Origin of the sequence: Bradyrhizobium sp. CCBAU 45394 (genome assembly GCF_028128655.1) — a bacterium.
GTDB lineage: Bacteria > Pseudomonadota > Alphaproteobacteria > Rhizobiales > Xanthobacteraceae > Bradyrhizobium > Bradyrhizobium diazoefficiens.
The window spans coordinates 1-56,214 of sequence record NZ_LBIX01000017.1 but is presented as its reverse complement, the minus strand read 5'-3'; the positions used below and the strand labels follow the sequence as shown (position 1 = coordinate 56,214).

The following is a 56,214-nucleotide window of genomic DNA, read 5'->3' as shown; positions in this document are numbered from 1 at the left end:
GAAGTCATACACCGTCATTCCGGGGCATTTGCACAGCGAATGAACCCGGAATCTCGAGATTCCCCGGTGCGCAAGTGCGCACCTGAGGTCTGGTCCTGCGGACCAACCCGGAATGACATGTTGATAACGCCGCGATCACCATCACGGATTGTGATTCCGACGCAGGTGCGATAAGCCTCGCCCGCATTCATGGCGGAGATGAGCTTTGTCCAAACAATCCCTGCGAGAGGAGGCCGAGCGCCTGATCCGCGAATCGATGGAAAAGAAGACCATCGTCGTCAAGCAGGGCGATACCCGGATCGAGGCGGTCTGCGGCAAGTGCGGCGCCCCGAACCGGGTGCAGGCGCCAAAGGGCCAGAGCCGCGTCAAGTTCGCCTGCAAGAATTGCGGGCATCAGCAAGAGACGCTGTAGGCTTCTTAACCTCTCCCCGCCCTTCCGCGGGGAGAGGTCGGATCGCCCTCGGCGATGCGAAGCATCGTCCGACGCGATCCGGGTGAGGGGCATGGCACTGAGTCGCAGCGACAAAAGTCTCTCCGACTCCACGGCCACCCCTTGCGAAATCCCTTCAATAGCTCAGACCGCAGTTTGCGTAAGCAGCCCCTCGCCCCACCCTCTCCCCGTAAGAACGGGGAGAGGGAGTGAGAGAGCGCGCCTAGCCCCCCTTCACGAACTTCGCGAACGCGTCCGCATAGTCCGGGTGCCAGCGCGACAGCGGGGGCCGGTTCTCGACGATATCGCCGGCGGCCCAGAGCATGCGCTTTTCGTCGAGGGCGCGGGGCACGTCGTTGTCCGGGCACAGGATGTAGAAATCGCCGGCCTCGAGCCGCGCGATCATGAAGTCGACGGTCTGCTCGGGCGTCCAGGCTCCCGCCGGCTTCTCGGTGCGGCCCTTCGCGGTCAGCCCCGTGAAGACGAAGCCGGGAACGAGCAGATGCGCCGTGATGTGGCAGCCTTCCGTGTTGCGCAGCTCATGCTGGAGCGCTTCCGTAAAAGCCTTCACGCCGGCCTTCGAGACATTGTAGGCGGGATCGCCGGGCGGCGTGGTGATGCCCTGCTTCGAGCCGGTGTTGATGATCAGGCCGGCCTTGCCGCGCGCGATCATGTTGGGCGCGAAGATGCGCGAGCCGTTGATGATGCCCCACATGTTGACGGCGATGATGCGCTGCCAGTTATCGGGCTCGCCGAACAGCGTGCTGCCGGGCTGGATGCCCGCATTGTTCATGAGGATATCGGTACCGCCGAAATGCGCGCCGACGGCGTGTTCCAGTTCCTTCACGCTCTCGGCGCGGCTGACATCGACGACGAATGTCATCACATGTGTGGCGGCGGTGACGGATGACAGTCTTGTTGCGGCCTCCTGCAGTCGCGCCTGGTCGACGTCGGCGATGCACACCTTCATTCCCGCGCGTGCGAAGGCGATGGCGGCGGCGAGGCCGATGCCGGATGCGCCCCCGGTGATCACGGCGACATTGCCCTTGGCGATGACAGGATGCGACATGGCTCATTCTCCGGGGAGCGGCGTCAAGTTCGGTCGAGCTATAACATGGCGTTCACGCGACCCTGCACAAGTCGGCATGGGAGGTCTTCGTTCCTCGCCGCCTTTACGCCTTTCCGGCACCGCTGTATCCTTTCTCGCCCAACGATCCCGCCGAGATCGAACCCAATCAATCACCTGACAGGGAGTGCAGCCATGGCTGTGTCGCAGGCTATTCCGATCACGCGCCACCCGTTCGCCAATGGGTCCTACAAGCAGATGCTGATCGACGGGAAATGGGTCGATGCCGCCTCCGGCAAGCGCTTCGAGACCCACAATCCCGCGACCGGCGAACTGCTCGCAACCGTCGCCGAGGGCGACAAGGAAGACATCGACCGCGCCGTTGCCGCCGCCCGCCGCGCCTTCGAAGGACCCTGGAGCAAGGTCAAGCCGTTCGAGCGGCAGAACCTGCTGCTGAAGCTTGCCGATCTCGTCGAGAAGAATTTCGACGAATTGTCGCAGCTCGACACGCTCGATATGGGCGCGCCGCTCAGCCGCACCCGTGCCTATCGCCTCCGCGCCGTCGGCATGCTGCGCTATTACGCCGGTCAGACCACCGCGATCCATGGCGAGACCATCGAGAACTCGCTGCCGGGCGAAATCTTCTCCTACACGCTGAAGGAGCCGATCGGCGTCGTCGGCGCCATCATCCCCTGGAACGGCCCGCTCACCGCGACGATCTGGAAGATCGGCCCCGCGATCGCCACCGGCTGCACCGTGGTGCTCAAGCCCGCCGAAGAGGCGCCGCTGACCTCGTTGCGCATCGCCGAGTTGGCGATGGAGGCAGGCATTCCGCCCGGCGTCGTCAACGTCGTCCCCGGCTATGGCGAGACCGCGGGCGCTGCGCTTGCCTCGCATCATGACGTCGACAAGGTCGCCTTCACCGGCTCGCACGTCACGGGACAGTCGATCATCCGCGCCTCGGCCGGCAACCTCAAGCGCGTCTCGCTCGAGCTTGGCGGCAAGTCGCCGGACATCGTGTTCGCGGACGCCGATCTCGATGCCGCCGTGCCCGGCGCCGCGATGGCGGTGTTTGCCAACTCCGGCCAGATCTGTAGTGCCGGCACGCGCCTGTTCGTCGAGCAGTCGATCTACGAGGAGTTCGTCGGCCGCGTCGCCGAGTTCGGCAAGAAGCTGCAAGTCGGCAATGGTCTCGATCCCAACGTGCAGATCGGCCCGCTGGTCTCCGAGCAGCAGCTCGAGCGCGTCACCGGCTATCTCGACATCGGCCAGAAGGAAGGCGCGCGCGCGCTCGCCGGCGGCGGCCGCGTCACCGAAGGCGCGCTGTCGAAGGGTTTCTTCGTCTCGCCGACCGTGTTCGCGGGCGTCCAGGACAATATGCGCATCGCGCAGGAGGAGATTTTTGGCCCCGTCATCTCCGCCATCGCGTTCAAGGACATGGACGAACTGGTCAAGCGCGCCAACAACACCACGTTCGGCCTCGGCTCGGGCCTGTGGACGCGCGACGTCAGCAAGGCACACGCGGTTGCGAAGAGCCTGCGTGCCGGCTCGGTGTGGGTGAACTGCTACCAGGCGATGGATCCGGCTGTGCCCTTCGGCGGCTACAAGATGAGCGGTTACGGCCGCGAGTCCGGCAAGCAGCACGTCGAGGAGTATCTCAACGTGAAGGCCGTCTGGATCAAGACGGCGTAGCGTGGTTCCCGCGTTCGCGGCGCCACTTTGCCTCTCCCCGCTTGCGGGGAGAGGCCGGAATGCGCGCGTAGCGCGGATTCCGGGTGAGGGGCAGTTTCCGCGAGTCCAGCTCTCACCATTTTCGTGGAGGCGGCCCCTCACCCCAACCCTCTCCCCGTAAGAACGGGGAGAGGGAGACCGGGCAGCATCTTTTCAGGCCGTCTCTTCCTCTTATATGATCCGCATCCTTCCATAGCCACTTTGGGGCCAGCATGAAATTTCCGGCGTTGTTCAATCCGTTGCAGGTCGGTCCGTACAAGCTGGCGCATCGCGTCGCGATGGCGCCGCTGACGCGCATGCGCGCCGAGCGCGACAGCTTTTCGCCGCGGCCGCTCAATGCCGAATATTACGGCCAGCGCGCGACGCCGGGCGGCTTGCTCATCGCCGAAGCCTCGCCGGTGCTCTCGCACGGCCGCGGCAATCCGGCGACGCCCGGCATCTATTCGGAGGCGCAGATCGCCGGCTGGCGCAAGGTGACGGATGCCGTGCATGCCAAGGGCGGCATCATCTTCCTCCAGCTCTGGCATGTCGGCCGCGTCTCGCATTCCTCCTTCCATGGCGGTGAGCTGCCGGTCTCGGCCTCGGCGATTGCGATCAAGGCCGAAGGCATGAAGGCGATGACGGCCGAAGGCAAGATCGCCGATTACGAGACGCCGCGCGCGCTGGAGACGGACGAGGTCAAGGGCATCGTCGAGGCGTTCCGGCAGGGCGCGAAGAACGCGCTCGCCGCCGGCTTTGACGGCGTCGAGATCCACGGCGCCAACGGCTATCTGCTCGAGCAGTTCCTGCAATCGCGCAGCAACCAGCGCACCGATCAATATGGCGGCGGAATCGAGAATCGCGCGCGGCTTCTGCTCGATGTCACGCAGGCCGCGATCGACGTCTGGGGTGCAAACCGCGTCGCCGTGCGGCTGTCGCCGCACGGTATCGCCAACGATTCCGGCGAGCCCGATCCGATGCCGCTCTACACCCATGTCGTGAAGGCGCTCGACAAGCTCGGTCTTGCCTATCTTCACTTCATCGAGCCGCGCTCCAGCGGCGCCGGGCGCGCCGACGTCCACTGGGAGAATGTACCGTCGGCGATGGTGCTGTTCCGTCCGCTCTACAGCGGCGTGCTGATGACGGCCGGCGGGTTTACCGGCGAGACCGCGAATGCGGCGATCGCCGACGGCCATGCCGACATCATCGCCTTCGGCCGTATCTTCATCTCCAACCCCGATTTGCCGCGGCGCCTTCGGCACGATTATCCGATCACGCCTTACAATCGGGCCACGTTCTACGGCGGCGAGGAGAAGGGGTATACGGATTATCCGGCGTATGACGAGCTGACACCGGCGTAGTCTCCCTCAGTCATTCCGGGGCAACGCTCGGGACCGCGCGAAGCGCGGCCCGGGAGCGTCGAGCCCGGAATCCATCCCGCCTCTGAGTACGCAGCCCGATGGATTCCGGGCTCGCGACTTCGTCGCGCCCCGGAATGACGATCGTGTATTGTCGCCTCTGCAACGACGACGGAGAGAGACGATGGCCAAAGCCGCAGCCGCCGCAGGAACCGCCACCGGTCAATGCCTCTGCGGCAAGGTCACCTTCGAGATCGACGTTCCCGCGCGCTGGGCCTGGCACGATCATTCCGCCAGTAGTCGCCGCGCCCATGGCGCGGCTTACGCGACCTATGTCGGGAGCTGGAAGAAGCGCTTTCGCATCACCTCCGGCAAGACCGCGCTCACGCGCTACGAGGACAAGGCCACCAAAACCGCGCGCAGCTTCTGCTCGCATTGCGGCACGCCGATCGCCTACGAGCGGCCGCGCGGGCCCCACATGGTCAACATCCCCCGCGCGCTGTTTAGGGAGCGCACCGGCCGCCAGCCGCTCTATCACATCGCGATCGAAGAGCTCCAGGAATGGGCCTATACCGGCGAGCCGCTGGTGCCGTTGAAGGGCTTTCCCGGTGTGGTCTGGCAGCGCTCGAAAAAGAAGAAGCGCGCTAGCGGCGAAGACCCTTTCGAGCTCGGCCGCGAGGAGGTGCTTTAGCCTTGGCGGCGACCTCGGTCTTCGCCGAAACAGCCTTCCGTGGCGTCGCTTTGCGTCCCGCGGTATTCGCCGCCACGAAGTCGAGCCCGCGCTTGACCCATTTTTTCAGCTCGGCATCGCCCTGATAGCCGTCCGGCGCGACGCGGACAAAGCCGCTCATGATGCGCCCGCGCATTTCCATCGGGCTCGTATGCGGCTCCTGCAGCATGCGTGCATGCGCTTCCGGGCCGACGCGGATCAGCATGCCGCCGCGCCCGCTTACGGTGCAGCACATGGTGTTGTTCACCATGAAGCAGAGGCCGCCCATCATCTTCTTTTCCGCGACGTATCGCTGACCCGCCAGTAATTTGCGCACCCGCGCCGCGGTGTTCTCGTCATAGGCCATCGCGTCTCCCCGTGCAGGTTTACGCCCGAGCATGGTCCCAGCTTGCGCGCGCCGACGCAAGTCTGCCATGACGGCGCTTCCTTGCGTGCCTCGGCCAAGTTCGGCCATCATGCCTCCGTCCTTGCGGCAACGCCCGCTTCTGGAGGAAACATGAAGAACAAGATCACCGGCCGTTCCGCTTTTCTCGCGCTGCTCAAGGACGAGGGCATCACCCATCTGTTCGGCAACCCCGGCACCACCGAGCTGCCGATCATGCATGCGCTGAAGGACCACCCTGATCTCACCTATGTGATGGCAATGCAGGAGAGCCTGGTGGTGGCGATCGCCGACGGCTACAGCCGTGCCTCCGGCAAGCTCGTCGCCTGCAACGTCCATGTCGCGCCCGGCCTCGGCAACGCCATGGGCTCGCTCTACAACGCCCAGTTCACGGGCACGCCGATGATTTTGACCGCGGGCCAGCAGGAGCAGGGCCACGGCCTGATGGAGCCGGTGCTCTACGGCCCGCTGGTGCGCATGGCCGAGCCGCTGGTGAAATGGGCGGTCGAGGTGACGCGGCTGGAGGATCTGCCGCGCATCGTGCGCCGCGCCGCCAAGGTCGCGATGACGCCGCCGACCGGGCCGGTGTTCATCTCGCTGCCCGGTGACATCCTCAACAGCGAAGCCGGCATCGATCTTGGCCGCTCCACCCGCATCGACACGCGCACCAAACCGTCGGACGAGGCGCTGAAGGCCTTTGCCGCGCGGCTGCTCAAGGCCGAACGTCCTGTCATCGTCACCATGGACGAGGTGGTCAAGAGCGACGCGCTGAAGGAGGCGGCCGAGCTCGCCGAGCTGCTCGGCGCTGCCGCCTATCAGTCCTCGACGCCCTATGGCTCGCACTTCCTCTCGGAGAGCCCGAGCTTCGTCGGCACGTTGGCGCGGGTGCAGAAGGTCGCGCGCGACACGCTCGCGCCCTACGACCTCCTGATCGCGCTCGGCGGCGATCCGCTGCGGATGTCGGTCTATAGCGAGGTCGATCCGCTGCCGGATGGATTGCCAATTCTCCAGGTCGGCCTCGTCGACTGGGAGATCGCCAAGAATTTTGGCGCGGAGATTGCGCTGAAGGCGGACGTCAAGGAAACGCTGCGCGCGCTGATCCCGGTGCTGAAGGAGATGGGCGGCGCGGCACTGGCGCAACGCGCCAGGCAGCGTCTCGCCGAGCTTGCGCCGAAGAACTGGAGCGCGCGCCGCGCCGCGCTGGTGGAGCAGATCGGCAAGAGTGCGGGCCGCAACCCCATCGATCCGGACTATCTGGTGCTGCAAATGACAGAGGCCATGCCCGGCAACGCCATCCTCGTCGACGAAGGCCTCACCTCCAGCCGCCAGATCACGAACCTGCATCCGCACCGCGATCGCTTCGGCTATCACGGCCTTGCATCCGGCGGCATCGGCTGGGGCCTGCCGGCCTCGGTCGGTGTCAGCATCGCCAATCCGGATCGTCCCGTGGTGTGCTTCTCCGGCGACGGCAGCGCGATGTATTCGATCCATTCGCTCTGGACGGCGGCACATCACAAGCTGCCGCTCAACGTCGTCATCGCCAACAATGGCGGCTATCGCATCATCAAGCAGCGCCTGCTCGCCTTCCATGGCGACGACAATTATGTCGGCATGGATTTCATCGATCCGCCGGTGGATTTCGCTGGGGTCGCGAAGGCATTGGGGTGCGAGGCGATCAAGATCAGTGACCCAAGCGAGCTGAAGGCGACGCTGTCGTCGGCGTTTGGCCGGCCGGGGACGAAGCTGATCGAGGTAATGGTGGACGGGAAGGTGTAGGGGAGATGTCACCTGAGGTGCTAGTGCTCGCCACATTCTCAGTCGTCATCACCCGCGAAGGCGGGTGATCCAGTATTCCAGAGGCGGCGGTGATGGAGTCGAGACGCCGCGGCGTACTGGATGCCCCGGTCAAGCCGGGGCATGACAGCGCATGTAGTGGCGCCTACACCGTCTTCCCCACCCGATACCCCGCCGCCGGATGCGGCGTGTCGAGCCTTGCGCGCCCCGCACCGAACAGCTTCTCCCGCAACGTGCCTTTCGCATACTCCGGCTTGTACCGTCCGCGCCGCGTCAGCTCCGGTACCAGCATGTCGGCGATGTCCTCGAAATCACCGGGCGAGATCGCGAACGCCACGTTGAGGCCGTCGACGTCGGTCTTCTCGAACCAATCCTCGATCTTGTCTGCGACGCTCTCCGGCGTGCCCACCACGACCGGACCGGCACCGCCGATGCCGACATGCTCGATGACGTCGCGCACGGTCCAGACGCGGTCGGGATCACCGCGGGTGACGTTGTCGAGCGCGCTGCGGCCGGCATCGTTCTGGACGTGCCGGACCTGCTGGTCGAGCTCGTAGCCGGAGAAGTCGATGCCGGTCCATCCCGACATCAGGGCCAGGGCGCCTTCCGGGCTGATATGCGAGCGGTAGTCGGCATATTTCGCCGCAGCTTCAGCCTCCGTGTTGCCGAGGATGATCGTCATCATGTTGAACATGAGGATCTCCGCCGGATTGCGGCCGAGTGCGGCAGCCTCCTGGCGGATCGCGGAGACGCGCGGCGCGATGATCTTGGCCGACGGTCCCGACATGAACACACATTCGGCGTGACGCGCCGCGAACTGGCGGCCGCGCGGCGAGGTGCCGGCCTGGTACAGCACGGGCGTGCGCTGCGGTGACGGCTCGCTGAGGTGAATGGTGTTGTTGATGCGATAGTTCGCGCCCTCGTGATTGACGCGATGAACCTTCGCGGGATCGGTGAAGATGCCGCGCGCCCGGTCGCGCAGCACGGCATCGTCCTCCCAGCTTCCTTCCCAGAGCTTGTAGACGACCTCCATATATTCGTCGGCGATGTCGTAGCGGTCGTCATGTCCGGTCTGCTTGTCCTTGCCGGCGCCGCGGGCGGCGCTGTCGAGATAGCCGGTGACGACGTTCCAGCCGATCCGGCCCTCGGTGAGATGGTCGAGTGTCGACATCCGCCGCGCGAACGGGTAGGGCGGTTCGAAGGACAAATTGCTGGTGACGCCGAAACCGAGATTTTGCGTCACCGCCGCCATCGCCGAGAGCAGGAGCAACGGCTCGTTCGACGGCGTCTGTGCTGCATTGCGCAAGGCTGCGTCAGGGCTGTTGCCATAGACGTCGTAGACGCCAAGCACGTCGGCCAGGAACAATCCGTCGAAACGGCCGCGCTCCAGCGTCCTGGCGAGATCGAGCCAGTAAGGCAGGCGATTATATTCGGCGGTGCGGTCGCGCGGATGGGTCCACAGGCCCGGCGACTGGTGGGCGACGCAATTCATCGCAAAGGCGTTGAGCCTGATCTGCTTGGCCATATTGGTCCCCCGGCGCTCTGTACCGAGCGCTCTTCGAATGATAGACGTGCGCCCCAACTTGGCGAAGTTCTTGCATATAACTTGCACTTGGCAAGGCCAAAATCAGCAGCACTGCTGCCCTTGGCAAGCCAATCTCAAGCGAGCAAGAACGAAATCCCAAGAGAACAAGAGAACTACAAGAGAACTACAAGAACAATCCAAGTCCCCGCCACTATCGAAGGCCGTCCTGTCTCGGGTAGGGTCCTTCCTCGAAGTCCGAAAAGCAAATCATGACCAGAGCCGCCGCCATCGCCCGTGCCCGTGAGGATTTCAATTCGGGCGCGTTCCTCGCCGAACTCGACCGCCGCGTCGCCTTCAAGACCGAGAGCCAGAATCCGTCGCGCGGCCCCGAGCTGCGCGCCTATCTGGAACAGGAGATGCAGCCGGCGTTCGCGGAGCTCGATTTTCAAAGCCGCATGGTAGAATCCCCCAGCGGCAAGGCTCCGTTCCTGTTCGCCGAGCATCACGAGAGCGCGTCCGCCCCGACCGTGCTGATTTACGGCCATGGCGACGTCGTCGACGGCATGGAAGGCGAATGGCGCGATGGCCGCGATCCCTGGCGCACGACGGTTGCGGGCACGCGCCTCTACGGCCGCGGCACCGCCGACAACAAGGGCCAGCACAGCATCAACATGGCGGCGCTCCGCGCGGTGCGCGAGGCCCGCGGCGGCAAGCTCGGCTTCAACGCCAAATTCATCGTCGAGATGGGCGAGGAGATCGGCTCGCCCGATCTCGGCAAGGTCTGCGACCTCAATCGCGATGCGCTCAAGGCCGATCTGTTCATGGCCTCCGACGGACCGCGGCTGTCGGCAGATCGCCCGACACTCTTCCTCGGCTGCCGTGGCGGCATCCGCATCCATCTCGACGTCAATTTGCGCGATGGCGGCCATCATTCCGGCAATTGGGGCGGCGTGCTCGCCAACCCCGCGACCATTCTGGTCAACGCGATCTCGACGCTGGTCGACGGCCATGGCCGTCTTCAGCTCGATGCCCTGAAGCCGCCGCGGCTCACCAACCAGATCCGCAGCTATCTTGCGGACGTGGAGGTGGTGCCGACCGCGGACGAGCCGGCGCTGGCGGAGAACTGGGGCGAGGAAGGCCTGTCGGCGGCCGAACGCCTCTATGCCTGGAACACGCTGGAAGTGCTGGCGATGTCGTCCGGCAATATCGAGAAGCCGGCCAACGCTATTCCCGGCCACGCCAATGCCGTGCTGCAACTGCGTTTTGTCGTCGGCACCAAGGTCGACGGCCTGATCGAGGCCGTCCGCGCGCATCTGGTGCAAAAGGGTTTCCCGATGGTCGAGGTGCGGGCCGCGCAGAGCTTTGCCGCCTCGCGTACCGATTTCGACAGCCCCTGGATCAAATGGGCGGCGGATTCGGTGCGGGAAACCACCGGCAAGGCGCCGGCGGTGCTGCCGAACTTCGGCGGCTCGCTGCCGAACGACGTGTTTTCCGAGATCCTGGGCCTGCCGACGATCTGGGTCCCGCACTCCTATCCCGGCTGCTCCCAGCATGCGCCCAATGAGCACATCCTGCTGCCGTTGACCGAAGAGGCCTTGACGGTGATGGCCGGCCTGTTCTGGGATCTCGGCGAATTGCCCAAGCCACTCACCTGAGCCGTTAACCTGAGCGGCGATCCAGTCGAAAGTCACATTCTAATCCGGCCTGATTTGTGCTTGCATCCGGCCGCATCATCCTGAAAGGGGACCAAAAAAGTGAAGCATTTCCGTCACATCGGGCTCGCGCTGGCCGCGACCTTCGTCGTCAGCCAGGCCGGGGCCCAGGAGCTGACCGGCACGCTGAAGAACATCAAGGACACCGGTGCCATCACGCTGGGCTTCCGCGACTCCTCCATCCCGTTCTCCTATCTGGACGACAACCAGAAGCCGATCGGGTTCGCGATGGACATCTGCTACAAGATCGTCGACGCCGTGAAGAAGGAACTCAAGCTCGACAAGCTCGAGGTCAAGCTCAATCCGGTGACCTCGGCGACCCGCATCCCGCTGATGGCCAACGGCACCATCGACCTCGAATGCGGCTCGACCACCAACAATGCCGACCGCCAGAAGCAGGTCGCCTTCACCAACACCCACTTCCTGACCGCCAGCCGCTACGTGTTCAAGAAGTCGAGCGGCCTGAAGTCGATCGATGATCTCAAGGGCAAGACGGTGGTCTCGACTGCCGGCACCACCAACATCAAGCAGCTCACCGAGGCCAATGTTGCGAAAGGCCTCGGCGCCAACATCATCCCGGCCAAGGACCACGCCGAATCCTTCCTGATGGTCGAGACCGATCGCGCGGTCGCCTTCGTGATGGACGATATCCTGCTCGCGAGCCTCGTTGCCGGCTCGAAGTCGCCCGACGACTACGTCATCTCCAAGGACGCCTTCTCCAAGCCCGAGCCCTACGGCATCATGCTGCGCAAGGACGACGCGCCGTTCAAGAAGGTGGTCGATGCGGCGACCGCTGCGCTCTACACCTCGGGCGAAGGCCAGAAGATCTACGAGAAGTGGTTCACGGCCAAGATCCCGCCGAAGGGGCTCAACCTCAACACTCCGATCTCGGCCGAGCTGAAGAACGAGTTCGCCAAGCCGACGGACTCGCCGAACCCGGACGACTACAAGTAAGCTGAGTTGTTCGCCTCTCCCCGCTTGCGGGGAGAGGAAGCAAATTCCGGCCATTCTGGAGGGAGTGGCCGGACATTTGCATAGACGTTTACGACATCTGTGATTGGCGCGTTCGCGCGAGGGACACGTGAACTACCACTGGAACTGGGGAATTTTCTTCGAGCCGAACCCGATGGGGACCGGCACCTATCTCGACATGCTGTTGTCGGGCCTGGTGCTGACCCTGAAGACGGCGGTGCTCGCCTGGATCATCGCGCTGGTGTTTGGCTCGCTCGTCGGCGTCATGCGCACGCTGCCGTCCAAGGCGGCCTACCGGTTCGGCTTCTGCTGGGTCGAGTTCTTCCGCAACATGCCGCTGCTGGTGCAGCTCTTCCTGTGGTTCTTCGTGCTGCCGGAACTGCTGCCGAAGTCCGCCGGCCTGTGGCTGAAGCAACTGCCGAATGCGCCGTTCTGGACGGCCGCGATCGGCATCGGCTTCTTCATGTCGGCGCGCGTCGCGGTGCAATTGCAGGCGGGCATCGGTTCGTTGCCGCGCGGGCAGAAGATGGCGGCGACCGCGCTCGGGCTCACCACCGTGCAGGGCTATCGCTACGTGCTGCTGCCGATGGCGTTCCGCATCATCCTGCCGCCGCTGACTTCCGAGTTCCTCAACACCATCAAGAACACGGCGGTGGCCATCACCATTGGCCTGATCGAGCTGACCGGACAGGCGCGCTCGATGCAGGAATTCTCGTTCCAGGTGTTCGAGGCCTTCACCGCCGCGACCATCCTTTATCTCCTCGTCAACGCCGTCGTCGTGACCGCGATGCGCTTCCTCGAGCGCTATGTCGCGATCCCCGGCTACATCACGGGGAAATAGCGCAATGTTCGGTAATCTCGATTTCGACGTCATCCGCCGCGCGCTGCCCTACCTGTTCTACGAGGGCATGACGTTCACGGTGACCCTGACGGCGCTGGCGGGCCTCGGCGGCCTGATCTTCGGCACCGCGATCGCGTTGATGCGACTGTCGGGCTTCAAGGTGCTCGGCCGCATCGCCGGCGTCTATGTCGACTTCATGCGCTCGCTGCCGTTGGTGCTGGTCATCTTCTGGTTCTACTTCCTGGTGCCCTATATCGGGCAGTGGGTGACCGGCGCGTCGCGGCCGATCAGCGTCGGCGCGTTCGCCTCCTCGCTCATCACCTTCATCATGTTCGAGGCGGCGTACTTCTCCGAGATCATGCGCGCCGGCATCCAGTCGATCTCGCGCGGCCAGCCCGCCGCCGCCAACGCGCTCGGCCTGACCTACGCCCAGACCATGCGCTACGTCGTGCTGCCGCAGGCGTTCCGCAACATGCTGCCGGTGCTGCTGACGCAGACCATCGTGCTGTTCCAGGACACCTCGCTGGTCTACGTGCTCTCGATCCCGGACTTTCTGGGCGCGGCGAGCAAGGTCGCGCAGCGCGACGGCCGCCTGGTCGAGATGTACCTGTTCGCCGCCGTCGTCTACTTCACCATTTCCTGTGTCGCGTCCTTCGGCGTGCGTCGCCTCCAGGCGCGCATCGCCATCATTCGATAGAGCGTGTCGGTCATGATCGAAATCAGCCACGTCAACAAATGGTACACCCCGACCTTCCAGGTGCTGACCGACTGCACCACCAGCGTCACCAAGGGCGAGGTCGTCGTGGTCTGCGGTCCCTCGGGTTCGGGCAAGTCGACGCTGATCAAATGCGTCAACGCGCTCGAGCCGTTCCAGGAGGGCGACATCAGCGTCGACGGCACCAAGGTCAACGATCCCAGGACCGACCTGCCGAAGCTTCGCTCGCGCGTCGGCATGGTGTTCCAGCACTTCGAGCTGTTCCCGCATCTCAAGATCATCGAGAACCTCTGCCTTGCCCAGCAGAAGGTGCTGGGACGGCCGTACGACAAGGCGGTGGCGAAAGGCATGCAGCTCCTGGAGCGCGTCGGCCTGAAGGAGCAGGCGCAGAAATTCCCGGCGCAGCTCTCCGGCGGCCAGCAGCAGCGCGTTGCGATCGCGCGCGCGCTCGCGATGGATCCGATCGTCATGCTGTTCGACGAGCCGACCTCGGCGCTCGATCCTGAAATGGTCAGCGAGGTGCTCGACGTCATGGTCGATCTCGCCCGCGAAGGCATGACCATGATGGTCGTCACGCACGAGATGGGCTTTGCCCGCAAGGTCGCCAACCGCGTGATCTTCATGGATCGCGGCGAGATCGTCGAGGACGCGGCGAAGGAGGATTTCTTCGGCAAGCCGCGCAGCGACCGCGCGCAGAAGTTCCTGTCGAAGATTCTGTCGCATTAACCGGCTCCGTCATTCCGGGGCGATGCGAAGCATCGAACCCGGAATCTCGAGATTCCGGGCTCATTCGCTTTGCGAATGCCCCGGAATGACGGATCGAGGGTTTATCGGGCTCGCTAAATCTCCTATACCCGTGGCCAAATCCCCTTTTCCCGCCAGGAGACCTGCCTTGGACTCGATCGCCTACGTCAACGGCTCATTCGTCCCGCTCTCGGACGCCAAAATCTCGGTTCTCGACCGCGGCTTCCTGTTCGCCGACGGCATCTACGAGGTCTCGGCCGTGCTGGACGGCAAGCTGGTCGACAACGCCTCGCACCTGGCGCGGCTGGAGCGTTCTGTCGGCGAGATCAGCTTGAGGCTGCCGGAGACGCTCGATCGCATCACCGAGCTGCAGAAGGAGCTGATCGCGCGCAACAAGCTCGGGAGCGGCCTCGTCTATCTCCAGGTTACGCGCGGCGCCGACAAGGGCCGCGACTTCCCGTTCCCCAAGGCTGATGTCAGGTCGAGCCTGGTGATGTTCACCTCGGAAAAGGACATCATCAATGCCGCCTCGGCCAAGACCGGCATCAACGTGATCACCGTGCCCGACATCCGCTGGGAGCGGCGTGACATCAAGAGCGTGGCGCTGCTGGCGCAGGTGCTGGCGAAGCAGGCCGCGGCGGAAGTCGGCGCAGGCGAAGCCTGGATGCTGCAGGATGGATACGTCACCGAGGGCGGTTCGTCGTCGGCGTTCATCCTGACGAAGGACGATGTCATCGTCACGCGCAAGAACTCCAACGCGATCCTGCCGGGCTGCACGCGCAAGGCCGTGATCGCGCTCGCGGAAGAACGTCAGCTCCGCGTCGAGGAGCGGTCCTTCACGGTCGCCGAGGCGCTCGCTGCCAAGGAAGCTTTCATCACCTCGGCCTCGTCGTTCGTGCAGCCGGTGGTCGCGATTGATGGCAAGACAATCGGCGACGGCAAGCCCGGCCCGATGGCGACACGTCTGCGCGAGATCTACGTGGAATTCGCCAAGGCGACGGCGGTTTAGGACGCACCTCAGGTGTCATCGCCCGCGAAGGCGGGCGATCCAGTACTCCGTGACGCCCGTGAATGAATCGAGAGGCTGCGGCGTACTGGATGCCCCGCCTTCGCGGGGCATGACAGTTGAGCGTGTGGTAGCGGCGTTGCGTCCAGCACGCCGCCACTGACACCACCCCTCACGCCACCGACGCCTTCACCTTCACCGGATGGACCGCGCGGAACGAGATCGCGATCCTGTTCCACGCGTTGATGGTGCCGATCAGCATGGTGAGGTTGACCGTCTCCTGCTCCGAGAACTGCGCGCGGACCTGCTCGTAGACGTCGTCAGGGGCGTGCGTCTCGGAGATCAGCGTCACCGCTTCGGTCCAGGCCAAGGCAGCGCGCTCGCGATCGGTGTAGAGCGGAGATTCGCGCCAGGCATTGAGAAGATAGAGCCGCTGTTCGGTCTCGCCGCGCTTGCGGGCGTCCTCGGTGTGCATGTTGATGCAGAAGGCGCAACCGTTGATCTGCGACGCCCGTGTCTTGACCAGTTCGATCAGGGATTGCTCCAGGCCGCTGGCCTTGATCTGATCGTCCACCGCGATCAGGGCTTTGAGCGTGTCGGGCGCGGCCTGATAGTAGTTCATGCGGGGCTTCATGGTCGTTCTCCTTTTGCTGGGGTGACGTCAGTGGGCTCCACCGGCCGAGGTCTGGCCGGGCTTCTTCAGGAAGAGGACGGCGATCAGGGCCACGATCAGCGCCATGCCGAGCAGGTAGAAGGTGTCGCTGAAGGCCAGGATATAGGCCTGCTTCTGCACGATATGGCCGATTGCGACATAGGCACGATGCGACGCATCCGCACGATCGAGGATGCCGTGATTGACGAAATATTGAGTGAGCTGTTCCAGCCGCGTGCGGGTGGCCTGCTCGAACATCGAGACCGACTGCATCAGAACGTTGGAGTGATACTGCTCGCGCTTGGTCAGCACGGTCTGGAGCAGCGCAATGCCGATGGCGCCGCCGAGGTTGCGCATCATGTTGAATAGGCCCGATGCGGAGCCGGCATTCTCCGGCTCGATTCCGGCCGTGGCGACGGCCGAGAGCGGCGCGAACACGAACGCCTGTCCGACGGCGCGAACGACGTTGGGCCAGAACAGCTGATCGGTGGCGTAGTCATTCGTCATATAGATGTTCATGAAATTGGAGGCCGCGAACAGCGCAAAGCCGACGCTGATGATGATCCGGGCGTCGAAGCGTTGCATCAGCCGCGGCACCAGAGGGATCAGCAACAGCTGCGGCAAGCCGGTCCAAGCCAGAACCATGCCGATCTGTTCGGCATTGTAGCCCTGGATGCGCGACAGATAGACCGGCATGATGAACACCGAACCGTACAGCGCGATACCGAGCAGGAAGTTGGCGAGGATGCCGAAGCCGAAATTGCGGCGAACCAGCAGACGCAGGTTCAACAGCGGCTTCTTCGCAGTCAGCTCGATCACGAGGAAAGCGGTCAACGCAATGACGGCGATAATGGACAGTTTGACGATGAAGGGCGAGCCGAACCAGTCGTCCTTGTTGCCTTCTTCCAGCACGGTCTGCAGCGCGGAGAGGCCGATCGCCATGGTGACGATACCCGGCCAGTCGCCCTCGCGCAGCAGCGACAGCTTCATCGGCTTCGCTTCCAGCGAGAACCACAGCATCGCGATCATCAGCGTGCCGGGAACCAGGTTGACGTAGAAGATGTACTCCCAGCCCCAATTCTCGGTGAGATAGCCGCCGATGGTCGGGCCGATCGCGGGTGCGAATGTCGCAGAGATCGCAAACAGCGCAAGTCCGATCGGCTGTTTCGCCTTCGGCAACAGCGTGATGATCAGTGTGAACGCCATCGGGATCAGCACGCCGCCGCTAAAGCCCTGCACGGCGCGAAGGACGATCATTTGCGGCAGGTCCTGCGCCAGCGCGCAGGCCGCCGAGAACACCAGAAATAAGATCGCGTTGGTGAGGAGGTAGATGCGGATCGAGAACACCTGGGCGAGCCAGCCCGACAGCGGGATCACCACGATCTCCGCGATCAGATAGGAGGTCGAGATCCAGCCGCCGTCGTCGATGCCGGCGCCGATCGCGCCCTGGATGTCGGCGAGCGAGGCGTTGACGATCTGGATGTTCAGCACCGCCATGAAGGCGCCGAGCGTCGCGCCGATCACCGCGATCCAGGTCTTGGCCGACACGGCCGGAATCGTGGGAGCCGCGGCCGGCGCGGGGAAGTTGGCGGCGGAGGCGGCGTTGACGGTCGGTTGGAGCGTGCTCATGGAAGCCTCGTCTCGGTTACGGAGACAGGATGCGCTGGGCGGATGGTTTCGATAATCGCGGAAGTCCTGGAAGGATCGTCCGGCGGGACTTGATAATCCCGCCGGTTTTGCAGCCTCACCCGCCGCTCGGATGGACCGTGTTGTCAGCGAGGCGCTTTGCCGTCTCGCGCTCAGCCAGCACAGCGGCCTTGGTGTCGACGGTCGGCACCGCCGACATGCCGGGCCGCAGCAGGCCGGTGAGGCTGTGATCGTCGAGCACGATCTTCACCGGGACGCGCTGCACGATCTTGGTGAAATTGCCGGTGGCGTTATCGGGCGGCAGCAGCGCGAATTCGAGCCCGCTGGCCGGCGACAGGCTGTCGACATGACCGCGCAGGGTCTGGCTGCGGAAGCTGTCGACGCGCAGCTCGACCGGCTGGCCGGCGCGGACATGGGTGAGCTGCGTCTCCTTGAAGTTCGCGACCACATAGACCGCATCGAGCGGCACCACCGCCATCAACTGCGTGCCGGCCTGCACGTACTGGCCGACGCGCAAGCTACGGGCGCCGACCGTGCCGTCTACCGGTGCGGTGATCTCGGTATAGGACAGGTTCAACGCCGCCTGCTGCGCGACCGCGCGGGCGCGTTCGAGCTGGGCCGTGGCCTGGGCGCGCTGGGTGGTGAGCACGTCGACCTTGCGCTGTGCGGCCAGAAGGCCCGATTTGGCGTGCTGCAATTGCGCGTTGCTGGCGCGCAGCGCGGCATCGGTCTGCTGTGCGCGCTGGATCGTGCCGGAGCCCGACTTCATCAGGTCGTCGTAGCGGGCGCGCTCCTCCTGGGCGAATTTCAGATTGGCGTCCGCAGCCGTGACATCGGCCGTGCTCTGCTCGATGATCGGCTGTTGCAGTTCGAGCTGGGCATCGAGGTTGCGCACGGAAGCCTCCGCAGCGGCGACATCGGCGCGGGCCTGATCGAGCGCCGCCCTGAAGTCGCGGTCGTCGATCCTGGCCAGTATCTGGCCGGCCTTGACCTTTTCATTGTCGCCGACCAGGACCTTCGCGATGTAGCCGGAAACCTTCGGCGCGACGATCGTGGAGTCCGCCTTGACATAGGCGTCGTCGGTCGTCTCGAGATAGCGGCCGTTGATCCAGTAGTCGTGTCCGTAATAGACAACCGCTGTCGTGCCCGCGAGGAGTGCGAGTATCAGGGCCGCGCGCCGGAGCTTGTTACGGACCGGCACAAGCTGCGGTGCCTTGGAATAATCTTGAGTGATTTCAGTTGCTTGCTGGAAGTTTTCGGTGCGGGGCATCTCGGACATGACGGTCTCCTATCGGCTGGAAGGGACTATCGGTCTTTCCAGTTCGAGCGATAATCGGCGAAATGCTGAAAGGATTATCCACTCAGGGTGGATAGTCCGGGGTTCGCCCTGGTGTGTGGTCTACCGAACCAGACGTGCGACTGCCCCAGAGCGATTGCCGCGCCTGTCGAGCGATTGCTGCTAACCCATGCGCCATGTCACACGCGGGATGATCTGGTAGATAATCAGGGCGAAAACCTTGAGATTATCGACCAAGAGCGGATAATCAGGCGGCATGGACCGATTGACCAGCCTCGAAGTCTTCAGCCGGGTGGTCGAGACCGGCGGCTTCTCCGCAGCAGCCCGCAAGCTCAACATGTCGACCACCATGGTGAGCAATCACGTCCAGGCGCTGGAAGACCGGCTCGGCGTGAGGCTGCTTCAGCGCACCACGCGCAGGGTCAACCTCACCGAGATCGGCAAGGCCTATTACGACCGCTGCGTCCAGATCCTCGCCGATATCGAACAGGCCGACGATATCGCGAGCGAATTGCAGTCGGTGCCCCGCGGCACGTTGCGCGTCCACGTCGCCACGCACATGGTCCCGTTCGTCGCGCCGGTTGTGGCGAAACTCCTGTCGGCCTATCCGGAGCTCAAGATCGATCTGCGCATGGGCGAGGCCGATGTCGATCTCATCGAGGAAGGCTACGACGTTGCCCTGCGCATGACGCCGCCGCCGGATTCGAGCCTGATCGTGCGGAGCCTCGCCACCTGGCGTCACGTGCTGTGCTGTTCCCACGAATATATCGAGAAGCACGGCCGGGTGCAGAAGCTCGACGAGCTCACTGCGCATAATTGCGGCCGTCACCTGAACTATCCGTTTGGCGATGAATGGCGCTTCCTCGATCGCAAGGGCACGCCGGCATCGGTACGGATATCCGGCAGCTTCGTCACCAACAGCGGAGAAGCGCTGCGGAAGGTCGCGCTGGGGGGCGCTGCCGTCTGCCTGATGGCGGGGTTTCTCATTCAGGACGACCTCGAAGCCGGTCACCTCGTGCGCCTGTTGCCGGAATATCGGACGGTCGAGCTGTCCATGAACGCGGTCTATCCGCATCGCCATCATCTGTCGGCGAAGGTGAGGACCTTCATCGACATGCTGGTGGCGCACAGCGCCGAGCAGCAGAAGCTGATCAATCCGTATTCATGACCGGTGCGGCGGCGGCCGCCGCCCGAACACGCCGTCAAGCGCGATGCCGATCGCGAGCAAGCGACGATCGCTGCCTGCCGGGCCGTCGAGCTCAAGGCCAATCGGCAATTTGCTCGTCGCGCCGAGCGCGATTGGAATCTGGACACCGGGATTGCCGGCATTGCTGCCGGGATCGGTGTTTCACGTCAACCGTGGGCGCGCATTTCTGCCGGCGATGCGGCGATCACATCGGCGAGACGCCGTTCGACCTCCGGCTTCACCTTCGCGACCGCGATGTCCTTGACCGGGCCGTAGCCACGGATCTCCATCGGAGCCTTGGCGATCGCAATGAAATCGGGCAGGCGCGCCGCGTCGAGTTCGTGCAGCATCCGTTCGATCACGCCCTCATACCAGGAGATCAGCTCCCGCTCGGTGCGCCGCTCGGCGGTGTAACCGAACGGATCGAGCGGCGTCCCGCGCAACCCCTTCAACCGCGCGAGCAGGGCAAGTGGCGTGTGGATCCACTGGCCGAAGGCGCGCTTGCGCGGACGGCCACGGGCGTCGCGTTCGGATGGCAGGAACGGCGGCGCAAGGTGATACTGGACGCTAAAACCGTCCTCGAACTCGCGCTTCAGTTCGTCGAGGAAGCCGGTCTGCATGTGCAGGCGCGCCACCTCGTACTCGTCCTTGTAGGCCATCAGCTTGAACAGCGCGCGTGCGACGGCCTCGGTCATCGCCTCGCTGCTCAGCGCAGCTTCGGCGTTGCGAACCTTATCGACGATCGTCCGGTAGCGTGCCGCATAAGCTGCGTTCTGATAGGCGGTGAGGAAATCGGCGCGGCGGGCGATGAGCTGGTCGAGCGTCTCGGTTTTGGGCGTATCGTCCGCCATCGGCAGAGAGTCCGGATCGGCGGCGGCGATCCGGCCCCAGGCAAAGGCCTGCTTGTTGCGCTCGACCGCGATGCCGTTGAGCTCGATCGCGCGCAACAGCGCTTGCAGCGAGACGGGGATCAGTCCGCGCTGCCAGGCAAAGCCCAGCATGATGATGTTGGCATAGACGGCATCGCCCAGCAGCCGTTCGGCCAGCGCGTTGGCGTTGATGGTGTCGAGATTGTCGTTGCCGACGACCTGCCGGATCGCGCGCAGGCGGGCGGGCGAGGCGAGATCGGCATCGCGGAAGCGAACGACGTCGCCGGTCGGCATCTCCGCCGTGTTGACAGCGGCGCGCGTACCGCGGCGATAGGTGCCGGACGCCTTCGGCGCGGAGCTCACGACGAGATCGCAGCCGATCAGCGCATCGGCCGCGCCCTGGTCGATGCGGACCTGATGCAACGCTTCGGGCGAGGCGGCGAGGCGGATAAAGCTCAGCACCGGGCCAAACTTCTGCGCAAAGCCGGTGAAGTCGAGCACCGAGACGCCGCTTCGTTCGAGATGCGCGGCCATGCCGATCAGCGCGCCGACGGTGATCACGCCGGTGCCGCCCACGCCTGTTACCAGCAGGTCGTAGGGACGGTCGAGCGTGACGGGAGCGGGCAGAGGAAGCGTCGCCGCGCGGCCGACCGCATCGATCTCGCTCGCGCTCTTCTTCCGGCGCGTCGCGCCTTCGACAGTCACGAAACTGGGACAGAAGCCGTTGAGGCAGGAAAAATCCTTATTGCAGGTCGACAGGTTGATTTGCCGCTTGCGGCCGAACGGCGTCTCCTTCGGCTCGACGCTGAGGCAGTTGGATTCGACCGAGCAGTCGCCGCAGCCCTCGCAGACGAGGTCGTTGATATAGGCAAAACGCTTGGGGTCGGCCATCTGCCCGCGCTTGCGGCGGCGCCGCTTCTCGGTGGCGCAAGTCTGCTGGTAGATCAGGACGGAGACGCCGGAGACCTCGCGCAGCTCGCGCTGCACGGGGTCCATTTCCTCGCGCGGATGGATGGTGACGCCGATAGGCAGGTCCGCCGGCGAAAACTGCGCGGGATCGTCCGACACCAGCGCGATGCGCGCCACACCTTCAGCACGGACGCTATGCGCGATGGCATGGACACTGATGGGGCCGTCGACCGGCTGGCCGCCGGTCATGGCGACGGCGTCGTTGAACAGGATCTTGTAGGTGATGTTGGCCTTGGCGGCGATCGCCTGCCGGATCGCCATCGAGCCGGAGTGATAGTAGGTGCCTTCGCCGAGATTCTGGAAGATGTGCCTCTTGCCGGTGAATCTCGACGACGCTGCCCAGTTCACGCCCTCGCCGCCCATCTGGATCAGCGACGACGTCTCGCGGTCCATCCAGCTCGCCATGAAGTGGCAACCGATGCCGGCCAGCGCCTTCGAGCCCTCAGGCACCTTTGTCGACGTGTTGTGTGGGCAGCCCGAGCAGAAATAAGGCGTACGTGTCGCACCGCTGACGTTGATCGTGCGGGCGGCTTCAGGCATCAAGGCGGCCGCGCGTGCGGCGAGATTGAGGCCCGGAAACATCGGATCGAGCCGGCGGGCGAGCACGCCAGCCAGCGCACGCGGCGACAATTCGCCGATCCAGGAGATCAGCCGCGCCCCTCGCTCGTCATGCTTGCCGACCATGCGCTCGGGCTTGGTGCCGGGATAGTCGTAGAAATACTCCTTGAACTGGCTCTCGATGATGCCGCGCTTTTCCTCGACAACGAGGATCTCGCGCTTGCCCTTCACGAAGTCCATCGCGTCATGTAGCGCCAACGGCCAGACCATGCCGACCTTGTAGACGTCGATGCCGATGCTGCGGCAGGCCGCCTCATCGAGGCCCATCAGCCGCAGCGCTTCCATCAGGTCGAGATGCGCCTTGCCTGTGGTCACGATGCCGTAGGTGGCGTTCGGAATATCGTAGATGTGGCGGTCGATCGGATTGGCCTTTGCGAAGGCATAGACGGCGTGTTTCTTCGCCTCCAGCCGCTCCTCGATCTGCGGTCCCGGCAGGTCCGGCCAGCGATAGTGCAGGCCGCCCGGCGGCGGCGTGAAGTCGGGCGTGCGGAAGGCGCGCGGCGGGCGCAGCGCGACGGATGCGCCTGACTCCACGATCTCCGAGATCGCCTTGAAGCCGACCCACATGCCGGAGAAGCGGCTCAGCGCGTAGCCATATTCGCCGAACGCCAGATATTCGCCGACATCGGCTGGATGCAACGTCGGCATGAACCAGCTCATGAAGGCGACGTCGGACTGGTGCGGCATCGAGGAGGAGACGCAGCCATGGTCGTCGCCGGCGACCACCAGCACGCCGCCATGCGGCGAGGAGCCATAGGCATTGCCGTGCTTGAGCGCATCGCCGGAGCGGTCGACGCCGGGGCCCTTGCCGTACCAGAGCCCGAACACGCCATCGACCTCGCGCTCCGCTTGCGTCTCGACTTGTTGCGAGCCGAGCACGGCGGTTGCCGCGAGGTCCTCGTTCACGGCCGGAAGGAATTCGATGCGGTCCCGCTTGAGGCGCTCCTGGATGCGCCACAGCTCGAGATCGATGCCGCCGAGCGGCGAGCCGCGATAGCCGGAGATGAAGCCGGCGGTGTTGAGACCGCGGATACGGTCGCGCTTTGCCTGGTCGAGCGCGATGCGGACGATGGCTTGCGTACCCGTGAGGAAGACGCGGCCCTCCTCGCGATCGTAGCGGTCGGAGAGCTCGTAAGCGTCGAGTGACGGAATGGCGTCCATGGTGGACCTCGCGCGGCATCCTGCCTGATGATGGAAGGTTATGCCTGGGAGCCTGGTAGGTCTTACCTATTTGTCCCGCGTAGATCAAAATTTCGGTAGAATTTTGCACAAGACGATCAAATTTGGTAGATGTTCTCGGCCTGGGGAGGCCTCCATGATCGAAGAACAGGACACGCGAATACTCGCCCATCTTCAGAAGGATGGTCGCGCCACCAATCAGCAGCTCGCCGACGAGGTCGGCATGTCCACCTCCGCCTGCTGGCGCAGGGTGCGCGCGCTGGAGGAGAGCGGCGTCATCCAAGGCTATGCCGCGCTGGTCGCGCGCGAGCAGGCGGGATTTACGATGTCGGCCATCCTCCACGTCTCGCTGGAGCGGCACGATGCGAAGTTCGTCGACGAATTCGTGGCCAGGGTCACGACGCGCCGCGAGGTGCTGGAATGTTTCGCGACCACGGGCGACGCCGATTATCATTTGCGCGTCGTCGTGCAGGACATGGCGGCCTATAACAGATTCCTCGACGAGTTCATGTTCCGCATCCCCGGCATCCGCTACGTCCGCAGCAATGTGGTGCTGAAGGAGATCAAGACCGGCGTGGCGCTGCCGTTCTGAGACAACGCGGGGACTCATACCGTCTCCACCCGGCTGCGACGGCGCAGTTGGCGCAGCGACAGTGCATGCAGCAGGATCGAGCTTGGCACGACGAAGGCCGGGGTCAGCACGTTCGGAAAGGTATCAATGGCCATGCTCGGGCCATCCGGAACGATGAGCTGGAACGGGCCAGGCGACATCGCCATTCCCAGGGCGATCGCGACGGCGAAGTCTGCGAGGCCGAAGATATTCCAGAAGATCGCTCCTTTCCGCTCCTCGGCGGTCCCGGCCGCCAAGGCGATCGCCACCGGCACCGCGAACAGTCCGGTCAGCACGTCGCCGGCTCCTGCCGGCAATGCCCAGACGCCCGGCAGCACCCCGCGCAGCCAGTAAGCGAGCCACTGACTGCCAAAGATGCGATAGACCTGAAGGGCGATGAGCCACGTCGTCGGCATTGCATCGAGCAATTGCCCGACCCGCTTCGATAGCATCAGCACAGGAGTGCCGACGATCACTGGCAGCAGGATCGCCGCGGGAAGCAGCGGCAAGGAGGAGGCACCCGTGCGGAATGCACCATTGATGGATGCCGTCCAGGCGAGGGCAGCCCAAAGCGTGAAGGGGACCATGACGACCAGCCAGGTCGCCCGGCGTTGCTCTGGCGTCAACGCGGTGTTTTCGAGCCCGAGCCACAGGCCGAGCGCAATGAGCCCATGGGCCAGCAGCCGAACGCCGAGGGCCGGAAAGCCGCTCTGCGGAAGTGCGGGGAGCGAGTAGATCAGCCAGGTCCACAGGATCGTGAATAGAACGGTCCACATCAAGCCGAGCCGGATGGCAGGCTGGGCCGGGGCGGCAACGGAAGCAGCATCGCTGTTCATCGGCGTTCCCTAAAGAGAGGTCGGCTGTGGTGGACGCACGAGATCGCGGCCAGCGGCCGTGTCAGGCCGTTTTTTCTTCCGATCCGGACCTCACCAGAATCATGAAGACGAGAACATGGCTGACGAGCAGCAGCGGCACGTAGAGGGCTGGAATATAAATGCCGGCGCCGAAGAGGCCGGGATCCTGGATTTTCGTCACGCCCATGTAGTAGGCATTCAGGAGATCCAGCGTGCCCCAGACGTTGAACGCCCAGACCATCGGAATTGCGATCGACCATCGCCAGGAGAGTGCTGCGATTGACGCGAGCGCGAGAGTGGCGGCAATAAGGTCCCCCCATCCGACCTCGGCGGCGAAATTCGGGCTCAACTCCGCGGATACGAATCCCGCCACCATGAAATTCATGCCGAAGAACCTGAACGCGTTGAAGGCCGCGAGCAGTCTCAGGGCCTCATAGCGCGGCATGACGCGGAGTGCCGGCCAGACGTAGATCGAAGCCACCACCGCGCTTGTCAGGAAAGCGCCGGCGACGCTGAGCACGAAGGGAAGGTTGAAGCTTTGCGGCACGTTCGGATGTCCTTGTGGTGGCCTGTCCGGCCAGTGTGGTCGAAGCCGGTGGGTTCGGCGTCGGCGGACGCTCAGGGCTTGGCCATCAGCAGACCGAGCGGCATCAGCGGACCGACTGCGATGTAGTCGTGGTCCATGAGTTCCCGCCGCGCGAGCGGCAGGCCCTCCATGATCGCGTGTCCCTCGGCGACATCCCTGACATTCAACAGGAATACGGCGCCGCGCCCGTCGGATCGCGAATACCATTCGCGAACCGTTCCGTTGAGATAGAGCTGCACGGTCTGCCTGATTTCATCGGGCATGACGGCCATGATCTGATCTCGGGTGACGCCCGCCTTGACGGTCAGGATGACCATGACCCCCGTTGTCGGCGACGCGGTCTGTGATTGGGCAAGTGAAGGATCGGCCATGGAGGTTGCGCCTGTGAGTATGAGGGTGACTGCCAAGACGACGTTCAAGACGACGTTGCGGACTGTCTTCATCGATATCGTTTCTCCGATCGCGGCGGTTGCTGCGGCGGCACGGCTCATTTGCAATTCGGATGTAAAGCTGCTTTCCGCGAGTTACTATTCGCGATAATGTTGACGGGCTATGAAGCAGAACTTCACAGTCAGGCACGGTGCACTGGACGGCGTGGAGGCGTTCCTGAGTGTCGCCCAACATCGCAGTTTCCGCCGAGCGGCCGCTGAACTCGGGGTCACGCCCTCGGCCATCAGTCAGGCGATACGCGCGCTCGAGGCGCGCGTCGGCGCCGCGCTCTTCATCCGCACGACCCGCAGTGTCGGTTTGACCGAAGCCGGCGAAAGATTCCTTGCGCGCGCCAGGCCTGCCTTCGAGGAGCTCGTCGCCGCCAGCGGTGCGGCGCGCGAGCTCGGACAGCGACCGGCCGGGCTCCTGCGTCTCACCGTACCGCGCTCCGTCGTGCCGATCCTGCTGGAGCCGCTGATCGCGTCGTTCTGTCGGGCATTTCCCGAGATCGAGGTGGAGCTTGCCGCAAGCGAAGAACTGGTCGACCTCGCAGCCGAAGGTTTTGACGCCGGCATCAGGTTGGGCCAGTTCATCGCCCCCGACATGGTCGCGGTGCGCCTGACGAATCCGCTACCGCTCATTATCCTCGGCAGCCCGGCTTACCTTGCCCGCCGCGGTCGGCCCGAGCGGCCAGACGATCTGCGCGAGCACGCGTGCTTGAGATTGCGACGATCGAACGGTGCGCTTGCGTCATGGTCGCTCGACGACAACGGTCGTTCGATCGAGATTGTGGTTGCGGGACCTTTCATCGCCAACGACTTTCCAACGATGCTCGGAGCCGCCGTCGAAGGTGTGGGTCTTGCGCAAGTGCCCGCACCGCTGGCCACCGGTGCCATGGCGGCGGGAAAGCTCGTTCCCGTCCTGGAGCAATTCGCGCCGATGACGCCGGGCGTGTTCCTGTACTATCCCGGTCACCGACAAATCATGCCGAAGTTGCGGGCCTTTATCGATCATGTGAAGGGCCGCTCAGGCGGCACGAGCTGATCTACCGTTGCTCCCGCACGAACCGATTGCGCAGCGTGCCGATGCCGGTGATATCGATCTCCACGACATCGCCATGCTTAATGTCCGGCGAGGCGCCGTCGGTGCCCATCCAGATCACATCGCCCGGCCATAGCGTAAAGTACTTGGTCAGCTCGACCAGGAACGGCACCACGCCGAAGATCATGTCGTTGGTGTAGAAGCGGTTGGTCTCCTTGCCGTTGACGCGGACGACGGTCTCCATCCTGGCGAGATTCGCCTCGGTCTCGATCCACGGGCCCATCGGCTTGAACGTGTCGGCGTTCTTCGAGCGCCACAGGCTGCGATCCGCCTTCTGCCAGCTGCGCTCGCTGACGTCGTTGCCGATGGTGTAGCCGAATACGCAATCCATCGCGTTCTGCTTGGTGAGGTGTTTGACCTTCTTGCCGATGACGACGACGAGCTCGCCCTCGTAGTGGATCTTGTCCGTCGCGAAAGAGGGGATCACGACCTCCTCGTCGTGTGCGATCAGCGCGTTCTGCGCGCGATAGCCGATCTCGGGCCTGTCAGGCACGGCCGGCACCTCGCCGCGCTTGTCGGCGGCCTCCTTCAGGTGCTTCAAATAGTTCAGGCCGACGCAATAGAAGGTGCGCGGGATCAGCGGCAGCTCGATCTTCACCTCGCCAAGCGGAAGCGTGCGCGCGGTGCGCTGCCATCCGCCGAACGGATCGCCGTCGATTGCGATGACCCGGTCGCCTTCAACGATCCCCCAGGAGGTCTTGTCCGAGGCGGTGAATTTCAGCCAGCGCATGTCGGATCCTCCAGTTATTCCGCAGCATCGCGCGGCTGCACCTTCCAGGCGCCGGCGGCCGGCCGCCTCAAGCCGAGATTTTCCCGCAGCGTCTTGCCGCGATAGTCCTTCTGGAACAAGCCGCGCCGCTGCAACTCCGGCACGATATGGCGAACGAAATCGGCGTAGGAGCCGGGCACGTAGGTGGCCGCGATGACGAAGCCGTCGCAGCCGCGCTCGACGAACATCTCTTCGAGCTTGTCCGCGATCTCCTTGGGGCCGCCGACCATCGCGTCCTGCACCTGGCCGCGGCCGGAGAAGGTGACGAAATCGCGCGCGCTCGGATTGCTCTTGCCTGAATTCTTCAGCACGCCGTCGCGGATGCCCAAAATGCCCTGCATGCTCTTCAGCTCTTCCGTGGTCAGCGGCGCGTCGAGGTCCTTGGAGGCGAAATCGTAATTGAGCGCTTCGGCGAGCAGCGACAGCGCGTCGATCTGCAGCGGCAGCTTGTTGATCAGCGCCATCTTGTCTTCGGCTTCGGCCTTGGTCGCGCCGCAGACCGGCGTCGTCAGGTTGCAGAGGAACATCTGCTCGGGATCGCGGCCGGCTTTGGCCGCCTCGTTGCGCACGGCCGCATAACCCTCCTTGGCCGCGGCGAGGTTGCGCGCGGCGGTGAAGATCACCTCGCCCCAGCGGCCGGCAAAGCGCTGGCCGCGGCCGGATGCGCCGGCCTGGATGATGACGGGATGGCCCTGCTGCGAACGCGGCACGGTGAAGGGGCCACGCGACTTGAAGGCCGCTCCCTTGTGATCGAGCCGCTTCACCTTGGCCGGATCGGCAAAGCGGCCGCTTGTCTTGTCCATGATGAGCGCGCCGTCCTCCCACGTGTCCCAGTGGCCGAGGACGACCTCCATGAACTCGTCGGCGCGGTCGTAGCGGGAATCGTGTTCGGGATGGGAGTCCCGGCCCATGTTGAGCGCCTCGCCGTCATTGAGCGAGGTGACGACGTTCCAGCCCGCGCGCCCGCCGGACATCAAATCGAGCGTCGCGAAGCGGCGCGCGACGTCGAACGGCTCGTAATAGGTGGTCGAGCAGGTCGCGCCAAGGCCGAGCTTGTCGGTGACCATGCCCATCGTGGTCAGCACGATCAGCGGGTCCATCTTCACGCAGCGGATGCCGTATTCGACGGTATGGGCGTGGTCGTTGCCGTAGCGGTCCGGCATCGCCAGGCGATCGTCGAAGAAGGCCATGTGAAACTTGCCGGCTTCGAGGATCCTGGCGATCTCCTGATAGTAATCCGCCGACATCGAATCGTCGCGCGAGTCCGGATGCCGCCAGGAGCTCGGCAAATTGGTGCAGTTTTGCGCCTGGAGGAAGCCGACCAGTACCATCTGCCGCGTCATGCTGCTGTTCTCCGAATTGCGTCAGGCCAGATCGAGCACCGTGTCGAGCCGGTATTCCCGCGCCAGCGCGCGCAGCTTGTCCCAGGTGGCATCCTCGACCTCGATGCCGTCACGCAGCCGCTGTTGCTCGCGCACGCCCTCGATCTCGCCGGGATAGTAGACGCCCGTGCTGCCCTCGGAGGGCGGGGTCGATTTCAGATAGCGCGCGAATTCGGCGACCTCGCGCTTGAACTCCTTCAGCGGGCGGAACGCGGCGACGTTGAACACCGCCATGAAGCAGCCGTCATTGTGCCGCCCCGTCGGCTCGACGCCGAAGCCGAGACCGGTGAGCAGGCCGCACAGCACCTCGACCATGGCGGCAAGCCCGCTGCCCTTGTAGCCCTCGGTGCCGCCGAGCGGCAGCAGCGCGCCGCCCTTGCGATACTGGGTCGGGTCGTTGGTGTGCCGTCCCTCGGCATCGATGATCCATCCCGTCGGGATCTTATCGCCGCGGGCCACAGCGAGCTGGATCTTGCCGGCGGCGACCGCCGAGGTCGCCATGTCCAGGTAGAACGGCGCATCGAGATCGGACGGCACCGCGATCGAGATCGGGTTGGTGCCGAGCCGCGCCTCCTTGCCGCCGAACGGCGCCACGTGCTTCGGCGAGCGGCCGGAGTCCGCGGTTGCAATCCCGATCATGCCTTCGCGCATCGCCATCAGCGGATAAGCGGCGAGGCGGCCGACATGGCTCTGCCGGAACACGGTGCAGGCGGCGACGTTCGCCGTCTTCGCCTTCTCGATCGTCAGCGCCATTGCCTTGGCGTTGACGTGGAAACCAAATCCCCAATGGCCGTCGATTACGGTCGTGGTCGGCGATTCCTGGATGATGGTCCATGTCGCGCCGGGAACGATGTGCCCGGCCTTGATGCGGTCGATATAGGTGGGAACCGCGATCACACCGTGGGAGTCGTGGCCGGCGAGATTGGCGTTGACGCAGCCGGTCGCGACCGCATCGGCCTCTTCCTGGGAAGCTCCCGCCGCCTGGAGCAGGGCGGCGCTGATGCGCGTGAGGCGGTCGGCCTTGACGATCGGCATGGCGTTTCCCCGGTCATCGCCCTTATCATGATAGCTGGCGGGCGCTTGTTGGGGACCATCGTCTCAAAGCGCAGGACCGATATCAATCTCCCGTAAACCAATACAGGGCTGCAAATTCGTAAAGAGAGCGCGCCTTTGGTCGAAGATTCGTTCCGGCCGGCGGTATTCTCGACAGTTTGGCGGGGGTCGTTCGCAGCTCGTTCACTCTGATCGACGGTTTGCGACACGCAATAACGACCACTTAGGCGATGGCCGTTCATAAAGTACCCGGGAAAATTAGGCAGAAATGCCCGGGAGCTGAGATCGTGCCGACGACACTCGCGCGCACCTTTGCGGCGTTGAGCGCCATAAACGAAGCGATCCTCTACGCGAAATCGCCGGACGAGCTGTACCAGAAGGTCTGCGACGCCGGGTTTTCGAGCGGGGACTTTTTGGCCGTGGCCGTGTTCCTGGTGGGACCGGACGGCCGGCGGCTTTGCTTTGCGGCCGGCTGCGGCGACGATATCCAGCGGCTGCGCTCGATCGAGATCACCACGGACGCCGGCACGCCGGAAGGATTGGGCGTCGGCGGCGAGGCGTTTCGCGATCAGAGGCTGTGCGTCAGCAACGATTATCTGAACGACCCGCGCTCGCTGGCGTGGCGCGAGGGCGCCGCCAGGGCCCACATTGGCGCTGCGGCGGCGTTGCCGCTGCTCTGCAACGGCAAGAGCGTCGGCGTGCTGTACGTGACCCGCAGCGAAGCTGGCTCGCTGAACGAGCAGATGGTGTCGCTGTTCGAGCGCATGTCGGCCAACATCTCCTATGCCCTCGACAATTTCGCGCGTGAGACGGCGCGGCAGACCAGCGAGCGGGCGACGCGGCGGCTCAACCGCATGTTCGGCGCCATCAGCGCCACCAACGAGGCCATTCTCCGCGCCAAGACCGAGCAGGAGCTCTACCAGCTCGTGTGCGACGCCTCCGTGCATGGCGGCAAGTCGCTTGCGACCATCGTCCTGCTCCGCGAACCGGGTTCGCACTGGATGAAGCCGGTCGCATCTACGGGACAGAATCTGGAGCTGGTCACCCAGGCGCGCTATTCGATCGATCCGGAGAATCCCTATGGCAAGGGCATCTCCGGCGAGGTGTTCCGGACGCAGAAGGCCGTCATCGAGGAAGATCTCGCCAGCCGCACCCGGGGAACCCCGTGGGAGCAGGCCAACGTCAACACCGGTGTCGCCGCCTGCGTGGTCGCGCCGCTGATCAAGCACGGCGAAAGCGTCGGCGTGCTGTTGTCCTTCGTCAGCAGGTCATGGGCCAAGGACGAGGAAGTCGTCGCGCTGCTCCTGCGCATGGCGGAGAACGTCTCGTTCGCGATCGAGAATTTTGACCGTGAGTCCGAGAAGGCCAGTATCGCCGCGGAAGAAGAGCGTCTCGCCCGCATGTATGCGGCGCTGAGCGCCACCAACGAGGCGATCCTGCGCGCGCGGACGCGGGCCGAGCTGTTCGACCTCGTCTGCGAGGCGACGGCGAAGGGCGCCAAGTTTACCTCGGTCACCATTGCGCTCGCCGACCATCGTGCCGAGCTGCTGCGCGTGGTCGCCAGCTATGGGCCGAACGCCGATCAGGTCCGCACTTTCAAGTTCTCCACCTCCGACCAGGTGCCGGAGGGACGCGGGCTGACCGGCACTGCGTTCCGCACGCGCCAGCCCTCGGTCAGCAACGACGTGTTCGCCGACGACCGCATTGCGCCGTGGCAGGCCAGCGCCCGCCGCACCGGGATCGCGTCGTCCGCGGCGCTGCCGCTCCTGAATGGCGACCGGGTCGAGGGCGTGTTCCTGTTCAATTCTCCGGAGCGCGGTACCTTCACGCCCGAGTTCGTCGAGCTGTTGCGCAAGCTTCAGGCCAACGTCGCCTTCGCGCTGGAGAATTTCGATCGCGCCGATGAAAAGGCCAAGGCCGAAATCCAGCGCAATCGTCTGCGGGGCATGCTCGAGGCGCTGAGCGCGACCAACGAAGCCATCATGCGGGTGAAGACCCGCGCCGAATTGTTCGAGGTGGTCTGCGAAGCCGCGGTGCTCGGCGGCACCTTCTCCTCCGCGACCATCGCGCTGGTGGACGAAACCGGACATTACCTCGACATCGCCATGACCAAGGGTGAGAGCTGCTACCAGGTCAAGTCGTGGCGGTTCTCGACGTCGGCGGAAGATCCGGAAGGCCGGGGGTTGACCGGCACCGCCTTCCGCACGCGCATCCCTTGCGTCGCCAACGAGCTTCTCACCGACATCCGCACGGCGCATTGGCACCAGATCGCGCGCATCCAGGGCACGAGATCGGGGGCCTGCTTCCCGCTGCTCAGCAACGGCAGCAAGGCGGTCGGCGTGCTGCTGTTCCTTTCAGTCGACGAAGGCGCGTTCACGCCGGACCTGATCCAGCTCTTGGGGCGGCTTGCCGAGAACGTCTCGTTCGCGCTCGACAATTTCGATCGGGCCGAGGAAAAGGCCCGCACCGAGGCGCAGAAGGAGCGCCTGACGCGCATGTTCGCGGCGCTGAGCGCCACCAACGAGGCGATCATGCGGGCGAAGTCGCGCGCCGAGCTGTTCGACCTCGTCTGCCTCGCGGCATCGAACGGCGCCAAGTTCACCTCGACGACGATCGCGCTGGCCAGGGCCGACAGCGACCAGCTCGAGATCGTGGCCGCGGCCGGGCCGTCCGCCGACACCACGCGCAATATCCGCCTCTCCGTCGACCCCGAGCGTCCCGAGGGGCGCGGAATGAGCGGCACGGCATTCCGCACGCGCCAGCCCTGCATCAGCAACGACTATCTCAACGACGATCGCGTCCGTGTCTTCCATGCCGTCGTCCGCGGCGACGGCGCACGGTCGGGCGCGGCGTTTCCGCTCATCGCGCACGACCAGGCCGTCGGCGTCATGATCTACATGTCGACCGAACCGGGCACCTTCACGTCCGAGTTCGTCGAGCTGTTGCAGCGTCTCGCCGACAACGTCTCCTTTGCGATGGAGAATTTCGATCGCACCGACGAGAAGAACCAGGCGGACGAGCGGATCGAATACCTCGCCTCGCATGACAGCCTGACCGACCTGCCGAACCGCGAGACCTTCAACGGGCTGCTGCGCGAGGCGATCGACGCCGCGCAGCGCCACGATCACCGTTTTGCGGTTCTGTTCATCGATCTCGACCGCTTCAAGGTCATCAACGATTCGCTGGGCCACGAGGCCGGCGATCTGCTCCTGCTCGAAGTGGCGAACCGGCTGCGCGGTGCGCTGCGGACAAGCGACGTGGTGGCGCGCCTCGGCGGCGACGAGTTCGTGGTGATCCTCGACCAGTGCGGCGAGATCGACGACGTGCAGCGGATTGCGACCGGGTTGCTCGCGGCGCTCGCCGAGCCCATGGAACTGGCCGGCCACGAGTGTCACACCACGGCCTCGATCGGCATCGCGATGTATCCGGCCAACGGCTCCGACGCGCAGACGCTGACCAAGAACGCTGACATGGCGATGTATCTCGCCAAGGAGGACGGCAAGAACGGCTACCGCTTCTTCTCAAAGGAAGTGAAGACGCAGTCGATCGAGCGGCTGTCGCTCGAGAGCGCGCTGCGCCGGGCGCTGGAGCGCGAGCAGTTTTCGCTGAACTACCAGCCCAAGGTCGACATGGAGACCGGCCAGATCACCGGCGTGGAAGCGCTGCTGCGCTGGGCACATCCCGATCTCGGCAACGTCTCGCCGGCACAGTTCATTCCGCTTGCGGAAGAAACCGGGCTGATCGTGCCGATCGGCCGCTGGGTACTGAACGAGGCCTGCGCGCAGGCGATGGCGTGGCAGCGCCGCGGCCTGTTGCCGCTGTCGATGGCGGTGAACCTGTCGCCGCGGCAGTTCGTCGACGAACATCTGTTGCAGGATGTCGACGAGGCGCTGGCGGCCTCCGGCATGTCGCCGGTGCTGCTCCAGCTGGAGGTCACCGAGAGCATGATGATGCGCAATGTCGGGCGCGCGCTCAAGGTGCTCGACGCCATCCAGAGCCGCGGCATCCGCCTCGCGATCGACGATTTCGGCACCGGCTATTCGTCGATGTCGCTGATGAAGCACTTCCCGATCGACACCATCAAGATCGACCGCTCCTTCGTGCGTGACCTGCCGCAGGATTCAGAGGACCAGGCGATCGCGCAGGCGATCATCAGCATGGGCAAGGCGCTCGGCATGACCGTCGTCGCCGAAGGCGTCGAGAACGCCGAGCAGGAAGCGTTCCTGCGCACCCATGGCTGCGACGAGATGCAGGGCTTCCTGATCTCGAAGCCGCTGCCGGCCCGGCAGATGGCCGAACTGCTGCGGCCGATGGTTCTGCCGATCGCGCCGCCGCTCCAGCCGGAGCCGGATCCCGTCGCCCGCGAAGCCGCCGCGTTACGGCTGAAACGCGCTGTCGTCTGACGGTTGCGGGTGCAATTCGCGGACCTCGTGATCCGTGGCCTCGGCCTTGCGCGGAAAATCCTGCGGCCCCGTCAGCGAGGTCTGCTCGACGAACAGCGCGAGTATCGTGCGCGCACCGTCGGCGAAGCTCGCGCCTTCGTTCAAGCCGAGCTCGGAGCACCATGCGCCGCTCATCGGCTCGTGGTCGTCGACCACCGCCATGGCAGGCCCCCACCACCAGGCAGGCGCAGGCGAGCGCTCGTCCCCGGGCACGACATGCCAGCGAACGAACTCATCCATCACGCGCTCGAACTCCAGGCGTGCAGCCTGATGCATGCGGTCGATACTCCCGGAATCCGCGCCCGATGACAGGCCGACGCGCGGATTTGATCGTGGCCTTGACGCTCGGAAAAAGCTGGCTCGCGCAAATTGGCCGAGCCATGCATGCCGACATCATCGTCGGCAATGCCTGAAATGCGGCCGTCAGCGATGCGCCGACGGGGGCAGCGAACGTCCATTCTAGCCGTTTGGAGGGACGGCAGGCAAGGTGCGGGTGTTACGATTACCTAACGCGACCTGAACGGATGTGCCTTCTGGTGCCAGGCCCAGGCGGTGCGGATGACCGTAGGCAGGTCAGAGTGACGCGGCACGAAGTTCAGAACTTTTCGCGCGGCGGACGGGTCGGCGACCAGATAGGTGGGATCGCCGGCGCGGCGCGGCTTGACGGTGTGCGGCACCTCGCGCCCGGTCTCCTGCCTGATGGCGTTGAGGATCTCGCGCACCGAAAAGCCGGAGCCGGTGCCGAGATTGAAGCTGCCGCCGGCATGTCCCTGTTCCAGCAGCTTCAGCGCCGCGACATGCGCGGCGGCGAGGTCGGTGACATGGATGTAGTCGCGGATCGCGGTGCCGTCGGGCGTGTCGTAGTCGTCGCCGAACACAGCGAAGTCGACATGGCCCTGCAGGGCCATCATGGCCCGCGGAATGAGATGGGTCTCGTTGTCGCGCAGTTCGCCGATGCCGCCGGCCGGATCGGCGCCGCTGGCGTTGAAATAGCGCAGGCAGAACGCGCCGAAGCCATAGGCCGCGCGATAGTCGGCGAGCATGCGCTCGATCATCCATTTCGAGGCGCCATAGGGATTGATCGGCGCGCAGGGAAAGTCTTCCGGCAGCTCCTTGGAATCGGCGTTGCCGTAGACGGCGCCGGTCGAGGAGAACACGATGCGATGGCAGCCGGCGTTGCGCATCGCCTGGAGCAGCGACAGCGTGCCCTGCACATTGTTGATGTAGTACTTCTGCGGATCGGTCATGGATTCGCCGACGAGGCTCGCCGCCGCGAAATGCATCACCGCCGTGACCTTGTGGTCGGCGAAGGCGCGCGCCAATGCTGCACCGTCGAGCAGGTCGCCGATCACCAGGGGGCCGGCGACGAAGCTGCGATGACCTGTCGAGAGATTGTCATAAACGACGGGCTGATAGCCGGCGGCAGACAGTGCGCGGCAGGCATGCGAGCCAATATAGCCCGCGCCCCCTGTGACGAGGACGGTCGGTCGGTCGGTCATATCGTCTTCTACTCTTCTCTCAGCGATTGGAAGGCCGTTTGCGGCTGAAGAGAAGATAGAGTGCGCGGGGGTTGGTGGTCAAATAGCGCCAGAACAGGCGGCGTGGCTCGAGCCAAGTGCGCCAGGCCCATTCGAGTCCGAATTTCTGCATCCATTGCGGCGCGCGGGACCGGCTGCCCGACAAAAAGTTGAAAAGGCCGCCCGATGTCTTGATAACGCCAACATTGGTCAGCAACGGCGTGTATTGCTCCACGAATGCCTGCTCGTTGGGCACGCCGAGCGCGACCCAGAGATAGTCCGGCGCGAGCGCGTTGATCTCCTCGACCTTCGCGCGCAGGGCCTCGCCGCGCAGATAGCCGTGGCTGTGCCCGACGATCTTGAGGTTCGGATACATCTTCCGGACGTTCTCGACCGCCGCGGCGTTCTCGGCCTCGCTGGCGCCGAACATGTAGAAGGTGCGGCCGACCGCTTCGGCCTTGCGCGCGACGACGTGGAACAGGTCCGTGGTCGCGACGCGCTCGGGCAGCGGGAACCAGGATTGCAGCTTCGAGGCCGCCACCAGCGGCTGGCCGTCGGCGTTGATCAGGTCGGCGCCGCGGAACAGGCGTTCGGTCTCCGGCTCGGTCGAGCAGCGCGCAAGCACCTCGCCATTGGCCGAGGTCAGGTGCAACGGACGGCCGATGCGATGACGCGGATCGGTCGCCTCGATCATGAAGTCGGCGGTCGCTTCCAGGTCGAGCGCGGCCATGCGAAGGCCGCCGACGGTGATCCGCGGCACGTCGGCGGTTGCGGCCCGGCCGTCCAGATTGACGCGGCGCTCAAGCATATTGTCTGCCTCGCTGGCGCGCCTGGGTTGCGGGCGCGAGTTCGTCGAGCACGACGCCGACGAGCTTGCGCTCGGCGCGGCCGAGCGTGCTCAGGATCTCTTCCAGGCTGTCGTTGATGTCGAGGCTGGTCGGCAGTACCGCAACCAGTGCGTCGGCATCGTCGAGCAGCTTGCGGCCGCCGGCCGGGAGCGGCATCGCGGGGCCGTCGAGGACCACGAGGTCATAGCCGCCGGCGGCGCGCGCCTGCGAAATCGCCTTGCGGATGGCCTCGGCCGCTTTGCCCGCGTCGCCTTCGGCGGCCGGCAGCACCGAAATGCCGTTCACCGTCTTGATCTCGCGCGCGGTCTTGCTGCCGATCGAGAGCCAGCCGAGCGCGCTCGGCTCGCTCTTGCCGGGACGGGTGACCTTGTTCGAGAGCGAGCGTGCCTGATGGTCGGCATCGATCATCAGGACGCGGGCACCGTCACGCGCGGCCGCGAGCGCGAAATTCAGCGCGGTCACGCTGCGCCCGGTGGTCTCGCTCGCACCAATGAGCGCGATCACCGGCATCGCCTTGCCGCCGGCGCGCCGGGCCACCGCGGCGCGCATGTCGCGCCAGGCATTGAGTAGCGTCGTGAGGGGAAAGCCGGGGCGCAGCGTCGGCCAGCCCAGCCGTGTCAGGTCGACGCCGCCGCCGGTGGCGAGAATGGCACCCAGCGTGTGGATGACATCGGCCTCCTGCAGGCGCGCGATCAGCGGCTTTTCGATCAGGGGCCTTTCGACCATCGAGGGCTGCAGCGATGGCGCGGCAACTTCCGGCAGAGCCTGCGCGACTTCCGGAGTGCGCGATGCCTGCTGAGGCCGGGCAATCTCCGAAGTCCGCGTCGTCTCTGGTGCTCGGGGACCTTGCGGCGCCGGTGTGCGTTCACGGCGGGCCGGCGTGGGGGCGCCGGCGAACAGGAGCTCGGCCGCGACGAACCAGCTCGAAGCCGCGAGCGCGCCGAAGATGAAGCCGATCATGGCGAACAGGCTCATCGCCGGCGGGAACGAGCGCCGCTGCGGCACGGTGGCTTCGCCGATGACGCGGGCCGCCGAGGTGTTCAGGGTCTCCTGCTCCTCGGTCTCGCGCGAGCGCTTGAGGAAGGACTGATAGACGTCGCGGCTGGCATCGGCCTCGCGCTCGAGTTCGCGCAGGCGCACGGCGGCCTGGCTGAGCTGCACGCTCTGCCGCTTCTGCGCCTCCAGCGCCCGGTTCAGAGAGGCCTCGTAGTCGCGGGCGCGCGTCAGATCGTTCTTGGCGGACTGCGCGAAGCGATCGATCTCCTCGTTGATGGTGCGCTTGAGATCCTCGACCTGTTTCTCGGTCTGGCGCAACGCCGGATGGCGCGGGCCGAGCTCGCCGGCCTGCTCCGCGTACTTCTTGCGGGCGTCGGCATATTGCGCGCGCAGGTTCGCGATGGTTGGCGATTGCAGCGCCTCCGAATTCGCGCCGGCATCTGCAGCGGTGCGCCGGCTCGCCTCGATCTGGTCGAGCCGTGCCTGTGCGTCCATTGTCGCCGCGCGGGCCGCGGAAAGCCGCTGATTGCTGGCGGAGAGCTGCTGGTCGCTGATCAGCGCGTCCTGGGTGCCGACGAAATTGTTCTGGGCCTTGTAGGTGGCGAGCGCGGTCTCGGCACTGCGCAACCGCTCGCGAAGCTCCTTGAGGCGGCCGGAGAGATCGTTGGTGGCGCGTCGCGCGGCCGAAGCCTGCGAGTTGCGGGATTCGGCGAGGTAGGCGCTGGTCAGCGTGTTGGCGAGCATCGCCGCTTTCGCCGGATCGGTCGACCAGACCTCGATGTCGACGATGAAGCTCTTCTCGGTCTTGCGGACCGTGATGTGCCGGTTCAGCGCGTCGAGCGCCGCGAGCTGCACTTCCTTCGTTTCCGCAGCGGACGGCGCACGGGGCTGAAGGCCGATCAGGCCGAGCAGCGACGACATCAGGCTCCTGGCATCACCGTCGCCGAATTCGGGGTCCTTGTCGAGGCCGGCCTGCTGGATCACCTGGAGCAGCACGCTGTTCGAGGTGATCAGGCGGGCCTGGCTCTCCACCACCATGGCCATGCCGGAGACGTCCTGGGCACGCGGCGTGAGCTCGCGATCGACCAGCTGAAGCTCGCGCGGGTCGACATAGAGCTGGGCGGTGGCGGTGTAGCGGGGCGTCACGCTCTTGCCCACGGTGACGGCAAGCGTCGCACCGAGGAGTGCGGCAGCGGCAATCGCGATCTTCCGCCGCCAGAGCAGATTGACGAGCTCCAGCACGTTGAAGCCGGTTTGAGGCCGTTGTCGCGGGGCCTCCGGTCCGGCCCGATCTATCGGCTGGTTGTAGTCAAGCATAGTCCCCAGCTTTCATTCCAACGACCGCGGGCTGAGGGGTTACTCTTCGCTTTACGCCACGCACCCGGGATATAGGTGCCCAATCAACGCAACAGGGAAAATTAACCATACTCATTGAGGGACTATTCACCGAAATGGCAAACAAAGCGTTTAAGCGCACGCCGCGCCTCGGCGCGTCACTGTGACACTCGCGATGCCGGGGTCCCCAAGGGATTAACGGTTCGTTACCGCGCGCAGCAAGGCCGCCAGGCTTCGCTCGTCCTGCGATGGACCGCGCGCGCGCCATGATTGTCAGCTCTTCCGCAGGATGACGTGATAATCGCCGCGGCGAACGTCGGTGCCGCGCGGGAGCACGGCGTTCAGCATTGCGGCGCCGGCATCGACCAGAGCTGCGAACAGCGGCTTGCGCCGGCGCATCTCGGGATAGCGCGGACTCTCGACCTCACGGCGATAGGTCATCTCGAGGCCATTGGCGGCCGCAAACGCTTCGAGCCGAGGCAACGTCACCAGCGGATGAAAGAAGGTCGGGAACGGTGGTTCGCCGGGCAGGCCGGCATCCCTGATGCCGCGGATGTGCCGGTAGAACCAGACGTGGAACCAGTGCGGCGAGTACTTGGTGACGACGCCGGACAGCGAGCGCGGATTGGGCGCGCCGATCAGGATCATCCCGCCGCGCTTGAGTGCGTCGCGAAAATTGAGGAGCGCAGCGTCGACGTTGGGCAGATGCTCGATCACGTTGTAGCAGATCACAAGATCGAAGGTCTCGCGGCCGAAGCGGTAGGTCTGCACGTCGCCGAGGATGGCTTCGTCCGCGTAGGTGTTGTTGCGGACCTGGTCCTCGTCGATGTCGACGACGGTGACCTGGCTGCGGCTCAGCAATTCCGGCGGCAGAACGCTGCACGAGCCGCCGCCGGCTTCATAGATGGCGAGCCGGCCCTGCGGCAGTTCGCGGCGCAGTACGTCGTGGACGGCGAGCAGGCTGTCGCGGGCTTCGCCGGGGACCAGATCGTGCAGCGCCTGGGCTTGCGCGGTGGCCGCGGGGATCTGGATCGCCGTAGCTGTCGCGAAATCGATCGTGGCTGGCTTGTTCATATTTTCTGACCGCGCTTGTTCGACTCAAATTTACAGGAAAAGTCTCGCATGCCCGAAGAGCAAATCTGGTGCCGCGACGCTTCACCGGTCGCGGTGCTTACGGTCGGGTTAATGCGCATGGCCGTTAACTACAGCATTGTCCCTGTCGCGCCGTCCGCGGCCGATGGACTGCGACTTGCAGTACCACGTGCGCATGGATTGGCAGGGAAAACACGCGAAAGCGGTTAAGCGCATGGCGGCAGGTCTGCATTGTCGAGAGATCCGCGGAATGGTGCCGTTTCGCGCCTCGGTCCGGCCGTTCACTTTGGCACGCATCTGTCCCGTGGCACTGTGTCCTCGCGGGACGTCACCGGCTGATGCGATTGACGCAGGGCTTTTTCAACATATCTCGGGCATCTAGAACGCCATGACGCTGATCCCGACAGACCTGTCCGCCAGCCGGCTCTCGGATGCCGTGCACGATCCCAACCGGGAGATCGCGGCGAGCTCTCGCGTCATCGACCTGTCGGTCGGCATTGTTGTCTGCATTCCCTGCTTCCGCCGCCCGCAGCATCTGCGGCTGACGCTGGAATCGCTCGCGAGCCAGCGAACCCCGCGTTCCTTCGCCGTCGTTATGGTGGAGAACGATGCCGCGCGGCGCGAGAGCGCGCCGGTTGCCGCGGAGTATCTCGCCGACGGCCGGCTCCAGGGCATCTGCCTTGTCGAGCAGCGGCAGGGTAACTGTCAGGCGATCAACGCTGCGTTCGAGACGGCGCAGGCGCTGTTTCCCGCTGCGACCCGCTTCCTGATGATCGACGACGACGAGATCGCCTCGCCCGACTGGCTCGAGCTGATGGTTCGCACCGCGGAGGCGACCGGCGCCGATGTGGTCGGCGGGCCGGTGCTGCCTGACTTCGACGATGACAGCCAGCCCTGGCTTTCGCGTCATCCCGCCTTCCGCCCTGCCTATGACTACAGCGGCGCGGTGCCGCTGATCTATGGCTGCGGCAATTGCCTGATCACGCGTGCGGCGTTCGACCGGCTCGGCAGTCCGGCTTTCGATCTGCGCTTCAACTTCCTCGGCGGCGGCGACTGCGACTTCTTCGTGCGTTGCCGCGATGCCGGCATGACGTTCCACTGGACGACAGAGGCGGTCATCACCGAGACCGTGCCACAAAGCCGCACCAGCCTCGGCTGGATCGCAAAGCGCGGTCTGCGTATCGGCGCGATCAATTACCGTGTGCAGTACAAGGCCGCGCAGGGCGTGGCGGCGCGGGTGCGGGTGTTTGCGCAGATGCTCGGCCGGCTGCCGCTGTCTTTACTACGCGCGGCCCGCCTGCTGGCGACGTCGAAAGCCGTCGTCGCGATGCATCCCGTGATGGTCGCGCTCGGCTCCTTGCTGGCAGCGCTCGGCATCGAGCCAAAGCCCTATGAGGCCTCGAAGATCGTGTCCTGACGCCGTGGCGGCGGACTAAATGCCAAAGCAGGCGAGGGCAACCCTGAGCGCGGAGCGCGGCAGCGATTTGAGCGAGCGGCGGCCGACCATCCCGAGATAGATGAAGGCCTGGCGATATCTGCCGAAGCGGACCGCCTGCATCGCCGAATAGGTGACGAGATGAATCTCGGCCGCCTGCCGCAGCCGGGCTGCCGTGCCCTCGGGCAATCTCGCGAGGATCAGTCCGTCGTCGAAGACCCGCGCGATCGCCGGGAAGAAATCCTGCGGTGTCCGCACAGCCGCGTTCATGGTGTTGGCCGTGTGCAGGCGATAGTCGAGCAGAAGCTTTGGTGCGAACTCGAACTCGCCGATCGCAGCAAGGCGGCACCAGCAGTGCCAATCCTCGCAATATCTGAGGGAGGTGTCGAAGCCGCCTATGGCGCGGAAGGCCTCCGCACGCGCGAGCGCGATGCCGCCATTGACGATGAAATTGCCGGCCGCGAGCCGCGTCAGCACGTCGCCGGAGGGCTTGCGGCGTCCTTTCAAGAGGTCGCGCCGGCCGACCTGCCGTCCCTCGCTGTCGATCGTGTTGTAGTCACCGTAGACGAGGACGGCGCGCGGAGCTCCGCGAGCTGCCGCCAGCAGTGCCGCGACCGCGCCGGGGCGCAGGCGGTCGTCGGCATCGAGGAAGAGGAGCCACTCGCCGCTGGCATGTCGGGCGCCGAGATTGCGCGCGGCCGATACGCCGGCGGAATCGTTGGTCATCAGGCGCAGCCGCGGGTCGCGAATGGCGCGGACGATCGCGATGGTGCTGTCGGTCGAACCGTCGTCCACGACGATCACCTCGGTCACCTCGCCTTGCGCCAGCGCGCTGGCGAGGGTTTCGCCGACATAGGCCGCAACGTTCTTGGCGGGAATGACGACGGACACCGACGTGGTCGAGCCCACCGGCAGCGGGAGGCGCGCTTGCGTCGCCACGCGTGCGCTGACCGGTAAATCGAGAACGTCTTCGGCGGTGATCAAGCTGCGGCTCGCTTTAAGGATTCGTTAACCAGGGCGCATCTGCAGATGCGATCGATGGCAACCTTGGCCGCTGCGGATGATACCCGCATTACGGCCAAATCGTTTCTCGGAAGGCCTGCGCGACGCCGGATTCGCAGAATAACGTTAAGCCGTTGGCATTAAGCCTGTCGCAAACTTGGAAGAGTGCGACAGCCGGTCCCATGCGAGAATGCGCACTCGGCTGCCGCGGATGGATTCCAGTGCCCGCAAAGACATTCGACTACGATCCCGACGACATGGTCCTCAACCTTTTCTACGAGGACAAGGACGACCGCTGGTTTCCCGGCGACCGGCATCTGCGGCGCATGGCGCGCCGCATGCTGCTCGGGGAGCCGCGCATGAGCGGGCAGCTTCGCGTGTTCCTCAATCTCTGCGCGGGGCTCGATCGGCTCGGCATCCGCTACCGCGTCAACGACTACGGCTACGTCGCGCAGCATCCCGAGGAAGTCGCCTGCATCATCGGTCGCACCTTCCTGCTCGACAAGTTCGCGTGGAAGAATCCGATCCTGCTCGGTGTCGCCGCCCACAATCATCCGCTCGACGATCCCGACCTGTTCAAGCGCCTGCCGGTGAAGAAGGTCGTGGTGCCCGGCCAGTGGTACGCCGACATGTACCGGCCGTACTGGCCCGACACGGAGGCCTGGCCCGTCGGCATCGACACGGATCTCTGGGCGCCGTCGCGCGCCTCGCAGAAGACCGTCGACGTGCTGATCTACGACAAGGTCCACTGGGACCGCGAGCGCTATGCGCCGGAGTTGATCGAGCCTGTCCGCGCCCGGCTGCTCAAGGAGGGGCGCTCGTTCACCGAGCTGCGCTACGGCAGCTACAAGGAGGAGGAGTATCAGGCCGCGCTGGCGCGCTCGCGCGCGATGATCTTCCTGTGCCAGAACGAAAGCCAGGGCATCGCCTATCAGCAGGCGCTGGCCTGCGGCGTGCCGGTGTTCGCCTGGGACCCTGGCGGCCCGTGGCGGGACCCCGACTATTATCCGCATCGCGTGAAGTTCGAACCGGTGTCGTCGGTGCCGTACTGGGATCACCGTTGCGGCACGAGGTTCGTCGACGCCGCCGGGTTCGAGGCGGGCTGGGACGATTTCTGGACCGGCTGCGCCGCTGACGCGTTCGATCCGCGCGGCTTTGTGCTCGACAATCTCACGCTGGAACAGCGAGCGCTGCAATATTACGAGATCGCGCGAAGCGTGGCGCGGCGGCAGAAGGCGTCCGACGCGTCCGGCCTGCTGGTTGACGGATGGTTAACGAGGACGAGCTAAGACTTGTCGCTTGCTTCCCCGGGGTTCACCAGGCCGGCCTTGAGCCATGGATCGCAGTGCCGCTGACATGACCGACGTCGAGGCCCGATCGTTCGGCCACGTCCTGCGCGATGGGCTTGCCGGTCTGAATGCCGTGCTGGCGGCGCGCTGCCTCGTCGCGGTTGCGGCCCTCCTCCTCGTGCTGGTGACGCTCGATCCGTTTCCCGATTTGCGCAATCCCGACGTCACCACCGTCGTCGGCGGACGAATGGCGCTCACCTACATCTCCTTCGGCCTCCTGGCTGCAATCGCCGCGTTGCTCGTCGCCGCCACGGATGCGCCCGCGCTGAAGAGCCTGGTGACCCCGCTGCATCTCTGCCTCGTCGGCTGGCTGCTGATCAACATCGTCTTCTCAGAGAGCCGCGGCGTCTCGATGCAGCGCTTCGTGCTCGCGGCCAGCGTGACGTCGCTCGCCGTTCTGTTGCCATTGCTGCCGCCGACGCAGCGCAGCTTCAACCTGTGCCTCGGCGCTGCCGCGCTCGTGCTGCTGGTGCTGTGCTATCTCGGCGTCTTCCTCGCGCCGCAATATTCCATGCACACCGCGCTCGACGTCACCGAGCCGCAGCTTGCCGGCGATTGGCGCGGCAGTTTCGGCCACAAGAACGTCGCATCTCCCGTGATGACCATCCTGGTCTATGTCGGCATCTACCTCTGCAGCGTCGGGTCGTTCGTGATGGGACCGGCGATCGCCGCGCTGGCGGGCATCTTCCTGATCTTCACCGGCGGCAAGACGTCGTCGGTGCTGTGCCTTGCGATCTACGCCCTCGCGTCGCTGGTCTGTGCCACGCCAAGCCCGTGGCTGAAGCGGCTCATGTGTTTCGTCCCGCTGATCGTGATGAACCTGCTGACGGTCGGCAGTGTCGTGAGCCCGTCGCTCGGCGCCATGACGCGGCTGCTTCCTCTCGATCCCACCTTCACCGGCCGTTCCGACATCTGGGAGTTCGCGCTCGCGGCCGTCGCCGAAAAGCCGATCATCGGCCACGGCTATGCGGCCTTCTGGGACGACGTGACGGCGCGGCAGACCGCCCAGGGCGCCGAATGGGCGACGTCCGCCGCGCACAGCCACAACAGCTATCTCGACCTCGCGGTCACCATCGGCCTGCCGGGCTTGCTGCTCGTCGTCCTCGTCTTCGTGCTCGCGCCGCTCCGTAATTTCCAGTCGGCCCAGGCCCACAACCGCAGCGCCGCGCTGGTCAAACTGTTCCTGACCGTGTGGCTGTTCGGCCTGTACTACGGGACCACCGAGACCTTCTTGCTCGAACGGCAGAATCCGATCTGGTTCATGTTCGCGCTTGCCGCGGCCGGTCTGCATTTCCTGGCCAGGTTCCAGTGCGTCGAACAAACGGAGCCGCGCGCTGACAGCTTGTCGCAGCCGGGACGGCCGTAATGGCATCCGCTTAACGATATGCGGTGACGTCACTTGTGGACTGCGGCAAAACATAATCTATCTGGAAACATTCAGTCACTGTATGACCCGCGGATGGCGTTTCTCAGCGTCGAGCAACCAGATGATCGGGTGTCCAGCACGTCGGGAATCGCGGTCGATTTCGTGCGTGACTGGCGGCAGGCCGCATTGCGCCTGAATGGCGGGCATCGCACCGCGTTCCAGCATGGATACTGGCTCGGCGCCTGGTACGAGGCGTTTCACGATCTCGCGCCGCTGATCGCTGTGATCTCCGATGCCGCGACCGGCAAGGACATCGCGGTGGTGCCGATGATCAGCCATATCAGGCGCGGCATCCGCGTCGTCGAGTTCGCCGACCTCGGCGTCTCCGACAACAACGCGCCGATCCTGGCGCTCGATGCCGTGCTGGATGCGGCGGCGATGGATGCGATCGGCAAGGCGCTGGTCGACGCGCTCTGCGCCTTGCCCGATCGCTTCGACCTGCTGCGCCTGAGGAAGATGCCGGCGCATGTCGGCGGCAAGCCGAACCCGCTGGTGTCGCTCGGCCGTATCGGATCCAGCTCGCTGAACGGCAATCTCGTGCTGACGGGCGACGACTATGACGGCTATCAGGCCTCGATCAAGCGCATGCAGATGCCGCGCTGCTGGCGCGTGTTCAGCCGTCATGCCGGCGCGCGGTTCGAGATCGCCACGGATGTCGCGCGCGCGCTTGAGCTGCTGGACGTGATGGACGCGCAGCAGCAGGCGCGCATGCGCAAGCTCGGCTCGCGGTTCGTCCTCAACGACGACACGCATGCCCGATTCTATCGCGACGTCGCTCGCCAGGGTGTCGCGGATGGTTATGCCGTCATCTCGGCGCTGGTGTGCGACGAGGGCGTCGTTGCCACCACGTTCGGCGTCAGGCATGGCGCGACCTATTTCCTGCTGCGGATCAGCCACGCCGGCGATTCATGGTCGAGCTGCTCGCCGGGGCTGCTCGTCACCGAGCGCACCATGGCGGCGCTGCATGCGGAGGGCGTGCGCCGTTTCGATCTCAGCATCGGCAACCAGGGCTACAAGCGCCGCTTCGGCGCCGAGAAGGTCGCGCTGACCGACGCCAGCGTCGCGCTGTCCTGGCGCGGCGCTCCTTACGCATGGCGCGACCATGCCGCGCAGGGCCTGCGCCGCCATCCCAGGCTGGCCGCTGTCGCGGCGCGGGCGATGGGCAAGGGAACGCGCTAGAGCACGCGCCCCCCGATTGCAGATGTCGCTCGAATATCGCAATCGTTGTGTTATCGTCGTCTCCGTTTCACGGAGGCGACATGGAAGATCGTTCGGCAAAATATCGCGCATTCTATGCGCAGCTGATCTGCGCCGCGGCGAGGGCCGCGGATCCCCGTATCGAGGAGGCCTTTCGGACCGTCAGGCGCGAGCCTTTCGTCGGGCCCGGGCCGTGGTCGATCTGTCTCGGCGGCCATCCCTATGTCGTGACGCCCGATGATGATCCCGCGTTCATCTATCAGAACACGCTGCTGGCGCTCGACAGCGCGCGTGGCCTCAATATCGGGATGCCCGGTGCGCACGCCCATTGGCTCAGCGGCTGCGCCGTGAAGGAAGGCGAGACTGTGATCCAGATCGGTGCGGGTAGCGGCTACTACACCGCGATCCTCGCGCATCTCGTCGGACCCGGCGGCCGCGTCCATGCCTACGAGATCGACCAGCGTCTGGCAGGACTGGCGCGCGAAAATCTCAGGGATATCGCCCATGCGGATGTGCACGACCGTTCGGGCATCGCGTCCGATCTGCCGGCTGCGGATGTGATCTATGTCTGCGCCGGCGCGGCGCAGCCGGCCACGGAGTGGCTCGAGGCGCTACGGCCCGGCGGGCGGCTGGTGTTTCCGTTGGCGCCGGAAGGCATGCACGGCGGTATGTTAATGATCACGCGTCCTGACGACGACGCGATCTGGCCGGCGAAATTTCTCAGCCGGGCCCAGTTCATAGGCTGCGCAGGATTGCAGGATGTGGAGGCCGGCCGGCGCCTGGCCGAGGCGTTCGCAAGAGGATGGGAGAGCGTGCAGTCGTTGCGGAGGAAAGGCGCTCCCGACCAGACGTGCTGGTTCGCCGGTGAGGGTTGGTGGCTGTCGACGGCGCCGGCGCCCATCTCGACGGAGTCAGTTCAGCCTCACGCCGACATCACGCAGGCCTAGGGGGATTGCCGTCTCACGATCCCGTGCAACCTGCACAGTGAAGCCGGCCGCGCGAGGCGCGGAACAGGCTGCGGCAATACCAACGCCGCGCAAGCGCCTGGGCGGGCCTGCGGATCATCTGCGCAATCAACAAGAGTTCGAAAGCCATTCGTATCGCTTCTGGTCAAATATCCCTGAATACGTAGATGGGGCGGCATTCCCGAAAGAGAATGCCGCCCGTGTCGCATCAGCCATGCGGTCGATCGTCAAGCCTAACCGCGCAGCTTAACCGTGGAGCTCAGCCGTGCCGCTCAGCCATGGAGTTTCCTGGCGGTCTCCGCGATCTGGCGGCCCTGATAGCGCGCGCCGGCGAGCTCGTTGGCGCTGGGCTGGCGGCTGCCGTCACCGCCGGTGATCGTGGTGGCGCCGTAGGGCGCGCCGCCGGTGACCTCGTCGAGCTTCATCTGGCCGGCGAAGCCGTAGTTCATGCCGACCACGACCATGCCGAAATGCAGGAGGTTGGTGATGATCGAGAACAGCGTCGTCTCCTGGCCGCCATGCTGGGTCGCGCTGGACGTGAAGGCGCCGCCGACCTTGCCGTGCAGCGCGCCCTTGGCCCAGAGCCCGCCGGCCTGGTCGAGGAAGTTCGCCATCTGCGAGGCCATCCGGCCGAAGCGCGTGCCGGTACCGACGATGATCGCGTCGTAATTGGTGAGGTCCTCGATCTTGGCGATCGGAGCGGCCTGGTCGACCTTGTAGTACGAGGCCTTGGCGACCTCGGCCGGAACCAGCTCGGGCACGCGCTTGATGTCGACGGTGACGCCGGCCTCGCGCGCGCCTTCGGCAACGGCGTTGGCCATCGCTTCGATGTGGCCATAGGCGGAATAATAGAGGACGAGAACTTTGGTCATGGTGGTCTCCGTTGGGTGATCAGTGAGTGTTCGTGATTGCTCCGTCGTTCCGGGGCGATGCAAAGCATCGAACCCGGAACCTCGAGATTCCGGGTCTGGCGCTTCGCGCCATCCCGGAATGACGGAAGATGATGTAGCTCGCCGCCGCTAAGCCGCGTCGACGAGCACGAGCTCGGAGTCTTCGAGCGCCGTGATCTTCAACCTGCTCTCGTCGCGGATCGCGGCGCCGTCGCGGGCGTTGACGCGCACGCCGTTGATCTCGACCGAGCCTGCCGCGGGCACGAGGTAGAGATGCCGCGACGTCTGCGGCTCGTACTCCGCGCTTTCGCCGGCCTTCAGCGTGGTGGCGAGCACCCGCGCATCGGCGCGGATCGGCAGTGCGTCCGTGTCGTCCTTGAAGCCGCTCGCGATGGTGACGAGCTTGCCGGAGCGGTCCCCTTTCGGGAACGGCTTCGAGCCCCAGGTCGGCTGGCCGCCGCGCGCCACAGGCTCGATCCAGATCTGGAAGATCCGGGTCTTGCTCGGCTCGAGATTGTACTCGGAGTGACGGATGCCGCTGCCGGCACTCATCACCTGCACGTCGCCCGCCTCGGTGCGTCCCTCGTTGCCGAGGTTGTCCTGGTGGGTGATCGCGCCCTCGCGCACATAGGTGATGATTTCCATGTTGGCATGGGGATGGGCGGGAAAGCCCGTGTTCGGCGCGATCTCGTCGTCGTTCCACACCCTTAAGGAGCCGTGACCCATGTTGTTCGGGTCGTAGTGGCTGGCGAAGGAGAAGTGATGCTTGGCCTTGAGCCAGCCGTGGTCGGCGCCGCCGAGCTTTGCGAAAGGTCTGAGTTCGATCATGGATGTGGGTTCCTGACTGGAGGGGAGGGGTTTGGCGTTACGCGCCAAACCCGCCGTCGACATTGAGCACGGTGCCGGTGACGAAGGAGGCCTCCGGGCTTGCGAGGAAGACAACGCCGGCGGCGACTTCCTCGGGGCGGCCGAAGCGTTGGAGCGCGTGCTGCTTGCGCTGGGCTTCCGCGAAGTCGCGGTCGTCGTCCGGGTTCATGTCGGTGTTGATCGAGCCGGGCTGCACGACGTTGACGGTGATGCCGCGCGGGCCGAGGTCGCGCGCCGCGCCCCTGGTGTACCCGACCACGGCCGCCTTGGTGGCGACGTAGTCGGCAAGGCCGGGGAACGAGGCGCGGTCGGCCAGCATCGAGCCGACCGTGACGATGCGGCCGCCTTCGCCCATCAGCTGCGAGGCGGCGCGGATCGCCGCGATCACGCCATGCACGTTGACCTGGTCCTGGCGTTCCAGCGCGTCGGTGTCGGCCTTGGCATCGTCGGTCGCGCCGCCCGCGGCGACGCCGGCATTGTTGACGAGGATATCGAGATGGCCGAATTCCTTGGCGACGTCGTTGACGAGCTTGGTGACGTCCTTGGCCGAGGCCTGGTCGGCTTTGAAAGCGCGAGCCTTGACGCCCCTGGCCTTCAACTCCGTGACGACCGCTTCGGCCTTGTCGGGCGAGGCGACGTAGCTGATGGCGACATCCGCGCCTTCATCGGCGAGCGCGCGGGCTGAGGCTGCGCCGATGCCGCGCGAACCGCCGGTGACGAGGGCAACCTTGCCTGAGAGCTTCTTGGTCATTGGATTTCTCCATTCCTGAATTTCTGATGACGCTTGGATAAGCCTCCGCCTGTGGTATAGAAATAGAAACTGTTGAAACGCATTGTTTCCTGAATTACTCCTTACGGACCCGCTCCCATGGCAAAACTCCCCGATTTCGAGGCGCTCGCGATTTTCGCAAAAGTCGTGGAATTACGGTCGTTTGCGGGGGCCGCGAGCGAGCTCGCGATGTCCAAGGCGACGGTGTCGAAGGCCGTCACCCGGCTGGAGGAGCGGCTCGGCGCCCGGCTGTTCAACCGCACCTCGCGCCGGCTCGCGCTGACCGATGCCGGGCACAAGCTCGCCGAGCGCGCGACGCGCCTGCTCGTCGATGGCGAGGCGGCGGAGAACGAGGCGCTGGCGCAATCGGTGGCGCCGCGCGGCCTGGTGCGGCTCGCCGTGCCCATGACGTTCGGGATCAAGGCGGTGGCGCCGCTGTTGCCGGAGTTCTTCGAGACCTATCCGGAAGTCTCGGTCGATCTGCATCTGAGCGATGCGACCATCGATCTGATCGGCGAGGGTTTTGACATGGCGGTGCGGATCGCGCGGCTGCCGGATTCCTCGCTGATCGCGCGGCGGCTGTTCACCATGCCGCGCTTCACGGTGGCGGCGCCGTCCTACCTCAAGCGTCACGGCCGCCCGACGCATCCGATGCATCTGGCCGAGCACAAATGCTTCAGCTACGCCTATCTCTCCACGCCCAATGTCTGGCACTACACCAATTCCGCCGGCGAGCAGGCAAGCGTGCGTCCGGGCGGTCAACTCCGCGTCAACAACGGTGAAGCGGTGATGCCGGCGCTGATCGCCGGCCTCGGCATCGCCGAGCTTCCCGAATTCATCGTCGGCGAGGCCATCTCCTCCGGCGAGGTCGAGGTGATCCTGAAGGACTGGAAGCAGGCCGAAGGCGCCGTGCACCTGGTGACGCCGCCTGGCGGCCCGCGCCCCGCGCGCGTCGAAGCGCTCGCCGATTTTCTCGCGGCAAAGCTGCCGGGCACGTGCAAGCGGCGGACGCGCGCGAAGGCGAAGACGGTCTGACTACGACACCTTCACGCCGTTGATCGCGACGATGCGCAGGCTCGGCTTCAGCGTCCCCTCCAGTTCCGATTTCAATTCGTGGACGCGCGGGTCCGTCGAGCGTGCCGCGCAGACCGCGTATTGGTGGACCGATTGCGCCAATGCGCGCCGCGCCTCCGGGGTTCGCGTCACCTCGGGCTTTGACAGCCGCAGCACGATCGCCGCGAGATTGACCAGCATCTCGTCCAACGCGACGTCAATGGTTTGAAGATTGCGCATCACTTACTCCCTGGAAGGGCAACAGCCGGTCCGGGGATGCGTTCCGGGCCGGACCGAACATGGTTAGCACTTCGTAAACGTCTTGTTCTTGCCGATCGCCGCGCTAGGCTGGCCGCGAAACAAAGAAAATCAGGGGGAGGGACCACCATGGATCGACGCGATCTCTTGCGCGCGGTTGCGGCATTGCCGTTGTTGCGGGCTGCGTTACCGGACCAGGCGCTCGCGCAGGGCTATCCCGCCCGCAACATCACCATGATCGTGCCGTTTCCGGCCGGCGGCCAGGCGGATCTCGCCGCGCGCCCCGTGGCCATGGCGCTGGAGCGGATCCTCGGCAAGCCCGTGATCGTCGACAACCGCGCCGGCGGCGGCGGCGGATCGGTCGGCAATGCCGCGGCGGCGCGCGCCGAGCCGGATGGTTACACGCTGCTGATGACCCTTTCGTCGCTCGCGGTGCTGCCGGAGGCCGACCGGCTGTTCGACCGTCCCGTCGCCTACGAAGTCTCGCAGTTCATGCCGATCGCGCGCGTGCTCGCCGATCCCACGCTGCTCGCGGTGCCGGTCTCGGCACCATGGAAGACCGCGCAGGATTTCATCGAGGACGCGAAGAAGCGGCCGGGCCAGATCACCTATGGCTCGTCCGGGCCGTACGGCACGCTGCATGTGGCGATGGAGATGTTTGCGAACAGCGCCGGCATCAAATTGCTGCATGTGCCGTTCCGCGGCGCCGGTCCCGCGCTCACCGCGTTGCTCAGCGGCACCGTGCAGGCAATCGCGGCCGCGCCCGGCACGCTGAAGCCGCAGGTCGACGACGGCAAGCTGCGCGTGCTCGGCAATTGCGGTGCGCGACGCATCGCGAGCTTCCCCGACGTGCCGACCTTCCAGGAGCTCGGCTACAAGGATGTCGAGATGTACATATGGGCCGGGCTCTTTGCACAGAGCTCTCTTCCCGCGCCGATCGCGACCCGGCTGCGCGAGGCCATGGCGCAGGTGATGGCGAGTCCGGAGGTCCTCAAGTCCTTCGAGGCCTCCGGCAGTCTCGTCGCCTATCAGGACGCGCCGGAGTTCTCGCAATTTGTGGCGACCGACAGTGCGCGGCTGATCACGGCCGTGAAGAAGATCGGCCGGGTGGAGTAGGTTCCGGCCCGACCTTCACATTTTTTTGTTCGTCCAGAACCTGCCCGCGTCTCATTGATTGATGAGAATTCGAGAAACTCTGGAAGGAATCGAGACATGCGAACAGAGCGGATTGCGCTGGGTGTGGCGCTCGCGATTGGCGGCATCGTCGCGCAAGGCGCAGCATTCGCCGAAGAATATCGCGGAACCATGGAACAGCAGATGGCCTGCACACCGGATGTGTGGCGCCTGTGCAGCGACCAGATTCCGGACGTGAGCCGCATCACGGCTTGCTTGCAGCAGAACACGCCCCAGCTCTCCAGCGCCTGCCGTGCGGTGTTCCAATCCAACAACCAGATGCAGCCGCAGCAGCCGGTCCCGCGAGGGCGGGCGGTGCCGCCACCGCGCTACAATGCTGCGCCGCCGCCCCCGCAGCCGCGGCCTTACGATGAGGACGATTAACGTCTCTTAAGGCCTGATTTCGCAGACATCGATCCATTCGGCCGCGGTCAGCTCGGCCATCCGCTCGGGCGTGATGCGCACCGCGCTGTGAGTCGAGCCTGCGGCCGGCACCACCACGTCGAACGCCTTCAGCGATACGTCGCAATAGACCGGCAGCGGCGCCTTCAGTCCGAACGGACAGACGCCGCCGACCTCGTGGCCGGTGATCTCGGCGACCTCTTCCAGCCCCAGCATCTTCGGCTTGCCGCCGAACTGCGTCTTCACCTTCTTGTTGTCCATGCGCGAGGTGCCGGCGGCGACGATCAGGATGACGCGCTCGCCGATCCGCAACGACAGCGTCTTGGCGATTCGCCCCGGCTCGACACCATAGGCCTCGGCCGCCAGCGCCACGGTCGCGGAGCTGATCGGGGATTCAATGACGGAGATGTCGGGGGCTTTCTCGGCGAAGAAGGCGCGAACGGATTCCAGGCTCATTCCAGTCTCACGGGCGGGCGGCGTACCTACCTCAGATGATACTTGGCAGCTCGGAGAGTGCGCGGACGCGGTGGTCCGGCGCAAAGCCAAGCTCGTCCATCTGGGTGCGGATCGCCTTGAACATCGTCAGCGGTGCCACGAGTTCGTTCTCGACGCAAGCCAGCGCCATGGCTTCCGGCGTCACCCGTTCGATCCAGGCGACGTTCAGCCCGAACGATTTCGCGCCGGCCACGTCCCAGGGATTGGAGGACACGAACAGAACCTCGTCAGGCTTGGTAGCGAGCACCTCGCCGATCAGCTCATAGGCCTTCGGGCTCGGCTTGAAGACCTTCTTGGCATCGACACTGATGGTGGCATCGAGCAGGCCGTCAAGCTTGGTGTTGCGCACGAGCCCGTTCAGCATGTCCGGACTGCCGTTGGAGAGGATGGCGAGTTGTCGGGGCTTCAAGGCCGCAAGCGCGCTTGTTGCATCCGGATAGAGATCGAGATGCAGATACTTTTCGATCACGCGCTCGAATTCCTCGCGCTCATAAGCGAGCCCAAGGATGCGCAGCGTATAGGCGAGTGAGTCGCGCGTGACCGCGTCAAAGTCCTGGTAGCGCTGCATCAGAGAGCGCAACCACGTGTATTCGAGCTGCTTGATGCGCCAGACCTGCGTGATGATCTCACCATAGCCCGGAAACGCATCCTCGGTGATGTCAGCGACCGACTGGATGTCGTAGAGCGTTCCGTAGGCGTCGAAGACGACGGCTTTGAGGCTCATTGGCTCGCTCCTTTGGGATCTTTGCGGGAGGCGCACGGACAATACCGAAACGGCCCGGTGCGCGACAAGGTCGGAACCTTCTTCAAGAAATCGTCACCCCGGCGGCGTCGCGCAGCAGATTGACACTGCCGCCGGCAGGCGCTTAATTCGAGGCACGGGGATTTGCGATCTCCCCGCGAGGCGACATGCCCAAGTATCGCGTCCTGGTCACCAAGGACGCTGCATGTCTGCTTTCATCTCGATCTCATCACAGAAATTGTCCCGTCAATTGGTGCCGCCAGCGCGCCGGTCTCGTCGATGTCCGTATCGACGAGGACCGCGCGGTCTATTTGCGCACGCGACAAGACGGCGAGCACCAAGAGCTAGCGAGTACGCGGGGGACGTTGGGGACGACGATCAAGTGGAGGACTTCATGACCACGAATACCGACCGCCGAGACTTCATCAGGGGCGTGGGGGCCGCCGCGGCGTCGACCGCACTACTCGCGGGGACGCAAGCCCTTGCGCAAGCCAATCAGCCAACAGGAGCCAAGCCAATGACATACCAGCCCAAGCCGATGCCGTTCGATCCGAAATCCATTGCCGGCATCTCGGAGAAGGTGCTCGTCAGTCACTACGAGAACAACTATGTCGGCGCCGTAAAGCGACTGAACGCGATCGGAACGCAACTCGCCGAGCTCGACTTCGCGAAAGCTCCGAACTTCGTCATCAACGGCCTGAAGCGCGAGGAACTCGTCGCGTCAAACTCGATGATCCTCCATGAAATCTATTTCGACGGGCTCGGCGGTGCCGGCAAGCCGAGCACAGCACTTGCCGAGGCGATCGCGCGCGATTTCGGCAGCATGGAGCGGTGGCGCGCGGAGTTCTCCGCCATGGGCAAGGCCGAAGGCGGCGGCTCCGGCTGGGTGATTCTTTCCTACTCACCGCGCGACAAGCGGCTGGTCAATCAGTGGGCCGCCGACCACACGACGACGCTGGCCGGCGGACGCCCCGTGCTGGTGCTCGACATGTATGAGCACGCCTATCACATGGATTACGGCGCCGCGGCCGCGAAGTATGTCGACATCTACATGGAAGCGATCAAATGGGACAACGCTGCGACACTCTACGATCAATACAGGCGGGAAGCTTAGACGTCGTGCGAAGAATGAGCGTAGCGCTCTTGGGGGTGGCGTTGTTCCTATTGTCGGTGGAAGGAAACGCGATGGCAGACACTGTAAATTTTGACAACGCAGCAACCGGCGCAGCGCCCGAAGGTTGGACTCTGACGAAGACGGGTCGCGGCCAGCCAAAATGGACGGTCGAGGCGGAGTCGACGGCGCCAAGCAAGCCGAACGTCCTGAAACAATCCGGTCAGGCGACGTTTCCAGTGGCGCTCAGGAACGGCACCAGCATCCTGGACGGGTTCGTCGAGGTCAAGTTCAAGGCGATCGCAGGCTCCGAGGATCGTGCGGCCGGTCTTGTCTGGCGCGCAAAGGATGCCGACAATTACTATGTCGTGCGGGCCAACGCGCTTGAAGACAATGTCGTGCTCTACAAGACGATCAAGGGTGTTCGCAGCGCGCTCGATATCGTCGGCCGGAAAGGTGGCTATGGCGTCAAGGTATCGGTGCCATCAGGTCAATGGCATTCCCTACGCTGCGAATTCGCGGGAAAGCTATTCAAGGTGACGTATGACGGCAAGCCGATGTTCGAGGTCGAGGACGAATCGATCAGGGACGCCGGCATGATCGGCTTGTGGACCAAGGCCGACAGCGTCACCGTATTCGACGACCTGACATACGGTGCGCTGCA

At 64.9% G+C, this 56,214-nt stretch carries 51 protein-coding genes and 1 pseudogene (1 of these 52 only partly in view); 26 read left to right on the top strand and 26 right to left on the bottom strand.

Going from position 1 to position 56,214, the window contains the following annotated elements; genetic code table 11:
• Positions 1-2 carry a 2-nt sliver of a Rieske (2Fe-2S) protein gene (locus tag WN73_RS09765; protein WP_028173896.1) on the top strand. It extends 412 nt beyond the left edge of the window, so just 2 of its 414 coding nucleotides fall inside the window; its start codon lies beyond the left edge, outside the window; its stop codon straddles the left edge of the window (only 2 of its three bases are visible, at positions 1-2).
• 203 nt (positions 3-205) lie between these two features.
• A complete protein-coding gene (locus tag WN73_RS09760; RefSeq protein ID WP_027547442.1) occupies positions 206-412 on the top strand; it encodes a hypothetical protein in 207 nt (68 codons plus the stop codon).
• Positions 413-653: 241 nt separating this feature from the next.
• Here WN73_RS09760 and WN73_RS09755 read toward each other — a convergent pair whose 3' ends face one another.
• Entirely contained in the window at positions 654-1,499 is an 846-nt protein-coding gene (locus WN73_RS09755; RefSeq protein ID WP_028173897.1) for an SDR family NAD(P)-dependent oxidoreductase, read from the bottom strand.
• A 192-nt stretch (positions 1,500-1,691) separates the two neighbouring features.
• On the opposite strand from WN73_RS09755, the gene WN73_RS09750 reads away from it, so the two are divergent.
• From WN73_RS09750 to WN73_RS09740, 3 genes are all read left to right on the top strand, one after another.
• Positions 1,692-3,188: an aldehyde dehydrogenase family protein gene (locus tag WN73_RS09750; RefSeq protein ID WP_028173898.1), complete on the top strand. Its 1,497-nt coding sequence runs from the start codon at positions 1,692-1,694 to the stop codon at positions 3,186-3,188.
• Positions 3,189-3,439: 251 nt separating this feature from the next.
• Complete coding sequence (locus WN73_RS09745) at positions 3,440-4,567, top strand: alkene reductase (RefSeq protein WP_028173899.1); 1,128 nt, start codon at positions 3,440-3,442, stop codon at positions 4,565-4,567.
• A 181-nt stretch (positions 4,568-4,748) separates the two neighbouring features.
• Positions 4,749-5,255: a GFA family protein gene (locus tag WN73_RS09740; protein WP_028173900.1), complete on the top strand. Its 507-nt coding sequence runs from the start codon at positions 4,749-4,751 to the stop codon at positions 5,253-5,255.
• Here WN73_RS09740 and WN73_RS09735 read toward each other — a convergent pair.
• The gene (locus WN73_RS09735; RefSeq protein ID WP_039187137.1) at positions 5,209-5,640 is read right to left on the bottom strand and encodes a TfoX/Sxy family protein; all 432 of its coding nucleotides are present in this window, start codon (positions 5,638-5,640) and stop codon (positions 5,209-5,211) included. The genes WN73_RS09740 and WN73_RS09735 overlap by 47 nt on opposite strands.
• 150 nt (positions 5,641-5,790) lie before the next feature.
• Here WN73_RS09735 and WN73_RS09730 point away from each other — a divergent pair, with 150 nt between their 5' ends.
• Positions 5,791-7,452, top strand: a complete 1,662-nt coding sequence (locus tag WN73_RS09730; RefSeq protein WP_271552535.1) for a thiamine pyrophosphate-binding protein — start codon at positions 5,791-5,793, stop codon at positions 7,450-7,452.
• A gap of 163 nt (positions 7,453-7,615) precedes the next feature.
• On the opposite strand, the gene WN73_RS09725 is transcribed toward WN73_RS09730, so the two are convergent.
• On the bottom strand, positions 7,616-8,995 hold the full coding sequence (locus WN73_RS09725) for an LLM class flavin-dependent oxidoreductase (protein WP_028173902.1): 1,380 nt from the start codon (positions 8,993-8,995) through the stop codon (positions 7,616-7,618).
• A 269-nt stretch (positions 8,996-9,264) separates the two neighbouring features.
• Between WN73_RS09725 and WN73_RS09720 the strand changes: the two genes are divergently transcribed.
• The 6 genes from WN73_RS09720 (at position 9,265) to WN73_RS09695 (ending at position 14,988) form a co-directional block, all read left to right on the top strand.
• Positions 9,265-10,650 carry a M20 family metallopeptidase gene (locus WN73_RS09720; protein ID WP_028173903.1) on the top strand — a complete coding sequence of 462 codons (1,386 nt, stop codon included), beginning with the start codon at positions 9,265-9,267 and terminating at the stop codon, positions 10,648-10,650.
• Positions 10,651-10,749: 99 nt separating this feature from the next.
• Complete coding sequence (locus WN73_RS09715) at positions 10,750-11,661, top strand: amino acid ABC transporter substrate-binding protein (protein WP_011090327.1); 912 nt, start codon at positions 10,750-10,752, stop codon at positions 11,659-11,661.
• A 127-nt stretch (positions 11,662-11,788) separates the two neighbouring features.
• Positions 11,789-12,520 carry an amino acid ABC transporter permease gene (locus tag WN73_RS09710; protein WP_011090326.1) on the top strand — a complete coding sequence of 244 codons (732 nt, stop codon included), beginning with the start codon at positions 11,789-11,791 and terminating at the stop codon, positions 12,518-12,520.
• A gap of 4 nt (positions 12,521-12,524) precedes the next feature.
• Positions 12,525-13,217, top strand: coding sequence for an amino acid ABC transporter permease (locus WN73_RS09705; RefSeq protein WP_011090325.1), 693 nt, complete (start codon positions 12,525-12,527; stop codon positions 13,215-13,217).
• A 12-nt stretch (positions 13,218-13,229) separates the two neighbouring features.
• Positions 13,230-13,961 (top strand): amino acid ABC transporter ATP-binding protein, encoded by a 732-nt coding sequence (locus tag WN73_RS09700; RefSeq protein ID WP_011090324.1) that lies wholly within the window; start codon positions 13,230-13,232, stop codon positions 13,959-13,961.
• Positions 13,962-14,127: 166 nt separating this feature from the next.
• Complete coding sequence (locus WN73_RS09695; protein WP_028173904.1) at positions 14,128-14,988, top strand: D-amino-acid transaminase; 861 nt, start codon at positions 14,128-14,130, stop codon at positions 14,986-14,988.
• A gap of 169 nt (positions 14,989-15,157) precedes the next feature.
• Here the strand turns inward: WN73_RS09695 and WN73_RS09690 are convergent, their stop codons facing one another.
• The 3 genes from WN73_RS09690 to WN73_RS09680 form a co-directional block, all read right to left on the bottom strand.
• Positions 15,158-15,619, bottom strand: coding sequence for a carboxymuconolactone decarboxylase family protein (locus WN73_RS09690; protein WP_028173905.1), 462 nt, complete (start codon positions 15,617-15,619; stop codon positions 15,158-15,160).
• 27 nt (positions 15,620-15,646) lie between these two features.
• The gene (locus WN73_RS09685) at positions 15,647-17,266 is read right to left on the bottom strand and encodes an MDR family MFS transporter (protein ID WP_028173906.1); all 1,620 of its coding nucleotides are present in this window, start codon (positions 17,264-17,266) and stop codon (positions 15,647-15,649) included.
• Positions 17,267-17,381: 115 nt separating this feature from the next.
• Entirely contained in the window at positions 17,382-18,563 is a 1,182-nt protein-coding gene (locus WN73_RS09680) for an HlyD family secretion protein (protein WP_271552530.1), read from the bottom strand.
• A 274-nt stretch (positions 18,564-18,837) separates the two neighbouring features.
• Between WN73_RS09680 and WN73_RS09675 the strand changes: the two genes are divergently transcribed.
• Positions 18,838-19,749: a LysR family transcriptional regulator gene (locus WN73_RS09675; protein ID WP_060909025.1), complete on the top strand. Its 912-nt coding sequence runs from the start codon at positions 18,838-18,840 to the stop codon at positions 19,747-19,749.
• Here WN73_RS09675 and WN73_RS09670 read toward each other — a convergent pair.
• Positions 19,744-19,929: pseudogene (locus WN73_RS09670) on the bottom strand (indoleacetamide hydrolase); the annotation flags it as partial. The gene WN73_RS09675 and the pseudogene WN73_RS09670 sit on opposite strands and share 6 nt — an antisense overlap.
• Positions 19,930-19,934: 5 nt before the next feature.
• Entirely contained in the window at positions 19,935-23,384 is a 3,450-nt protein-coding gene (locus WN73_RS09665; RefSeq protein WP_271552529.1) for an indolepyruvate ferredoxin oxidoreductase family protein, read from the bottom strand.
• Positions 23,385-23,538: 154 nt separating this feature from the next.
• Between WN73_RS09665 and WN73_RS09660 the strand changes: the two genes are divergently transcribed.
• Positions 23,539-23,994: an Lrp/AsnC family transcriptional regulator gene (locus tag WN73_RS09660; protein WP_028173910.1), complete on the top strand. Its 456-nt coding sequence runs from the start codon at positions 23,539-23,541 to the stop codon at positions 23,992-23,994.
• A gap of 14 nt (positions 23,995-24,008) precedes the next feature.
• Here the strand turns inward: WN73_RS09660 and WN73_RS09655 are convergent, their stop codons facing one another.
• From WN73_RS09655 to WN73_RS09645, 3 genes are all read right to left on the bottom strand, one after another.
• Positions 24,009-24,848, bottom strand: coding sequence for a hypothetical protein (locus WN73_RS09655; RefSeq protein ID WP_028173911.1), 840 nt, complete (start codon positions 24,846-24,848; stop codon positions 24,009-24,011).
• Positions 24,849-24,909: 61 nt separating this feature from the next.
• Entirely contained in the window at positions 24,910-25,413 is a 504-nt protein-coding gene (locus WN73_RS09650; protein WP_271552528.1) for a hypothetical protein, read from the bottom strand.
• A 71-nt stretch (positions 25,414-25,484) separates the two neighbouring features.
• Entirely contained in the window at positions 25,485-25,943 is a 459-nt protein-coding gene (locus tag WN73_RS09645) for a hypothetical protein (protein ID WP_074077547.1), read from the bottom strand.
• Between the two features lie 61 nt (positions 25,944-26,004).
• Here WN73_RS09645 and WN73_RS09640 point away from each other — a divergent pair, with 61 nt between their 5' ends.
• Positions 26,005-26,925 carry a LysR family transcriptional regulator gene (locus WN73_RS09640; protein WP_028173915.1) on the top strand — a complete coding sequence of 307 codons (921 nt, stop codon included), beginning with the start codon at positions 26,005-26,007 and terminating at the stop codon, positions 26,923-26,925.
• Position 26,926: 1 nt separating this feature from the next.
• Here the strand turns inward: WN73_RS09640 and WN73_RS09635 are convergent, their stop codons facing one another.
• From WN73_RS09635 to WN73_RS09625, 3 genes are read right to left on the bottom strand one after another with little or no spacing between them, the layout of a single operon-like run.
• Complete coding sequence (locus WN73_RS09635; RefSeq protein ID WP_028173916.1) at positions 26,927-27,712, bottom strand: fumarylacetoacetate hydrolase family protein; 786 nt, start codon at positions 27,710-27,712, stop codon at positions 26,927-26,929.
• Positions 27,713-27,726: 14 nt separating this feature from the next.
• The gene (locus WN73_RS09630; protein WP_028173917.1) at positions 27,727-29,094 is read right to left on the bottom strand and encodes an LLM class flavin-dependent oxidoreductase; all 1,368 of its coding nucleotides are present in this window, start codon (positions 29,092-29,094) and stop codon (positions 27,727-27,729) included.
• A 21-nt stretch (positions 29,095-29,115) separates the two neighbouring features.
• The gene (locus tag WN73_RS09625; protein ID WP_028173918.1) at positions 29,116-30,168 is read right to left on the bottom strand and encodes an Ldh family oxidoreductase; all 1,053 of its coding nucleotides are present in this window, start codon (positions 30,166-30,168) and stop codon (positions 29,116-29,118) included.
• 305 nt (positions 30,169-30,473) lie between these two features.
• Between WN73_RS09625 and WN73_RS09620 the strand changes: the two genes are divergently transcribed.
• On the top strand, positions 30,474-34,589 hold the full coding sequence (locus WN73_RS09620) for a bifunctional diguanylate cyclase/phosphodiesterase (protein ID WP_028173919.1): 4,116 nt from the start codon (positions 30,474-30,476) through the stop codon (positions 34,587-34,589).
• On the opposite strand, the gene WN73_RS09615 is transcribed toward WN73_RS09620, so the two are convergent.
• From WN73_RS09615 to WN73_RS09595, 5 genes are all read right to left on the bottom strand, one after another.
• Complete coding sequence (locus WN73_RS09615; protein ID WP_011090308.1) at positions 34,563-34,904, bottom strand: hypothetical protein; 342 nt, start codon at positions 34,902-34,904, stop codon at positions 34,563-34,565. The genes WN73_RS09620 and WN73_RS09615 overlap by 27 nt on opposite strands.
• 230 nt (positions 34,905-35,134) lie before the next feature.
• On the bottom strand, positions 35,135-36,127 hold the full coding sequence (gene galE / locus WN73_RS09610; protein WP_028173920.1) for a UDP-glucose 4-epimerase GalE: 993 nt from the start codon (positions 36,125-36,127) through the stop codon (positions 35,135-35,137).
• Between the two features lie 19 nt (positions 36,128-36,146).
• Positions 36,147-36,953 carry a WecB/TagA/CpsF family glycosyltransferase gene (locus WN73_RS09605; RefSeq protein WP_028173921.1) on the bottom strand — a complete coding sequence of 269 codons (807 nt, stop codon included), beginning with the start codon at positions 36,951-36,953 and terminating at the stop codon, positions 36,147-36,149.
• On the bottom strand, positions 36,946-39,306 hold the full coding sequence (locus tag WN73_RS09600; RefSeq protein WP_028173922.1) for an exopolysaccharide transport family protein: 2,361 nt from the start codon (positions 39,304-39,306) through the stop codon (positions 36,946-36,948). Before WN73_RS09600 ends, WN73_RS09605 begins: the two co-directional genes overlap by 8 nt.
• A 291-nt stretch (positions 39,307-39,597) precedes the next feature.
• Positions 39,598-40,398, bottom strand: a complete 801-nt coding sequence (locus tag WN73_RS09595) for a class I SAM-dependent methyltransferase (RefSeq protein WP_028173923.1) — start codon at positions 40,396-40,398, stop codon at positions 39,598-39,600.
• A 406-nt stretch (positions 40,399-40,804) separates the two neighbouring features.
• On the opposite strand from WN73_RS09595, the gene WN73_RS09590 reads away from it, so the two are divergent.
• A complete protein-coding gene (locus WN73_RS09590; RefSeq protein WP_271552526.1) occupies positions 40,805-41,833 on the top strand; it encodes a glycosyltransferase family 2 protein in 1,029 nt (342 codons plus the stop codon).
• A 15-nt stretch (positions 41,834-41,848) separates the two neighbouring features.
• Here WN73_RS09590 and WN73_RS09585 read toward each other — a convergent pair whose 3' ends face one another.
• Positions 41,849-42,835 carry a glycosyltransferase gene (locus tag WN73_RS09585; RefSeq protein WP_271552524.1) on the bottom strand — a complete coding sequence of 329 codons (987 nt, stop codon included), beginning with the start codon at positions 42,833-42,835 and terminating at the stop codon, positions 41,849-41,851.
• Positions 42,836-43,074: 239 nt separating this feature from the next.
• Between WN73_RS09585 and WN73_RS09580 the strand changes: the two genes are divergently transcribed.
• The 4 genes from WN73_RS09580 (at position 43,075) to WN73_RS09565 (ending at position 47,772) form a co-directional block, all read left to right on the top strand.
• Positions 43,075-44,142 (top strand): glycosyltransferase, encoded by a 1,068-nt coding sequence (locus WN73_RS09580; protein WP_271552522.1) that lies wholly within the window; start codon positions 43,075-43,077, stop codon positions 44,140-44,142.
• A gap of 46 nt (positions 44,143-44,188) precedes the next feature.
• The gene (locus WN73_RS09575) at positions 44,189-45,568 is read left to right on the top strand and encodes an O-antigen ligase family protein (protein WP_271552520.1); all 1,380 of its coding nucleotides are present in this window, start codon (positions 44,189-44,191) and stop codon (positions 45,566-45,568) included.
• A gap of 93 nt (positions 45,569-45,661) precedes the next feature.
• On the top strand, positions 45,662-46,807 hold the full coding sequence (locus WN73_RS09570; RefSeq protein WP_271552519.1) for a GNAT family N-acetyltransferase: 1,146 nt from the start codon (positions 45,662-45,664) through the stop codon (positions 46,805-46,807).
• Positions 46,808-46,887: 80 nt separating this feature from the next.
• Positions 46,888-47,772, top strand: coding sequence for a protein-L-isoaspartate O-methyltransferase family protein (locus WN73_RS09565; protein WP_271552517.1), 885 nt, complete (start codon positions 46,888-46,890; stop codon positions 47,770-47,772).
• A 290-nt stretch (positions 47,773-48,062) separates the two neighbouring features.
• Here the strand turns inward: WN73_RS09565 and wrbA are convergent, their stop codons facing one another.
• From wrbA to WN73_RS09550, 3 genes are all read right to left on the bottom strand, one after another.
• Complete coding sequence (gene wrbA / locus WN73_RS09560; protein ID WP_028173929.1) at positions 48,063-48,662, bottom strand: NAD(P)H:quinone oxidoreductase; 600 nt, start codon at positions 48,660-48,662, stop codon at positions 48,063-48,065.
• A gap of 147 nt (positions 48,663-48,809) precedes the next feature.
• Positions 48,810-49,508 carry a pirin family protein gene (locus tag WN73_RS09555; protein ID WP_271552516.1) on the bottom strand — a complete coding sequence of 233 codons (699 nt, stop codon included), beginning with the start codon at positions 49,506-49,508 and terminating at the stop codon, positions 48,810-48,812.
• A gap of 37 nt (positions 49,509-49,545) precedes the next feature.
• Positions 49,546-50,298, bottom strand: a complete 753-nt coding sequence (locus tag WN73_RS09550) for an SDR family NAD(P)-dependent oxidoreductase (RefSeq protein WP_271552515.1) — start codon at positions 50,296-50,298, stop codon at positions 49,546-49,548.
• A 117-nt stretch (positions 50,299-50,415) separates the two neighbouring features.
• On the opposite strand from WN73_RS09550, the gene WN73_RS09545 reads away from it, so the two are divergent.
• Complete coding sequence (locus tag WN73_RS09545) at positions 50,416-51,351, top strand: LysR family transcriptional regulator (RefSeq protein WP_028173931.1); 936 nt, start codon at positions 50,416-50,418, stop codon at positions 51,349-51,351.
• Here WN73_RS09545 and WN73_RS09540 read toward each other — a convergent pair whose 3' ends face one another.
• Positions 51,352-51,609, bottom strand: a complete 258-nt coding sequence (locus tag WN73_RS09540) for a hypothetical protein (RefSeq protein ID WP_028173932.1) — start codon at positions 51,607-51,609, stop codon at positions 51,352-51,354. It lies immediately after the preceding gene.
• 147 nt (positions 51,610-51,756) lie between these two features.
• Between WN73_RS09540 and WN73_RS09535 the strand changes: the two genes are divergently transcribed.
• Together WN73_RS09535 and WN73_RS09530 are read left to right on the top strand one after the other, a co-directional pair.
• Positions 51,757-52,743, top strand: coding sequence for a tripartite tricarboxylate transporter substrate binding protein (locus WN73_RS09535; RefSeq protein WP_271552513.1), 987 nt, complete (start codon positions 51,757-51,759; stop codon positions 52,741-52,743).
• A 96-nt stretch (positions 52,744-52,839) separates the two neighbouring features.
• Positions 52,840-53,184 (top strand): hypothetical protein, encoded by a 345-nt coding sequence (locus WN73_RS09530; protein ID WP_011090291.1) that lies wholly within the window; start codon positions 52,840-52,842, stop codon positions 53,182-53,184.
• Between the two features lie 6 nt (positions 53,185-53,190).
• On the opposite strand, the gene WN73_RS09525 is transcribed toward WN73_RS09530, so the two are convergent.
• Positions 53,191-53,658: a YbaK/EbsC family protein gene (locus WN73_RS09525; RefSeq protein ID WP_011090290.1), complete on the bottom strand. Its 468-nt coding sequence runs from the start codon at positions 53,656-53,658 to the stop codon at positions 53,191-53,193.
• Positions 53,659-53,689: 31 nt separating this feature from the next.
• Positions 53,690-54,421 carry a haloacid dehalogenase type II gene (locus WN73_RS09520; RefSeq protein WP_271552510.1) on the bottom strand — a complete coding sequence of 244 codons (732 nt, stop codon included), beginning with the start codon at positions 54,419-54,421 and terminating at the stop codon, positions 53,690-53,692.
• Between the two features lie 535 nt (positions 54,422-54,956).
• Here WN73_RS09520 and WN73_RS09515 point away from each other — a divergent pair.
• Both WN73_RS09515 and WN73_RS09510 read left to right on the top strand, forming a co-directional pair.
• Positions 54,957-55,553, top strand: a complete 597-nt coding sequence (locus WN73_RS09515; RefSeq protein ID WP_028173935.1) for a superoxide dismutase — start codon at positions 54,957-54,959, stop codon at positions 55,551-55,553.
• Between the two features lie 71 nt (positions 55,554-55,624).
• The coding region (locus WN73_RS09510; protein WP_271552509.1) for a hypothetical protein at positions 55,625-56,214 on the top strand (590 nt) is incomplete at its 3' end.

Excerpts from the sequence above, each read along its gene's own strand:
- WN73_RS09735 (WP_039187137.1), bottom strand. The coding sequence starts at position 5,640 with ATGGCCTATGACGAGAACACCGCGGCGCGGGTGCGCAAATTACTGGCG.
- WN73_RS09690 (WP_028173905.1), bottom strand. The coding sequence starts at position 15,619 with ATGAAGCCCCGCATGAACTACTATCAGGCCGCGCCCGACACGCTCAAA.
- WN73_RS09700 (WP_011090324.1), top strand. The coding sequence starts at position 13,230 with ATGATCGAAATCAGCCACGTCAACAAATGGTACACCCCGACCTTCCAG.
- WN73_RS09530 (WP_011090291.1), top strand. The coding sequence starts at position 52,840 with ATGCGAACAGAGCGGATTGCGCTGGGTGTGGCGCTCGCGATTGGCGGC.
- WN73_RS09545 (WP_028173931.1), top strand. The coding sequence starts at position 50,416 with ATGGCAAAACTCCCCGATTTCGAGGCGCTCGCGATTTTCGCAAAAGTC.
- WN73_RS09740 (WP_028173900.1), top strand. The coding sequence starts at position 4,749 with ATGGCCAAAGCCGCAGCCGCCGCAGGAACCGCCACCGGTCAATGCCTC.
- WN73_RS09655 (WP_028173911.1), bottom strand. The coding sequence starts at position 24,848 with ATGAACAGCGATGCTGCTTCCGTTGCCGCCCCGGCCCAGCCTGCCATC.
- WN73_RS09575 (WP_271552520.1), top strand. The coding sequence starts at position 44,189 with ATGGATCGCAGTGCCGCTGACATGACCGACGTCGAGGCCCGATCGTTC.
- WN73_RS09540 (WP_028173932.1), bottom strand. The coding sequence starts at position 51,609 with ATGCGCAATCTTCAAACCATTGACGTCGCGTTGGACGAGATGCTGGTC.
- WN73_RS09525 (WP_011090290.1), bottom strand. The coding sequence starts at position 53,658 with ATGAGCCTGGAATCCGTTCGCGCCTTCTTCGCCGAGAAAGCCCCCGAC.
- WN73_RS09590 (WP_271552526.1), top strand. The coding sequence starts at position 40,805 with ATGACGCTGATCCCGACAGACCTGTCCGCCAGCCGGCTCTCGGATGCC.
- WN73_RS09685 (WP_028173906.1), bottom strand. The coding sequence starts at position 17,266 with ATGAGCACGCTCCAACCGACCGTCAACGCCGCCTCCGCCGCCAACTTC.
- WN73_RS09745 (WP_028173899.1), top strand. The coding sequence starts at position 3,440 with ATGAAATTTCCGGCGTTGTTCAATCCGTTGCAGGTCGGTCCGTACAAG.
- WN73_RS09680 (WP_271552530.1), bottom strand. The coding sequence starts at position 18,563 with ATGTCCGAGATGCCCCGCACCGAAAACTTCCAGCAAGCAACTGAAATC.
- WN73_RS09605 (WP_028173921.1), bottom strand. The coding sequence starts at position 36,953 with ATGCTTGAGCGCCGCGTCAATCTGGACGGCCGGGCCGCAACCGCCGAC.
- WN73_RS09720 (WP_028173903.1), top strand. The coding sequence starts at position 9,265 with ATGACCAGAGCCGCCGCCATCGCCCGTGCCCGTGAGGATTTCAATTCG.
- WN73_RS09535 (WP_271552513.1), top strand. The coding sequence starts at position 51,757 with ATGGATCGACGCGATCTCTTGCGCGCGGTTGCGGCATTGCCGTTGTTG.
- WN73_RS09730 (WP_271552535.1), top strand. The coding sequence starts at position 5,791 with ATGAAGAACAAGATCACCGGCCGTTCCGCTTTTCTCGCGCTGCTCAAG.
- WN73_RS09595 (WP_028173923.1), bottom strand. The coding sequence starts at position 40,398 with ATGAACAAGCCAGCCACGATCGATTTCGCGACAGCTACGGCGATCCAG.
- WN73_RS09615 (WP_011090308.1), bottom strand. The coding sequence starts at position 34,904 with ATGCATCAGGCTGCACGCCTGGAGTTCGAGCGCGTGATGGATGAGTTC.
- WN73_RS09630 (WP_028173917.1), bottom strand. The coding sequence starts at position 29,094 with ATGACGCGGCAGATGGTACTGGTCGGCTTCCTCCAGGCGCAAAACTGC.
- WN73_RS09750 (WP_028173898.1), top strand. The coding sequence starts at position 1,692 with ATGGCTGTGTCGCAGGCTATTCCGATCACGCGCCACCCGTTCGCCAAT.
- WN73_RS09520 (WP_271552510.1), bottom strand. The coding sequence starts at position 54,421 with ATGAGCCTCAAAGCCGTCGTCTTCGACGCCTACGGAACGCTCTACGAC.
- WN73_RS09660 (WP_028173910.1), top strand. The coding sequence starts at position 23,539 with ATGATCGAAGAACAGGACACGCGAATACTCGCCCATCTTCAGAAGGAT.
- WN73_RS09625 (WP_028173918.1), bottom strand. The coding sequence starts at position 30,168 with ATGCCGATCGTCAAGGCCGACCGCCTCACGCGCATCAGCGCCGCCCTG.
- WN73_RS09635 (WP_028173916.1), bottom strand. The coding sequence starts at position 27,712 with ATGCGCTGGCTGAAATTCACCGCCTCGGACAAGACCTCCTGGGGGATC.
- WN73_RS09705 (WP_011090325.1), top strand. The coding sequence starts at position 12,525 with ATGTTCGGTAATCTCGATTTCGACGTCATCCGCCGCGCGCTGCCCTAC.
- WN73_RS09570 (WP_271552519.1), top strand. The coding sequence starts at position 45,662 with ATGGCGTTTCTCAGCGTCGAGCAACCAGATGATCGGGTGTCCAGCACG.
- WN73_RS09640 (WP_028173915.1), top strand. The coding sequence starts at position 26,005 with ATGAAGCAGAACTTCACAGTCAGGCACGGTGCACTGGACGGCGTGGAG.
- WN73_RS09515 (WP_028173935.1), top strand. The coding sequence starts at position 54,957 with ATGACATACCAGCCCAAGCCGATGCCGTTCGATCCGAAATCCATTGCC.
- WN73_RS09725 (WP_028173902.1), bottom strand. The coding sequence starts at position 8,995 with ATGGCCAAGCAGATCAGGCTCAACGCCTTTGCGATGAATTGCGTCGCC.
- galE (WP_028173920.1), bottom strand. The coding sequence starts at position 36,127 with ATGACCGACCGACCGACCGTCCTCGTCACAGGGGGCGCGGGCTATATT.
- WN73_RS09600 (WP_028173922.1), bottom strand. The coding sequence starts at position 39,306 with ATGCTTGACTACAACCAGCCGATAGATCGGGCCGGACCGGAGGCCCCG.
- WN73_RS09550 (WP_271552515.1), bottom strand. The coding sequence starts at position 50,298 with ATGACCAAGAAGCTCTCAGGCAAGGTTGCCCTCGTCACCGGCGGTTCG.
- WN73_RS09665 (WP_271552529.1), bottom strand. The coding sequence starts at position 23,384 with ATGGACGCCATTCCGTCACTCGACGCTTACGAGCTCTCCGACCGCTAC.
- WN73_RS09555 (WP_271552516.1), bottom strand. The coding sequence starts at position 49,508 with ATGATCGAACTCAGACCTTTCGCAAAGCTCGGCGGCGCCGACCACGGC.
- WN73_RS09675 (WP_060909025.1), top strand. The coding sequence starts at position 18,838 with ATGGACCGATTGACCAGCCTCGAAGTCTTCAGCCGGGTGGTCGAGACC.
- wrbA (WP_028173929.1), bottom strand. The coding sequence starts at position 48,662 with ATGACCAAAGTTCTCGTCCTCTATTATTCCGCCTATGGCCACATCGAA.
- WN73_RS09565 (WP_271552517.1), top strand. The coding sequence starts at position 46,888 with ATGGAAGATCGTTCGGCAAAATATCGCGCATTCTATGCGCAGCTGATC.
- WN73_RS09755 (WP_028173897.1), bottom strand. The coding sequence starts at position 1,499 with ATGTCGCATCCTGTCATCGCCAAGGGCAATGTCGCCGTGATCACCGGG.
- WN73_RS09645 (WP_074077547.1), bottom strand. The coding sequence starts at position 25,943 with ATGAGCCGTGCCGCCGCAGCAACCGCCGCGATCGGAGAAACGATATCG.